General features: G+C 53.1%; 56 protein-coding genes, 1 tRNA gene and 1 pseudogene (1 of these 58 running past the window's edge). 17 read left to right on the plus strand and 41 right to left on the minus strand.

All coding sequences use genetic code 11. The annotated features are described in order from the left end of the window. The 6 genes from PCH01S_RS16205 to PCH01S_RS16230 all read right to left on the minus strand — a co-directional run. Nucleotides 1-517, minus strand: partial view of a sugar phosphate isomerase/epimerase family protein gene (locus PCH01S_RS16205; protein ID WP_241688833.1) — the 5' portion only. 338 nt of this gene lie to the left of the window's left edge; 517 of the gene's 855 nt are visible here — the first part of the coding sequence; its start codon is at nucleotides 515-517; its stop codon lies beyond the left edge, outside the window. Nucleotides 518-604: 87 nt separating this feature from the next. After that, a complete protein-coding gene (locus tag PCH01S_RS16210; protein WP_042230934.1) occupies nucleotides 605-1,519 on the minus strand; it encodes a carbohydrate ABC transporter permease in 915 nt (304 codons plus the stop codon). Continuing rightward, the gene (locus PCH01S_RS16215) at nucleotides 1,520-2,464 is read right to left on the minus strand and encodes a carbohydrate ABC transporter permease (protein ID WP_042230935.1); all 945 of its coding nucleotides are present in this window, start codon (nucleotides 2,462-2,464) and stop codon (nucleotides 1,520-1,522) included. A gap of 179 nt (nucleotides 2,465-2,643) precedes the next feature. Then, a complete protein-coding gene (locus PCH01S_RS16220) occupies nucleotides 2,644-3,906 on the minus strand; it encodes an ABC transporter substrate-binding protein (protein ID WP_042230937.1) in 1,263 nt (420 codons plus the stop codon). Between the two features lie 368 nt (nucleotides 3,907-4,274). Then, nucleotides 4,275-5,576: an alpha-glucosidase/alpha-galactosidase gene (melA, locus tag PCH01S_RS16225; RefSeq protein ID WP_042230939.1), complete on the minus strand. Its 1,302-nt coding sequence runs from the start codon at nucleotides 5,574-5,576 to the stop codon at nucleotides 4,275-4,277. Nucleotides 5,577-5,723: 147 nt separating this feature from the next. After that, entirely contained in the window at nucleotides 5,724-6,158 is a 435-nt protein-coding gene (locus PCH01S_RS16230) for a disulfide oxidoreductase (protein ID WP_042230941.1), read from the minus strand. Nucleotides 6,159-6,262: 104 nt separating this feature from the next. Here PCH01S_RS16230 and PCH01S_RS16235 point away from each other — a divergent pair, with 104 nt between their 5' ends. Then, nucleotides 6,263-7,123, plus strand: coding sequence for an AraC family transcriptional regulator (locus tag PCH01S_RS16235; protein ID WP_042230946.1), 861 nt, complete (start codon nucleotides 6,263-6,265; stop codon nucleotides 7,121-7,123). 109 nt (nucleotides 7,124-7,232) lie between these two features. After that, nucleotides 7,233-7,808, plus strand: coding sequence for a GNAT family N-acetyltransferase (locus PCH01S_RS16240; RefSeq protein WP_042230948.1), 576 nt, complete (start codon nucleotides 7,233-7,235; stop codon nucleotides 7,806-7,808). 246 nt (nucleotides 7,809-8,054) lie between these two features. Here the strand turns inward: PCH01S_RS16240 and PCH01S_RS16245 are convergent, their stop codons facing one another. From PCH01S_RS16245 to PCH01S_RS16255, 3 genes are all read right to left on the minus strand, one after another. Continuing rightward, a complete protein-coding gene (locus PCH01S_RS16245; RefSeq protein WP_042230950.1) occupies nucleotides 8,055-9,368 on the minus strand; it encodes an ABC transporter substrate-binding protein in 1,314 nt (437 codons plus the stop codon). 177 nt (nucleotides 9,369-9,545) lie between these two features. After that, complete coding sequence (locus PCH01S_RS16250; RefSeq protein ID WP_042230951.1) at nucleotides 9,546-10,382, minus strand: carbohydrate ABC transporter permease; 837 nt, start codon at nucleotides 10,380-10,382, stop codon at nucleotides 9,546-9,548. Next, nucleotides 10,379-11,263, minus strand: coding sequence for a carbohydrate ABC transporter permease (locus tag PCH01S_RS16255; RefSeq protein WP_042230952.1), 885 nt, complete (start codon nucleotides 11,261-11,263; stop codon nucleotides 10,379-10,381). The genes PCH01S_RS16250 and PCH01S_RS16255 overlap by 4 nt, the downstream gene beginning before the upstream one ends. Nucleotides 11,264-11,501: 238 nt before the next feature. Between PCH01S_RS16255 and PCH01S_RS16260 the strand changes: the two genes are divergently transcribed. Next, entirely contained in the window at nucleotides 11,502-13,319 is a 1,818-nt protein-coding gene (locus PCH01S_RS16260; protein ID WP_042230953.1) for a cache domain-containing sensor histidine kinase, read from the plus strand. Beyond that, complete coding sequence (locus PCH01S_RS16265) at nucleotides 13,316-14,941, plus strand: response regulator (protein WP_042230954.1); 1,626 nt, start codon at nucleotides 13,316-13,318, stop codon at nucleotides 14,939-14,941. The genes PCH01S_RS16260 and PCH01S_RS16265 overlap by 4 nt, the downstream gene beginning before the upstream one ends. 131 nt (nucleotides 14,942-15,072) lie before the next feature. Here the strand turns inward: PCH01S_RS16265 and PCH01S_RS16270 are convergent, their stop codons facing one another. The 4 genes from PCH01S_RS16270 to selD form a co-directional block, all read right to left on the minus strand. Continuing rightward, entirely contained in the window at nucleotides 15,073-15,414 is a 342-nt protein-coding gene (locus PCH01S_RS16270; protein WP_042230955.1) for a YtxH domain-containing protein, read from the minus strand. 354 nt (nucleotides 15,415-15,768) lie between these two features. Next, nucleotides 15,769-16,290 (minus strand): DUF948 domain-containing protein, encoded by a 522-nt coding sequence (locus PCH01S_RS16275; protein ID WP_042230956.1) that lies wholly within the window; start codon nucleotides 16,288-16,290, stop codon nucleotides 15,769-15,771. A 190-nt stretch (nucleotides 16,291-16,480) separates the two neighbouring features. Beyond that, nucleotides 16,481-17,551, minus strand: a complete 1,071-nt coding sequence (gene mnmH, locus PCH01S_RS16280; protein ID WP_042230957.1) for a tRNA 2-selenouridine(34) synthase MnmH — start codon at nucleotides 17,549-17,551, stop codon at nucleotides 16,481-16,483. Between the two features lie 39 nt (nucleotides 17,552-17,590). Further along, complete coding sequence (selD, locus tag PCH01S_RS16285; protein ID WP_042230958.1) at nucleotides 17,591-18,652, minus strand: selenide, water dikinase SelD; 1,062 nt, start codon at nucleotides 18,650-18,652, stop codon at nucleotides 17,591-17,593. A gap of 189 nt (nucleotides 18,653-18,841) precedes the next feature. On the opposite strand from selD, the gene PCH01S_RS16290 reads away from it, so the two are divergent. Both PCH01S_RS16290 and PCH01S_RS16295 read left to right on the plus strand, forming a co-directional pair. Continuing rightward, on the plus strand, nucleotides 18,842-19,501 hold the full coding sequence (locus PCH01S_RS16290) for a bifunctional 4-hydroxy-2-oxoglutarate aldolase/2-dehydro-3-deoxy-phosphogluconate aldolase (protein WP_042231185.1): 660 nt from the start codon (nucleotides 18,842-18,844) through the stop codon (nucleotides 19,499-19,501). Next, nucleotides 19,489-20,274: an MBL fold metallo-hydrolase gene (locus PCH01S_RS16295; RefSeq protein WP_042230959.1), complete on the plus strand. Its 786-nt coding sequence runs from the start codon at nucleotides 19,489-19,491 to the stop codon at nucleotides 20,272-20,274. The genes PCH01S_RS16290 and PCH01S_RS16295 overlap by 13 nt, the downstream gene beginning before the upstream one ends. 314 nt (nucleotides 20,275-20,588) lie before the next feature. Here the strand turns inward: PCH01S_RS16295 and PCH01S_RS16300 are convergent, their stop codons facing one another. The 4 genes from PCH01S_RS16300 to PCH01S_RS16310 form a co-directional block, all read right to left on the minus strand. Continuing rightward, complete coding sequence (locus PCH01S_RS16300; RefSeq protein ID WP_009671457.1) at nucleotides 20,589-21,227, minus strand: helix-turn-helix transcriptional regulator; 639 nt, start codon at nucleotides 21,225-21,227, stop codon at nucleotides 20,589-20,591. A 110-nt stretch (nucleotides 21,228-21,337) separates the two neighbouring features. Beyond that, nucleotides 21,338-21,769 (minus strand): DUF86 domain-containing protein, encoded by a 432-nt coding sequence (locus PCH01S_RS16305; protein ID WP_042230960.1) that lies wholly within the window; start codon nucleotides 21,767-21,769, stop codon nucleotides 21,338-21,340. A gap of 5 nt (nucleotides 21,770-21,774) precedes the next feature. Continuing rightward, nucleotides 21,775-21,936 carry a hypothetical protein gene (locus PCH01S_RS30915; protein ID WP_164977116.1) on the minus strand — a complete coding sequence of 54 codons (162 nt, stop codon included), beginning with the start codon at nucleotides 21,934-21,936 and terminating at the stop codon, nucleotides 21,775-21,777. 134 nt (nucleotides 21,937-22,070) lie between these two features. Beyond that, entirely contained in the window at nucleotides 22,071-22,736 is a 666-nt protein-coding gene (locus tag PCH01S_RS16310; RefSeq protein ID WP_042230961.1) for a tetratricopeptide repeat protein, read from the minus strand. A 205-nt stretch (nucleotides 22,737-22,941) separates the two neighbouring features. On the opposite strand from PCH01S_RS16310, the gene PCH01S_RS16315 reads away from it, so the two are divergent. Then, the gene (locus PCH01S_RS16315) at nucleotides 22,942-23,235 is read left to right on the plus strand and encodes a hypothetical protein (RefSeq protein ID WP_042230962.1); all 294 of its coding nucleotides are present in this window, start codon (nucleotides 22,942-22,944) and stop codon (nucleotides 23,233-23,235) included. Between the two features lie 199 nt (nucleotides 23,236-23,434). On the opposite strand, the gene PCH01S_RS16320 is transcribed toward PCH01S_RS16315, so the two are convergent. From PCH01S_RS16320 to PCH01S_RS16330, 3 genes are all read right to left on the minus strand, one after another. Further along, a complete protein-coding gene (locus tag PCH01S_RS16320; RefSeq protein ID WP_042230963.1) occupies nucleotides 23,435-23,803 on the minus strand; it encodes a hypothetical protein in 369 nt (122 codons plus the stop codon). 61 nt (nucleotides 23,804-23,864) lie between these two features. Further along, nucleotides 23,865-24,368: a VanZ family protein gene (locus PCH01S_RS16325; RefSeq protein WP_042230964.1), complete on the minus strand. Its 504-nt coding sequence runs from the start codon at nucleotides 24,366-24,368 to the stop codon at nucleotides 23,865-23,867. Between the two features lie 64 nt (nucleotides 24,369-24,432). Then, nucleotides 24,433-24,771, minus strand: coding sequence for a hypothetical protein (locus PCH01S_RS16330; protein WP_042230965.1), 339 nt, complete (start codon nucleotides 24,769-24,771; stop codon nucleotides 24,433-24,435). Between the two features lie 200 nt (nucleotides 24,772-24,971). Here PCH01S_RS16330 and PCH01S_RS16335 point away from each other — a divergent pair. Next, nucleotides 24,972-25,044 (plus strand) — tRNA-Ala (locus tag PCH01S_RS16335). Between the two features lie 488 nt (nucleotides 25,045-25,532). Here PCH01S_RS16335 and ahlS read toward each other — a convergent pair. Further along, a complete protein-coding gene (ahlS, locus tag PCH01S_RS16340) occupies nucleotides 25,533-26,381 on the minus strand; it encodes an AhlS family quorum-quenching N-acyl homoserine lactonase (protein WP_042231186.1) in 849 nt (282 codons plus the stop codon). Nucleotides 26,382-26,610: 229 nt separating this feature from the next. Between ahlS and PCH01S_RS16345 the strand changes: the two genes are divergently transcribed. Next, nucleotides 26,611-27,042, plus strand: a complete 432-nt coding sequence (locus tag PCH01S_RS16345) for a winged helix-turn-helix transcriptional regulator (RefSeq protein WP_042230966.1) — start codon at nucleotides 26,611-26,613, stop codon at nucleotides 27,040-27,042. A 992-nt stretch (nucleotides 27,043-28,034) separates the two neighbouring features. Here the strand turns inward: PCH01S_RS16345 and PCH01S_RS16355 are convergent. From PCH01S_RS16355 to PCH01S_RS16375, 5 genes are read right to left on the minus strand one after another with little or no spacing between them, the layout of a single operon-like run. Then, complete coding sequence (locus PCH01S_RS16355; protein ID WP_042230968.1) at nucleotides 28,035-29,246, minus strand: VWA domain-containing protein; 1,212 nt, start codon at nucleotides 29,244-29,246, stop codon at nucleotides 28,035-28,037. A 3-nt stretch (nucleotides 29,247-29,249) separates the two neighbouring features. After that, nucleotides 29,250-31,637 carry a DUF5682 family protein gene (locus PCH01S_RS16360; RefSeq protein ID WP_042230969.1) on the minus strand — a complete coding sequence of 796 codons (2,388 nt, stop codon included), beginning with the start codon at nucleotides 31,635-31,637 and terminating at the stop codon, nucleotides 29,250-29,252. Beyond that, nucleotides 31,595-32,692, minus strand: coding sequence for an ATP-binding protein (locus PCH01S_RS16365; protein WP_042230970.1), 1,098 nt, complete (start codon nucleotides 32,690-32,692; stop codon nucleotides 31,595-31,597). The genes PCH01S_RS16360 and PCH01S_RS16365 overlap by 43 nt, the downstream gene beginning before the upstream one ends. Next, entirely contained in the window at nucleotides 32,689-34,554 is a 1,866-nt protein-coding gene (locus tag PCH01S_RS16370; RefSeq protein ID WP_042230971.1) for a HEAT repeat domain-containing protein, read from the minus strand. Before PCH01S_RS16370 ends, PCH01S_RS16365 begins: the two co-directional genes overlap by 4 nt. Nucleotides 34,555-34,573: 19 nt before the next feature. Next, on the minus strand, nucleotides 34,574-36,007 hold the full coding sequence (locus tag PCH01S_RS16375; protein ID WP_042230972.1) for an SWIM zinc finger family protein: 1,434 nt from the start codon (nucleotides 36,005-36,007) through the stop codon (nucleotides 34,574-34,576). 512 nt (nucleotides 36,008-36,519) lie between these two features. On the opposite strand from PCH01S_RS16375, the gene PCH01S_RS30485 reads away from it, so the two are divergent. Beyond that, on the plus strand, nucleotides 36,520-36,666 hold the full coding sequence (locus tag PCH01S_RS30485) for a hypothetical protein (RefSeq protein ID WP_156972824.1): 147 nt from the start codon (nucleotides 36,520-36,522) through the stop codon (nucleotides 36,664-36,666). Nucleotides 36,667-37,007: 341 nt separating this feature from the next. After that, nucleotides 37,008-37,727, plus strand: a complete 720-nt coding sequence (locus PCH01S_RS16380; RefSeq protein ID WP_042231187.1) for an SDR family NAD(P)-dependent oxidoreductase — start codon at nucleotides 37,008-37,010, stop codon at nucleotides 37,725-37,727. Nucleotides 37,728-37,858: 131 nt separating this feature from the next. Here PCH01S_RS16380 and PCH01S_RS16385 read toward each other — a convergent pair. Both PCH01S_RS16385 and PCH01S_RS16390 read right to left on the minus strand, forming a co-directional pair. Next, a pseudogene (locus PCH01S_RS16385) lies at nucleotides 37,859-38,686 on the minus strand (Rpn family recombination-promoting nuclease/putative transposase); the annotation flags it as partial. 47 nt (nucleotides 38,687-38,733) lie between these two features. After that, nucleotides 38,734-39,726 (minus strand): oxidoreductase, encoded by a 993-nt coding sequence (locus PCH01S_RS16390; RefSeq protein ID WP_042230973.1) that lies wholly within the window; start codon nucleotides 39,724-39,726, stop codon nucleotides 38,734-38,736. A gap of 147 nt (nucleotides 39,727-39,873) precedes the next feature. On the opposite strand from PCH01S_RS16390, the gene PCH01S_RS16395 reads away from it, so the two are divergent. The 3 genes from PCH01S_RS16395 to PCH01S_RS16405 all read left to right on the plus strand — a co-directional run bounded on the left by PCH01S_RS16395 (nucleotide 39,874) and on the right by PCH01S_RS16405 (nucleotide 42,296). Beyond that, on the plus strand, nucleotides 39,874-40,308 hold the full coding sequence (locus PCH01S_RS16395; RefSeq protein ID WP_042230974.1) for an Lrp/AsnC family transcriptional regulator: 435 nt from the start codon (nucleotides 39,874-39,876) through the stop codon (nucleotides 40,306-40,308). Between the two features lie 326 nt (nucleotides 40,309-40,634). Then, on the plus strand, nucleotides 40,635-41,294 hold the full coding sequence (locus tag PCH01S_RS16400) for a FusB/FusC family EF-G-binding protein (protein WP_042230975.1): 660 nt from the start codon (nucleotides 40,635-40,637) through the stop codon (nucleotides 41,292-41,294). A 237-nt stretch (nucleotides 41,295-41,531) separates the two neighbouring features. Further along, a complete protein-coding gene (locus PCH01S_RS16405; protein WP_042230976.1) occupies nucleotides 41,532-42,296 on the plus strand; it encodes an SDR family oxidoreductase in 765 nt (254 codons plus the stop codon). 1 nt (nucleotide 42,297) lies between these two features. Here PCH01S_RS16405 and PCH01S_RS16410 read toward each other — a convergent pair whose 3' ends face one another. Then, nucleotides 42,298-42,633, minus strand: coding sequence for a ribosomal protein L7/L12 (locus PCH01S_RS16410; protein WP_042230977.1), 336 nt, complete (start codon nucleotides 42,631-42,633; stop codon nucleotides 42,298-42,300). Nucleotides 42,634-42,818: 185 nt separating this feature from the next. On the opposite strand from PCH01S_RS16410, the gene PCH01S_RS16415 reads away from it, so the two are divergent. After that, on the plus strand, nucleotides 42,819-43,271 hold the full coding sequence (locus PCH01S_RS16415) for a DUF441 domain-containing protein (protein WP_042230978.1): 453 nt from the start codon (nucleotides 42,819-42,821) through the stop codon (nucleotides 43,269-43,271). A gap of 166 nt (nucleotides 43,272-43,437) precedes the next feature. Here PCH01S_RS16415 and PCH01S_RS16420 read toward each other — a convergent pair whose 3' ends face one another. From PCH01S_RS16420 to nrdR, 3 genes are all read right to left on the minus strand, one after another. Beyond that, nucleotides 43,438-44,085: an FMN-dependent NADH-azoreductase gene (locus PCH01S_RS16420; RefSeq protein ID WP_042230979.1), complete on the minus strand. Its 648-nt coding sequence runs from the start codon at nucleotides 44,083-44,085 to the stop codon at nucleotides 43,438-43,440. Nucleotides 44,086-44,274: 189 nt separating this feature from the next. Then, nucleotides 44,275-44,886 carry a YuzF family protein gene (locus tag PCH01S_RS16425; RefSeq protein ID WP_042230980.1) on the minus strand — a complete coding sequence of 204 codons (612 nt, stop codon included), beginning with the start codon at nucleotides 44,884-44,886 and terminating at the stop codon, nucleotides 44,275-44,277. 188 nt (nucleotides 44,887-45,074) lie between these two features. After that, nucleotides 45,075-45,557 (minus strand): transcriptional regulator NrdR, encoded by a 483-nt coding sequence (nrdR, locus tag PCH01S_RS16430; RefSeq protein ID WP_042230981.1) that lies wholly within the window; start codon nucleotides 45,555-45,557, stop codon nucleotides 45,075-45,077. Between the two features lie 111 nt (nucleotides 45,558-45,668). On the opposite strand from nrdR, the gene PCH01S_RS16435 reads away from it, so the two are divergent. Then, nucleotides 45,669-45,899 (plus strand): alpha/beta-type small acid-soluble spore protein, encoded by a 231-nt coding sequence (locus PCH01S_RS16435; protein ID WP_009671472.1) that lies wholly within the window; start codon nucleotides 45,669-45,671, stop codon nucleotides 45,897-45,899. Nucleotides 45,900-45,969: 70 nt separating this feature from the next. Here the strand turns inward: PCH01S_RS16435 and PCH01S_RS16440 are convergent, their stop codons facing one another. From PCH01S_RS16440 to polA, 5 genes are all read right to left on the minus strand, one after another. Next, nucleotides 45,970-46,548, minus strand: coding sequence for a lytic transglycosylase domain-containing protein (locus PCH01S_RS16440; protein ID WP_042230982.1), 579 nt, complete (start codon nucleotides 46,546-46,548; stop codon nucleotides 45,970-45,972). Next, entirely contained in the window at nucleotides 46,548-47,141 is a 594-nt protein-coding gene (gene coaE, locus PCH01S_RS16445; protein WP_042230983.1) for a dephospho-CoA kinase, read from the minus strand. Before coaE ends, PCH01S_RS16440 begins: the two co-directional genes overlap by 1 nt. 44 nt (nucleotides 47,142-47,185) lie before the next feature. After that, complete coding sequence (locus PCH01S_RS16450) at nucleotides 47,186-47,956, minus strand: MntP/YtaF family protein (RefSeq protein WP_042230984.1); 771 nt, start codon at nucleotides 47,954-47,956, stop codon at nucleotides 47,186-47,188. 63 nt (nucleotides 47,957-48,019) lie between these two features. Continuing rightward, nucleotides 48,020-48,880 (minus strand): DNA-formamidopyrimidine glycosylase, encoded by an 861-nt coding sequence (gene mutM / locus PCH01S_RS16455; protein WP_042230985.1) that lies wholly within the window; start codon nucleotides 48,878-48,880, stop codon nucleotides 48,020-48,022. Nucleotides 48,881-48,920: 40 nt separating this feature from the next. Next, on the minus strand, nucleotides 48,921-51,587 hold the full coding sequence (gene polA / locus PCH01S_RS16460; protein ID WP_042230986.1) for a DNA polymerase I: 2,667 nt from the start codon (nucleotides 51,585-51,587) through the stop codon (nucleotides 48,921-48,923). A 207-nt stretch (nucleotides 51,588-51,794) separates the two neighbouring features. Between polA and PCH01S_RS16465 the strand changes: the two genes are divergently transcribed. After that, nucleotides 51,795-52,544: an HAD family hydrolase gene (locus tag PCH01S_RS16465; RefSeq protein ID WP_042230987.1), complete on the plus strand. Its 750-nt coding sequence runs from the start codon at nucleotides 51,795-51,797 to the stop codon at nucleotides 52,542-52,544. Between the two features lie 372 nt (nucleotides 52,545-52,916). Here the strand turns inward: PCH01S_RS16465 and phoU are convergent, their stop codons facing one another. From phoU to pstC, 4 genes are read right to left on the minus strand one after another with little or no spacing between them, the layout of a single operon-like run. Then, nucleotides 52,917-53,576: a phosphate signaling complex protein PhoU gene (gene phoU, locus PCH01S_RS16470; protein WP_042230988.1), complete on the minus strand. Its 660-nt coding sequence runs from the start codon at nucleotides 53,574-53,576 to the stop codon at nucleotides 52,917-52,919. Between the two features lie 16 nt (nucleotides 53,577-53,592). After that, nucleotides 53,593-54,360, minus strand: coding sequence for a phosphate ABC transporter ATP-binding protein PstB (pstB, locus tag PCH01S_RS16475; RefSeq protein ID WP_042231189.1), 768 nt, complete (start codon nucleotides 54,358-54,360; stop codon nucleotides 53,593-53,595). A gap of 17 nt (nucleotides 54,361-54,377) precedes the next feature. Continuing rightward, a complete protein-coding gene (gene pstA / locus PCH01S_RS16480) occupies nucleotides 54,378-55,235 on the minus strand; it encodes a phosphate ABC transporter permease PstA (protein ID WP_042230989.1) in 858 nt (285 codons plus the stop codon). After that, nucleotides 55,232-56,098 (minus strand): phosphate ABC transporter permease subunit PstC, encoded by an 867-nt coding sequence (gene pstC, locus PCH01S_RS16485; protein WP_372011816.1) that lies wholly within the window; start codon nucleotides 56,096-56,098, stop codon nucleotides 55,232-55,234. Before pstC ends, pstA begins: the two co-directional genes overlap by 4 nt. Between the last annotated feature and the right edge of the window lie 54 nt (nucleotides 56,099-56,152).

Here is a 56,152-nt window from a genome sequence, read left to right on the forward strand (position 1 = left end):
CGAGCAGGGCCGGAGAACCCACCTCGCGGATGATCGCCAGCACCTGGTCGCTGCGGCCCGCGAAAAGTCCGTGGTTTTCGAGGCACAGCACCTTGCCCTTCTCTTCCGCATAAGCGGCAGCCGCCTTCAGCCCTTCCAGTACGTAGCCCATGCCCTCGTCCACGGGCATCGTCTCATCCGGACGGTCTCCGGAGAAAACCCGCACGACGGGCGCTCCGAAATGGACCGCCATATCGACAGCTTCCTTCACTTCCCGGAGCTGGGCGGCCCGTTCTGCGGCATCGGCCGATACGAAGTTGTTGCAGGCGCAGAAGCACGCGACCTCCAGTCCCAGCTCATCCAGCACCCGGTCGATCTCGGGCAGCTCGCGCTCGCGGTCCTTCCAGAAGACGGACAGGAGCTCTACCCCTTCTGCTTTCGTCCCGGCGGCAAAACGGAGAAAATCGGTGACGTCCCATTTTCCCCCGTACCAATACGTATGAACGCTCCACATGCTCAGGCTGATTTTCATCGCCATTCCTCCCTCTCCTGAATTCTTCTCTGCACGGATACGCAGGTCCGCAAGTACGCAAGTCCCCGCCCGTTACCTATCGGCTAGAGCCCTTTATTTAAAACCCGAAAGCGTGGAACCGGCTTTCATAAAATATTTTTGCCCGAAAAAATACAAGACGACCATCGGAATCGTAAAAATGGCGGATGCGGCCATCAGCAGCTCCCATTGGGCGCCGTGATCCTGCAGAAACCCTTGCAGCCCGACCGTAATGGTCCATTTCGTATTGTCGTTCAAATAAATGAGCGGCCCCATAAAATCAGTGTATGTCCCCACAAACGTGAACAGGGCGATCGTCATCAGGGGCGGCTTCAGCAGCGGAACGATGATCTGTCCGTACGTCCGAAGCTCGGACGCGCCGTCCATTTTGGCCGCCTCGCACAGCTCGCCCGGAATTCCCATCATAAACTGGCGCAGCAGGAAAATGTAAAACGGGGCGCCGAAAAAGCTGCCGATCGTCAGAGGCAGGAACGTATTGATCCAGCCCAGCTTCGCGAAAATGATATAGACCGGAATCATCTGAACTTGGGCCGGCAAAATCATCGTCGCCACGACGAGCGAAAAAATAATTCCCCTTCCGCGCCACGGGATTTTCGTGATGGAATAGGCGACAAGCGGCGCAGAGAAGAGCTGACCGGCGATATTGACCGCGCACAGCAGCAGCGTATTGCCCATGTACAGGAAGAACGGAATCGACCCGATGGCGTTTCCGTAGTTGCTCCACTGCCACTTTTCCGGGAAAAAGGCGGGCGGAACCTGAAAGATTTCCGACGGGTTCTTAAGCGAGGTCAGAAGCAGCCAGATGAACGGAAACAGGAAAATAAGGCCAAGCAGCGACAGCGCCGCATGCGGCAGGATCGTCCTGCGGAGTACGAGCAGCGGACGCCTGCGCCTGTTCTTGGGCATTCCGGCAGGCGAATCCGGCAAGACGTTCAACCCGCTCCCTTGAAGGTTCGTGGAAGTTTCCATTCAATCACCTCCGTAATACACCCAGCGGGCGGACGTTTTCAGCACGAGTACGGTCATAAGGACGACGATGACGAACAGAATCCAGGCCAAGGCAGACGCGTAGCCCATTTTCAGGTACATGAAGGCAGTCTGATACAAATAAACGGCGTAAAACATCAGGGAATGATCCGGTCCCCCCAAGGCCCCGCCCTGGTTGCCTCCCGTCAGAATGAACGATTCCGTAAAGATCTGAAACGACCCGATGAGGCCCATAATGAGCTGAAAGAGAAGGACCGGAGAAAGCCCCGGCAGCGTAATGTGCCAGAACCGGCGCCACACGCTCGCCCCATCGATCGAGGCCGCTTCGTAAAACTGCTGGGGAATCCCCTGCAGCGCCGCCAGAAATATGAGCGATCCCGCACCGGAACCCCACAGTCCCATCAGGATGAGAGAAGGCTTCGTATAACGCGGATCGAGCAGCCATGCCGGGTCCGGAAGATGCAGCGACCGGAGCAGCATGTTGATCAGCCCGTAGTCCGGATTAAGCAGCCACGTCCAGAGGATCGCGCTTGCCACTACAGGGATCACCGCCGGCAAATAATAGACCGTCCGGTAAAAAGCGATCCCCTTCACCTTGACGTTCAGCAGCAGGGCGATCAGCAGCGAGCTGAGAAGCCCGATCGGCATGGAGATAAACGCCATGAAGAACGTATTGCGCAGCGATTTGTAGAACGTCTCGTCTTTTAAAATCTCCGTGTAATTTTGCAGGCCTACCCACTGGGGGGAGTTGAATAAGTCATAGCTAGTAAAGCTGAAATACAAGGAGCCGAAAAACGGATACACGGTAAACGCGAGAAACCCGACGATCCAGGGCAGAGCAAAGGCCGTACCGACCCAAAAATCCCGTCTGGCTTTGCGGGAGCGCGTAGGACGGCCGGTGCCGGCATTCAGCGTATCGGTGCTCATGACGGATCTCCTTTCGGAAAATCGGCCTCCCGCCTGTCTGGCGGAGCGGCCGGAATAGCGCCGTCCCCGGTCCCGGACTGACAGGCGGAGGCAGCTGCGTCGTGCACAATCGCAACAACAATGTCCACATCAGGTAAGCGCTTGCAAAAACTGGGCACAAGTCCTACTTTACCTGCAAATTATTTCCCGACCAACGGCTGAATTTTATCCTTGATCTGTCTCAGCCCTTCGTCCACTCCTACCTTTCCCCGGAGAATGTCGTTGTACTTTTTCGTAATTTCGTCCATATATTCGTTCATAAAAGGGAGCGTCGGAAACGATTTGAGATTCGGACTCTTGGCATATTCGGTGTATTCCTTGAAGCCCGGAACACTGTCGTACGTCTTATCGTCGAGCGACGAAAGCCGGGTCGGCAGGTTGCCGAGCGCAGCCGTGAACTTCACCATCTGCTGCTTCTCCGTCAGCCACTTCAGGAACGTCCAGGACTGGTCCGGATGCTTCGCGCCCTTGGGGATATAAAAAACGCTGGTGGCGATGCTGCCGGCGTTTTTCAGCTCCGGTTTATCCTCGTTGTAAGGGATGGGCGCGATGCCGTAGTTCAGACCCGGCGCATACTGCTTAATAAACGTCGGCAGCCATTCCCCGTCCAGGGCCATCGCGTATTTCCCCGAGAAAAACGGGTTCTGCGAAGACTGGTACTTGCCGAGGGAAGCCGAGAAACGGTCGAGGTTTTCCGTGCCGTATTTATCCCATAGCTCTTTGGAAAGCAGGATCGCCTCCTTAAAGCCCGGATCATCCGGCGTGACTTCCTTCTTGTCCGGGTCCCAGAACTTGCCGCCGAACACTTGCGTAAAAGTATATGCATCCGCTCCGGGCCATAAACCCAGCCGGTCGAGCCTTCCGCCTTCCTGGACCACGCTTAATTTTTGCGCGTACGTTTTCAGTTCGGCGATCGTTTTGGGCGGGCCGTCGAAACCCGCTTCTTTCAGGAGATCTTTGTTGTAGTACAGCATGCTGAAATGCATCGCAATCGGGAGCGCATAGGTTTTGCCTTCGTATTGGGAAGTGGACAGGGCGGAGGGAATAAAGTCGGCAAGATCGACCTGGTCTTTCTTGATGTAAGCGTCTAGGGGAATCATCGCGCCTTTCACGCCCCAGGAAGCGACGTTCTGGCCGAATTGGGAAGCGAGATCGGGGGGATTGCCGCCGGTAATGGCGGTCAGCTGCTTCTGGTAGTCGCTCTGGCTGAGTCCTTTCACTTTGATGCCGTCATGAGTGTCGTTAAATTCCTTGATCAGTTTCTCCAGCGCTTCGGCTTCCGGTCCGGTCCAGCCGTACCAGAAGTTGAGCTCCGTCTTTCCGCCGCCGACTGCGGAACACCCCGACAGGGCGGCCGCCGACGCCAAAACAGCAGCCAGCATACCCGCTGTGAATTTACGCATACCTGGACCTCCTCGTGAATAAGTGAACGTGATCCTTCCAGCATGGCGAATCCTTTATGCAGTTTTCGGCCTCCTTTTCATAACGCTCGAACTTAAGATGGGGCTATCATAGCACACTTAAAATTAAAAGGAAACAACTTTTTTTATTATAATTTTAGACGGAAATAATTTTCAAAATAACGTCGAACGAAGCATTCAGAAATGAATACCCGGACATATGGCAGTTAGCTAAAAGGGGGACTTCAGGAGGAGAGCCGCTGCGGATTTTTGCCTAACGGTCGGAGAGTGTGTCGGAAACTATTTTTTGCCCGAAAAAAAAGGACCGGAATTCATGGAAAAGAATTTCGGTCCCTTGTTCTCTGTCAGGATCAGGATGTATAGGCAGGCAGCCAGTCTCCGTGCGCTTCTATCAGCTCGTCGCAGAGGGCCACGATATCGTCGATCGAGAGTTCCGCGGACGTGTGGGGGTCCAGCAGAGCCGCATGATAAATATGCTCCTTCTTACGGGTAACGGCCGCTTCTATCGTCAGCAGTTGGGTGTTGATATTCGTACGGTTCAGCGCCGCCAGTTGAGGAGGAAGATCGCCGATGTACGTAGGCGTAATGCCGCCGGCGTCGACCAGACACGGCACTTCCACGCAGGCTTCCTTCGGCAGATTGGTGATCAGGCCGGTATTCATCACATTGCCTCCGATCTTGTACGGGACGTTCGTCTCCATCGCTTCGATCATATAGGAAGCGTATTCGCCGGACCGCTTGTGCTCAAGCTGCGGGTTGTTGACCAGCTCCGCACGAAGATTTTTCCAACGCTCGATCTGGTTTACGCATCTGCGGGGATATTCGTCCAACGGGATGTTGAACTTCTCGATCAGTTCGGAGTAATTCCGTTTGATGAAATACGGATGATACTCCGCGTTGTGCTCGGACGACTCCGTTACATAGTAACCGAACTGGAACATCAGCTCGAACCGTACCATGTCGTGGTGTTTTTCTTTCTGTTTTTCCTTCGCCAGCCGCTTGATTTCGGGATATAAATCTTTGCCGTCCTTCGTCACTTCAAGCAGCCAGGCCATGTGGTTGATGCCGGCGATTTTGGACTGGACGCCTTCGGGATCGATACCCAACTGCCGGAACATAGACGGAACGCAAGCCTGGACACTGTGGCACAGGCCGACCGTCTTGACGCCGCCGTGCGTATTGAGCACGTTCGTCAGCACGGCCATCGGATTCGTGTAGTTAAAGAACCAGGCGTCCGGACACACTTCCCGGATGTCCCGGGCGAAATCGAGCACGACCGGGATCGTGCGCAGATTGCGGAAGATTCCGCCGATCCCGACCGTGTCGGCAATCGTCTGGCGCAGGCCGTACTTCTTCGGAATTTCAAAATCCGTAATCGTACACGGATCGTATCCGCCGACCTGAATCGCGTTGATGACCACCTTAGCTCCGCGGAGCGCTTCCTTGCGGTCGCTGTATGCCTTGATCCGGCACGTGCTGCCTACGGTGTTTTTGATATGGTTCAGCATCGTCTCGGAATCGCGCAGCCGCTCCCCGTCAATATCGAACAAGGCGAGTTCATAGCCCTGCAGCGCCTCCGTTACCATGCAGTCCCCCAATATATTTTTGGCGAACACCGTGCTGCCTGCGCCCATGAACGTGATTTTGGACATCGCTTCTCATCTCCCGACTAAAAAAGTGGAATGCCTATACCTAGCACTATACCGTCTTAAGGCGGCACCGCACATGGAGACATCCCACTTTCGTATGGAGATTTGTAGTGTGAACTTTTGCAGACCGCTAAACCCCAACGGCCCGCCTTATCTTTCCTTGCGCATTTGAACCCACAGAAGGCCGAGAATAACGGTGATCAGCGTAAAAGCCGTGAAGGCCAGCAGCGGGATCGTAATAAATCCGAGCCAGTCGATGTAATCCTGATCGCATGCGACGATGCCGCATTTGGAAGCTGCCTCTTTAAACAGAGACGTTTTTTGCATAAGATAGTGATAAAGGGAAATTCCCATCCCCCAAACGGAGAACGGCAGCGCGTAAATGACCTGCTTGTTATCCTTGCGCGTTGCGGCGATTCCGAGAATCAGCACAAGCGGGTACATCAGAATACGCTGGTACCAGCACAGCTTGCACGGCGTAAAATCCATAATTTCCGAGAAATAGAGGCTGCCGAGCGTAGCAACCACGGAAATGGCCCAGGCCATGTGAAGGGCGTTATTTTTTAGAAACGAGTTCGATTTCAATACGGTATTGCTCCTCTCCCGGCTCAATCTTGACGTGCATGTTTTATTATAAAAAATGAAGCGTCCGAAGTCTATCGTTCTTCTATCGTGATTGGAGGCCTATCATGCTTAAACCGTTTCACTCTGTGTCGGTCAATCCCCATAACGGCAAAGGAGAGCTGTTCGTCCTGTTCGCGGGTTACGGCCAAACCGCTCCGTGCCACGAAGTCGGTCCGCAGATGCTCGATTACTACCTGATTCATACCGTGGAATCCGGGAAGGGCCGATTCAGCTGTCTCGGCAAGGAATACGAGCTCGGACCGGGCGACACCTTCGTGATCTTCCCCGGCGAAGTCGTCACGTACGCCTCCGACAAACGCGACCCGTGGCGTTACAGGTGGATCGGCTTCAAAGGCACCTCCGCCGACGACCTGCTGATCCGCCTCGGCATCACGGCGCAAAGGCCGGTCGTACATGCGGAGGGGCTTCCCCGCCTGCCTGTCTTCCTGCGCCGGGCCGAGCGGGCGCTGCGGGAGGCGGGCCCGGCCTGCGACCTCCAGGCGGAGGGCGAGCTGCGGCTGCTGCTTGCGAAGCTTGCATCGCACGCCGATGTCCCCAGCCGCAGAGGCGAGGAAACCGACGCCGGACGGCAGCAGATCGACCGCGCCGTGAGGTGGCTGCAGCTGCAGTACGCCCAGCCGGTGACCATCGAGCAGCTTGCGCAGCATATGGGCTATCACCGGACGTACCTGTCGAAGCTGTTCCGGCAGCATACGGGCCTCACGCCGACGCAGTTTCTGCTCAAAATCCGGATGGAGCGCGCCAAGCTTCTCATGACGGAGGGCTCAACGATCGAGCAGATCGCCTACTCCGTAGGTTTCTCGGATCCGCTTTATTTCTCGAAACAGTTCAAGAAATGGTTCGGCTGCACGCCTTCCGAATACCGTGGCAAGCACGGGCGGCTTGCCTACGACTGCTCGCGGTAGAGAAGGCGGAGCGAGACGGTGAAAGGGGCGGACGTCCGACTCCTTGCTCACTCACACGATTTAACGCTCATATAAGCGAATACACAGACAGGAAAGGAATCCAAAACCTATGAATCGCACTCCCCCGCTCTCCCCCGGCGGCCGCTTCGAAACCGGCCGCCTGTACCTCCGGCTGTTAGCGCCGGAGGATGCCCTCGCGCTGCTGGACTACCGGCAGCGCAACCGCGCCGAGCACGCTCCGTGGGAGCCCGTGCGCGGCGAAGCGTTCTTCACGGCCGAAGCTCAGCAGGCGGCCATCCGCGGATTCGAGGACGAATCCGCGACCGACCGCGCCTACAGCTTCGGCGTGTTCCATCAGCCGGACGGCCTCCTCATCGGAACGGTCCGGCTGAGCCACATCGGCCGCGGTCCGTTCCAGAACGCGTACGTCGGCTACAGCATCGACGCGGCGTACGGCGGCCGCGGCCTGATGACCGAGGCGCTGCGCGAATGCCTGCGCATCGCCTTCGGCCCCCTCGGCCTGCACCGGGTGCAGGCCGCGATCATCCCCCGCAACGTGCGTTCGCTGCGCGTGGCGGAGAAATGCGGCTTCGTGCGGATCGGCCTCAGCCCGCGGTATTTGAACATCGCCGGCGTGTGGGAGGATCACATCTTGTTTGCGCTTACAAGTGAGGATTTCGGATAACTCCGTATGGAGCTTTCCTACGAAAATTCATACATTTTTTTCTAGTTATACTGCAATTATCATACAAAAACGGACAAGTTTCAAGCGTCTGTCCAAGCTCTTTCCCTTATATGCAATTGGCGAAAATTTTCCTCCTTTCTCCCTTTCATGAACGCAAAAATCGTGTGTTTATCCGTTCCCGAAAAGCACATAAAAAAAGCCCGGTCATCCGTCTCAAACGGATGCCGGGCTTTTTCTCGTATTCCATTATTTCTTCAAGCTGTCCCAAGCTTTCTGGAAGTCTTGAAGCATTTGGTCTTTGTTCAACTGCTTGCCTACATACCCCTGCATGGTGTCGCCGAACTTCTTGGAAGTCGCTTCGCCGCCAGGGAATTTGAACCAGTTCCAGGAAAGCGTTTTGCCGTCTTTCGCGTATTTCATAATGTCGGCGGCAAGAGGGCCCACGACTTTTTCATCCACGGAAATGGTTTTGAAAGCCGGAATGAACTTGAATTCGTTGGTGATATACTTTTTACCCATATCGGACGTTACGAGCCAGTTCAGGAACTTTTTCGCCTCATCCTTGTTCGGGGAGTTCTTGTTGATAACCCAGTTGTTCGGCACGCCCACGAGCAGCTTGTCGTTAGCCGCGGCATCGTCAGAGATCGGCATCGGAAGGAAACCGATGTTGATGTTCGGGTTCGTTTTGGAAATTTGAACCTGCGTCCAGTTGCCCTGCTGCGTCATAGCGGCTTTGCCGGTTGCAAACTCCGTCACTTGCGTGTTGTAGTCGGTTTGCAGCGGGTTTTTGTTGCCGTATTTAAGCGTCAGGTCGAACAGCTTCACCCAGTTGTCGAACACGGCATTGCCCGGAATTTTTTGCGAGCCGTCGTTCAGGCCTTTAATGAATTTGTCGGGATCCGGCTGGTTCGCAAACGGGACGTTCACGAAGTGGTTGCCGAGTACCCACCACTCGCCGTAACCGTTCACGAATGGCGTAATGCCTGCCGCCTGGAGCTTCTTGGCCGCGTCTTCCAGCTGCGTCAGCGTCTTCGGAAGCTCGGTGATTCCGGCTTTCTGGAACAAATCTTTGTTATAGATATAGCCGTAGCCTTCGAGGCCTACCGGCATGCCGTAAATTTTGCCGTCTTTGGAAATCGGATCGCCTGCGCCCTGCGCCAGATCTTTTACCCACGGCTGATCGGACAGATCTTCCAGATGCTCCTGCCAGACGTCGAGGTCGGAGTTACCCCCGTTGTTGAAAATGTCGGGCTTGTCGCCGGAGTTGAATTTCGCTTTCAGCGCCGCTCCGTAGTCCGCGCCGCCCCCGACCGTCTGAACTTCGATTTTGACGCCGGTTTCTTTTTCGTACTCGGCAATCAGCTTCGAAAGCGCCTCGGCGATCTCCACTTTAAACTGGAACATTTTCAGCGTGACGTTCTTCTTCTCGCCGCCTGCCGCGGGGGAACCCGACGGAGACACTCCGCCTTGCCCCTGGTCTTTACTGCCGCAGCCTGCGAGCAAACCCCCTACGAGAGCGGTGGTGAGACCTACCGCGATCCATTTTTTATTTGTGGTCATGAAAGAAAACCTCCCTTTTCTAATGCAAACCTTGGTTTGGTTGTATAAGCTTGATCGATCGGTGCTGCTCTATGCGGTAAACCCCGGTAATCGGGATAATCGCCGTTCTCAGGTGATGCGAAAAATGTTTGCCAAGGCGAAGAGTACCGGTGTCGGCCGAAGTTAAGCCGGATTCGCTTAGCCTTTGACCGAGCCTGCCGTGATGCCTTCGATGATGTGCTTTTGCAGCAGCAGGAAGAAAATGATGATCGGCAGAACGCCCAGGGTCAGCGCCGCCATGGCGAGATCCCACTGCTTCGTGTACTGGCCGAAGAACGCGTAAGTGGCAAGCGGAATCGTATGCAGCTTCGTGTTCGTCAGAACGAGGGACGGAAGCAGGTAATCGTTCCAGATCCACAAGCTGTTGAGCAGGATCACGGTTACCGCGATCGGCTTCAGCAGCGGGAATACGATCCGCCAGAAAATGCTGAACCATCCGCAGCCGTCCACCGTAGCCGATTCCTCGATTTCCTTCGGAATGCTTTTGATAAATCCGTGGAACAGGAAGACGTTCAGGGAGACACCGAAGCCGAAGTAGCAGACGACGAGTCCGAGCCGGCTGTCCATCAGCCCCAGGTTGTTCGCAACCTTCACCAGGGGAATCATAATGGACTGGAACGGGATAACCATGGCCGCCACGAACAGCAGGAACAGCACATTGTTCAGCTTGGAGGGCTTGCGCACGAACCGGTAAGCCGACATGGAGGCGAAAATAACGAGTCCGATGTTCGACAGCACCGTAATCATCAGCGAGTTGCCCATCACTTGCGGGAAGTGGATGATATCCACGACTCTGGAGTAATTGTCCAGGCTGAACGACTTCGGCAGCGAAGCGGTATTTTGCAGCAGCTCCGCAAACGGTTTAAACGAATTTACGAGAACGAAGTAGAACGGGACCAGGAATAGGATGCCCAGTAAAGCCGTAAGAACTTCCAGAATAAAGGTCCCCGACGTATATTTGCTTCCGCTGCTCATGATTCCACCTCTTTCCGCTTGGTGTAGGAAACCTGGATGAGGGAGATCAAAGCGACCACGAAGAAGAAAATCAATGCTTTCGCGGTACCGAGGCCGAGCCGGTTATTCCGGAACGCTTCCTGGTAAATGTTCAGCGCTACCGATTCCGTGGAGTTGAACGGACCGCCTTTGGTCAAGGACAAGTTCAGGTCGAACATTTTGAACGCCCAGGAGATCGTCAGGAACAGGCAGACAGTAAAGGCCGGCATAATCAGCGGCATCGTGACGCTGCGCAGCAGCTGCCATCTTCCCGCTCCGTCGATCGTGGCCGCTTCCATCAGGTCTTTGGGCACATTGGCCAGCGCCGCGATGTAGATGACCATCAGGTACCCGGCTCCCTGCCATACCGATACGATGACGATTCCCCAGAAGGCCGTAGGCGCGTCGCCCAGCCAGGGAAGATTAAAGAACGAGATTCCCGTCATCTCCCCGATCGAGGCGAAGCCTTTTACGAAAATAAACTGCCAGATAAAGCCGAGCAGCAGCCCCCCGATAACGTTCGGCATAAAGAACACGGTCCGCAGAACGTTGCGCGTTTTGAACGCTTTCGTCAGGAGCAGAGCCAGGACAAACCCGACCAGGTTCGTTAAAATAATCATGGCCACCGAAAACCGGATCGTGAACCAGAAGGCGTTATGGAAATCGGTATCCTCGAAAATGATCCGTTTGAAGTTGTCCAAACCGATAAATTTGACCCCTTCGCTGACTCCGTTCCATTCCGTAAAAGCATAATAAAGGCTCATCAGAAACGGAATGACGACAATCAGGGTGAAGAATAAAAGTGCCGGTCCGACAAATACCCATTGCTGAAGCAAGTCGTTCGTTTTGGAGCGAGTAGTCAAGATTTCCCTCCCCCTTTCTAGTGCAATCGCTTTCAAATGTGTCTTTTTTTGATTTATACTGTGATTGTAATGCAGTTTAATGACGTTAAACACACCTTAAATTGCTCCTTTGGTGGACTATTTTGCGCTTGGGGCAAAACTTTCGCCCGTGTATTTGCACGCCGGGCATCCTGATGTACACTTACTATGCCGACAAGAAGCCGGCATGACCACAAAGCAGCGACAGGGGGGAATTGCGATGCGGTCCCGACTCCGCAACAAGCTCATCGCCTTTATTCTGGCGGCTACGATCCTGCCGATCGCGACTTCTATTCTCGTCTCTCACTTCTATACGCAGTCCAGGCTGGAAGACAAAGCGATCCGGGACAATCTGAATCTGATTCACCAGGGAAAGCTCAATCTGGATACGTACCTCCAGAGCGTCGAGCAGAATATGAAGCTTCTCTACCACAATACCGTGATGATGGAAATACTGGAGAACCGGACAGACAACTTCTTTTCCGAATCCCGTCTGTTTCTGACGGAGCAGGAAGTTTTACGCTCCATGCAGACGCTGAAATATGCGTCGCAGGATGTCCGCCAGGTTTACTTATATGTGGAACAAGCGCGCAAATCGTATCTTTTATCGGAAAACAGGCTCGTCCGGACCGACCAGGGAGCCGCGCCCTTCAAACCGGATATCCGCCGGGAAGAAAGCCGGATTACGCCTCCCCACCCTATGTCCGCCTACGGCAAGCAGTTTTTCATCTATTCGTCCGGAGACGTATTCACCTACCAGACGGCCTTGACCAACATCGTGGACAATATTCCGCTCGGCTCTCTGTCCTTGGATTTCTCGCCGGACACGATCAAAGCGATCTGTGACGAGCTTTACACCAAAGGCAGCGAGGAACTTTATATTATCGGGCCATCCGGCGAAATTATGTACCAGGCCCATCCCGATCCCCAAGGGGGCAAGAAACCCGTGCCGTGGCTCCAGGAGCTGAACCAGTCGGCCGCCCGCGCGGAACGCGGTTACTTCCGTTCGGAGGATGCTTCCTACAACGGCATCCATATTTACGAAACCATTCATGCGCCCGGAGGCAGCTGGCTTCTCGTCAAAGGAGTTCCGGATTCCGTTCTTTACAAAAGCCAGCGGGAACTTACCGGCATATGGACGCTCGTCGGCGTTATTTTTCTGGGACTGGCAACCGTCGTGACGATCTATGTCTCCCTGCGGATGACCGCCCCCATCTCCGCGCTGATCGGCTATATGAACAAAATCGAGTCCGGGAACATGAACGTGGACATCCGGGTCAAAGCCGACGACGAGCTCGGCATACTCGCCAGACGCTTCCGTTCGATGATGCACACCATCAATGAATTGATTCTCCGGGAATATAAGCTGGAAGTCGCGAATAAAACGAATGAGCTTAAGGCGCTGCAGGCCCAGATTAACCCGCATTTCATCAACAATGCGCTGCAGTCGATCGCGGCCCGTTCTCTCCAGAAGGGAGACCGCGAGGTATATTCCCTTATCTCTTCGCTCGGCAAAATGATGCGGTACAGCATGAAAACGGAAGAAACGATCGTTCCGTTAAAAAGCGAATGGGACTATGCGAAGTCCTATATAAAGCTTCAAAAACAGCGTTTCCGAGACCAGTTTGAAGCGGAAATGGAGCTCGAACCCGGTCTGGAATCGATTCTAGTGCCCAAAATGGTCATCCAGCCGCTTGTCGAAAACTATTTTAAACACGGATTCGACGGCAGCCGGAGCGATAACATCGTCCGCATCGTATGCCGCTCAACCGGTGACCGCAGCCTGCTTCACATCGAAGTCTCCGATAACGGATTCGGCATCGGAGAGGACAAACTGACGGCGCTGCGTGCGGACCTGGAAGCCTGTATGGCGGAAATGGGCGAGCCCGGAAACCATATCGGCCTGGCAAACGTGCTTTCCCGTCTGAAGCTTTATTACCGGGAGCAGACCACCATGGAAATTGGCCGCGGAGAAGACGGCGGTTTCCGCGTCTTGCTGACGATACCGATTATGCAGGAAGAAGGTGAACCTGAATGAAGGCGCTCATCATTGATGACGAAGCTCACGTCCGCGAGACAATCCGGCTGCTCGTGGACTGGGGGCAGTACGATATTACCGAAGTGCTGGAGGCTTCATCCGGCGAAGAAGGCATCCGGCTGATAACTGCCGAGAAACCCCAGCTTGTCTTTACCGACATCATGATGCCGGGCCTGACGGGGCTTGACGTGCTCAGCCGGATCGCCGAAAGCGGCATTCCGACCAAAGCGATCGTCATCAGCGGCTATGACGATTTCACTTACGTGCGCAGCGCCCTCCAGTTCGGCAGCTTCGATTACCTGCTGAAGCCGATCGACGAAGAGGAGCTGGAGGAAGCGGTCGGGCGGGCTGTCGCAGCGTGGCGCAGTGAAGAGAACGAACGCGCCCAGCGGCTGCAGTCGGAGACCAAGGCGAACCTGTACAAACCGATGCTGGCCGACAAGAGCTTCGTCCAGCTGCTGCTCGATCCCGAGCAGTATCCCCTTCACGCGGAAACGCTGGAGCGTGAATTCGGCATCGGCCGGGATCAGAAGCAGGTGCTCGCCGCCGTCGTCTCCATCCAGCCGCTGGATGCGAGGCTGCAGGCGAAGTTCGAAAGCGCGGTGGATCTGCTCTTGTTTGCGGTCACGAACATATGCAGCGAATTTATGAGCAAAAGCAATCTCGGCCTCGCGTTCCGCCACTGGCACCGTCATGCGGCCGTTCTGCTCTTCTTCGACCGCTTCCATCAGGCGGGCGCGATTCTGGAAGAGATCAACGGGGGCCTGTATGCCGCCCTGCGCGGGCACTTCCACCTCGGCTACGGAACGGTCCAGCCGTTTCCCTCCGGGATTCAGCGCACGTTCCACGAAGCGGAGACGGCCCTTCAGCTGCGCAACCTCCGGGAGCAGGACATCTTCCTGCATCCCTATCACGTGCGCAGGCAGGCCCTCGGCACTTTGCAGGCGCCGCTGGCCGCACGCGAGGACGAGCTGACGCTGGCGGTCCGGATGAACGACTTGGCGGGCATCCGCCGCGTGCTGGAGCAGTGGGAGCTGCAGATCCGCAAGCTCCCGTATATCCACACCCGCCAGCTGGAAATGTGGTGGCAGGAGTTCACCCTCCTGCACAGCCGGCTGCTGCTGGAGAATGAGGTCGATGAGGACGGCGAGGAAAAGCTCAGCGCGGCGGACGACTTGTCTTTCTGCCTGCCGCTTGACGAGCACGGAAAGCCGGACCTGGCCATCTGGACGAAGCGGATGGAATCGATTCTGACCGGCATCGCCCAGTTTCTGCTGCGTGGCGACCGGAATTCGGTAATCCGCAGCATCGAGAAATACGTGCGGCTTCATTACCGCGAACAAATTCTGCTCGACGATTTGTCCGAGAGGTTCCATCTCAGCCCAAGCCATATTTCCCGTTCGTTCAAGACCGAATTCGGAGAAAATTTATCGGATTACGTGACGCGCCTGCGCATTAACAAAGCCAAGCTGCTGCTGGCCGATCCCGAGCTGAAGATCAATACGGTCGCGGAAGCGGTCGGCTACCAGGACGAGAAATATTTCAGCCGCGCTTTCAAAAAAAGCGAAGGCATCTCCCCGAATCTGTTCCGCAAGCGGAATACTTGTCCGACAGCGGATTGAAGGGGAGCAGATCGTTTGCGCAAATGCCTCCTTCCCCCGGTTCCACACGACATTCCATTCGATCAATCCATACTTTTGTTCCATAAAGAAGCGGCGGCCCGTGAGCGGGCCGCCGCTGTTCTTTTGCTTTTTTATTTCCCGAGAATGACCAGATCCTGTGCCGCTTCGGAAGCCGCAATTTCCTCCTCCGCCAGCTTGCCGGGAATTTGGCTCTCTCCGCTTTTAATAGAGCGGATTCCACCCGCCGCGTTGAGCGTAACTTCTTTCGCTTTGCCGACCAGCTCAGACGTCTTCTCCCCTACAGTTCGTGCGATTTCTTGCGTTTTCTCCGATACGTTGGCCGCCTGCGCGGCAATATCCGAACGCAGCTCCTTGCCCGACTTAGGAGCGAATAGCAGCGCCGTCACCGCGCCCACAACACTTCCGAACAACGCTCCGAATACCAGATCTTTCGTTCTTGTCGAGTTAGCCATTTAGCATCTCTCCTTTAAAATTGGTGGGGGGGTTTCCGGACCGCGCGAAACCTTATCCGGCTGTCCGGCCTTCAAGTGCATCCGCTCTCTGCCGATCGGCAGTCTAGCCCTTGCGGAGCGGGGGCGATACGTCGGCGGCCTCGCGGCTTTGGTTTACGGCTCACGGCTGCAGCCTTCGGCTTCCGCTCTCTTGCTTACGCCTTACGGAGTTCTGCTCTTAGCCTTCAGCCTTGGGCTTGGGTCTTCAGCCGAGCCTTCCGCATTCGGGCCTTTGGGCCTTCGGTCCAGCGGCATTCAGCGCTTCCGAACACGGCAACCGGCTCACAACTTCCGGTATCCACGGTTCTGCCGCCTTTACAGACCACCCGGGGAAACGCCGTTTTCCCGCCGGGCCGTGGGCGGAGCGCCTGAATCCGGCGAAGGTCCGGAGGACCCGGCTGCGGCTTCGCTTCCGCTTTTCCGCCACCGGCGCCACAGCTCGATTCCCGCGGCCGTCCAGTCGGCTGCCTCCACAATCCGGTTCTGCCGGGTATGTACAGCCTGCTGTACCTTCAGAACCGACTCCGCCAGTGCGGATGCCGCGCCGCCGACAGCTTCCGCGCCTTCATGCAGGGCGGTGCCGAACTTTGCGGCTCCGTCCAGAACACTCCGGGCGGTGCGGAGGTGCGACCGTGTCTCTGCGGCGAGCTCTCTCGTCTCCTCCAGAAGCTCCGCTGTCCGGTCCGCCGTCTCCTCCAGCCGCTGCCGGGACTTTCCGAGCGCTTCCTCCAGCCGGATCAGCGACTGCCGGAACGCCTGCAGCGCCAGTACCGCCTGCCAGACCAGGATCGCAAACGCGATTGCCGCACAGACCGCGGACAATTCGATCCACGTCATCCTCCCGCCACCTCCGCTGTTAGTGTGCCCCCGCTGCGGCTGTCTGTCTTCTAGACGAATGCCCAGGGGATAATACAGTATAAGCGTATCTCCCGTTTTTGACACAGCTTCCGGAAGAAAAATGGAAAAAAACGTGAAAACACCCGTCCATCCCGCTTAAAACGGGAGGAACGGGTGCATAAAACAATCGTCAGACAGCGTTCGACGACTGAATTTTGGGGCGATAGCCCGGGAAGCGCTCTTTGAGCTGGGCCGTAACCAGGCGGAAAGCTTCATCCGTATCCGCAGCCTGCAGCGTAACGGTTTCCTGCTCATAGTTCTGCGCGGCATGCGCATAGCGGGGATCGTAATAATGCTCCAGCATCAGAGCGACCGCCTCGCCGAACCGGTCTTCCTTCAAATACTGCTCAATGGCGGCCGCAATGGGCGAATGGATGCGCTTCTTAATGAGCTGATACGCATCGATACATTCTTCCTTATGCAAAGACGGCTGGTAGTCCGCCAAGATATTAGCCACACGGCGCTCCATCGGAATGTCCAGGAATAGGGGGATTCCCGTTTCCTTGGCATTGAACAGGAAATCGGGCATGACGACCTTCCCGACGCGTTTGCTCTCGGCTTCCACGAGGACGAAAGGCTGTTCATTGACTTCCATCAGCTCATGGACCAGTCTCGACTCGAACGTCTTCTGGTTGCTGGGACGCAGTCCGATTTGGCCGAAAATAGAGCCGCGGTGCTGTGCCATCGTCTCCAGGTCCAGCACCGGATATCCCGCTTCTTTCAGCTTCTGAAGCAGCTCGGTTTTGCCCGAACCGGTCGGGCCGCCGATCACGATGCAGACCGGCTTGAACTCGAACGTTTCCAGTTTTTCATGCGTCCATTTGCGGTAAGAACGGATGCCGCCCGACAGCCTGTACATCTGGATTCCCATCAGCGATGTCACGGTCGCGGCCGTTTTGCTCCGCATGCCCCCGCGCCAGCAGAAGACGGCTTTCTGGCCGGGAATTTCTTCGAATTGTTTAATAAATGACGGCAGCTTGGCCGAAAAAATCTCCAGCCCCTTCTCCTTCGCCGCCTGAACGCTGACCTGTTTATAAATGGTGCCGACTTCCTTGCGTTCCCCGTTGTCGAACACCGGAATATTTCTGCTTCCAGGGATAGTGAACTCTTCGAATTCTCCCTCCGAGCGCACATCGATCAGTTGGATGCCCCTCTGCTCCTGCAGCTCAAGCAGCTGTTCAACCGTAATATCACGAAACATTGGTGCAAACACTCCTTTGATTTGCCGGAAAACGGGCTGTTAACGGATGGTTTTCGCGACGGCAATCCGTCCCGGATGATCGGCTGTCGTTTCGCCGATCATCGCCGCTTCGACGCCTGCGTCGAGCAGGCGGGCCAGCAGCTCGTCCGCATCCGCAGCCGCCGCCGAAATGAGCAGCCCGCCGGATGTCACCGCGTCGCACAGCATCCACTGGCCGATTTGATCGATGGACGGATCGAAATCGACCGTATCCTGTACGTGCGCGAAATTGTTCTTCGTGCCGCCCGGTACGAAGCCGGCTTCGGCCAGCTCGCGCACGCGCGGAAGAAACGGCACGTCAGCGGCGCCGATACGCACGCCCACGCCGCTGCCTTTGGCAACCTCGGACGCGTGTCCGAGCAGCCCGAAGCCGGTGACGTCCGTGCACGCGTGCACTTCGAAGCCGTCCATAACTTCGGCGGCCGTTTTGTTCAGCGTCGCCATCACCGACGTGACGCGCAGCACTTCTTCCTCGCTGAGCTGATCCTTTTTGATGGACGTCGTCAAAATGCCCACGCCTATCGGCTTCGTCAGAATGAGCTTGTCCCCGGGCTTCGCTCCCGCATTGGTCCGCACCCGGTCCGGATGAATCAGCCCCGTTACGGCAAGGCCGAATTTCGGCTCGTTATCGTCGATGGAATGGCCCCCCACAAGCGTGGCGCCGGCTTCCTGGACTTTATCGGCCGCTCCTCTCAAAATATCGGTAAGCACCTGCTTATCGAGCGTTTTGATCGGAAAAGCCACGATGTTCAGCACAGTCAGCGGTTTGCCGCCCATCGCGTAAATATCGCTGATCGCGTTCGCTGCCGCAACCTGCCCGAAAGAATAAGGATCGTCTACAATCGGAGTAAAAAAATCGACGGTCTGCACGAGAGCCAGATCATCGCTAAGTTTATATACGCCCGCATCGTCGCTCGTATCCAGACCGACAAGCAGATTCGGATTCGGCAGCGGAGCCGGCATTCCCCGCAGAACTTGGGACAGATCGGCCGGACCGATTTTACAGCCGCAGCCTCCTTTGCTGGAGAGGGAAGTTAATTTGACGGGTTGAGCATCTTTCATGGGGTTCACCCTTTTCACACAGAATGGTTGACACACTTCTTCTATTGTATACCAAGCTTGCGGATTCTTAAAATAATCTTGTCCTGCGCCCCTCTCCCGGTTGGTCATGACGCCACGCCTTTTCATGTGATAACATGGGGATATACGGGAGCTTTTCCCGCTTAAACAACCGAAAGCGAAGTGAACGAAGTGGAACGTGAACAGGGACTCCAGGAACTGGAACGCACCCGACTTATCGCCATTCTCCGGGGCGTCAAACCGGGACAAATTATCCGCACGGCGGAAGCGATGCTCGAAGGCGGTGTTACCGTCCTCGAAGTAACGCTTAATACGGACGGGGCACTGGACATGATCCGGGAACTGAGAAGCAGGCTCGGCGGCCGTATGTTTATCGGAGCGGGCACCGTTCTGGATCTGGAGGATGCGCGGCAGGCCATCGAAGCCGGTGCCTCTTTCCTCGTTACACCGAACACCGACGAGGCCGTGATCGCGTATTCGGTTTCGCAAGGCATCCCGATCTTCCCCGGCGCGATGACGCCAACCGAGATTGTCCGGGCCTGGAAAGCCGGCGCGCAGGCGGTCAAAGTGTTCCCGAGCACCGGTCTCGGCCTTACCTACATACGCGAATTGATGGGCCCGCTGGACCGGGTGCCTATGGTCGCCGTCGGCGGCGTCACGGCCGGCAATATCGGCGAATATCTGCAAGCGGGCTGCTATGCGGCCGGCGTAGGCAGCTCCTTGTGCAAGCTCGCCGATATCGATGCGGGCCGCTTTGACGTCATCACCGCGAATGCACGCCGGTTTGCGGAAGCCGTCTCCCAGTGGAAGGAAGCCGCATGGACGTCCTGACGTTCTTCGGCACCGGCGACTCCATGGGCGTCCCCCGCGCCTACTGCGACTGCGGCGTCTGCACGGAAGCCCGCACAACCGGGGTCAACCGCAGGCTGCGCTCGTCCGCCCTGCTGGACACCGGCACGGCCGAAGGCAGTCTGCTCCTCGACTGCGGGCCGAACTGGGGCCTGCAAATGGAGCGGGCCGGCCTTAGAGATTTGCGCCATGTACTCATTACTCATGCGCATTACGACCATATCGGCGGCCTCCCGGAGTACGCCGATCTATGCCGCTGGCTGGGCATCCGCGGCAAAGTGTATGCCGCCGCGGAGGTCGTGGACCGGATCCGCGCCATCTTCCCCTGGATCGACCGCAATCTCGATTATATCGCGGTCGATGAAGGCTTCTCCTTCGGCGGCTGGGAGATCCGCCTGTGGAAGGTAACACACGGGGCAAACGGATTTTCCTTTGCCCTGCGGTTCGACCGCGGGGAGGAATACAGCTTCGTCTACTGCCCCGATTCCATCGGCTTGAACGAGCAGGAGAAAGCTCCTATGCGAGGTCTTGATCTCCTTGTGCTCGGCACGAGCTTCTACAAGGAGGAAGGGGCCGGCCGCTCCGTCTACGATGTGACGGAAGCGCTTGAGCTGCTGCGGGAAGTGAAGCCTTCCCGCACAGTTTTCACGCATCTGTCGCACGGAATCGACCTGCTGGAGGACTATGCGCTCTCCTCCGGCGTCAGGTTCGCTCAGGCCGGGCTGAGCATCGCTCTGTCCCGCGATTCCGGCTAACGACAGGCTCTTGCCCTCCGTGCGGATAAGAAGCGCGATGTCGCACGAGCCGCCGGTTCCGGTTATACAACCGCTCCCGCTCCTGCCATGCAGCTTTTTGTTTTCCGCAGCTTCCGACGATGCTTGGTCGCTGTCTTCAACCCGTTCTATTATTCCGGACCGGCACTCGGTAATAGAAGGAATGCCCTTAGGCATCGCCCCCGCCCCAGAGTCCTTCGGCAACTCTGTACAGGCAAAAAGAAGAAGCCCTCCCCGACGTCCGTAAGGACAAGGCTGGCTTCTTCTTTTCTTTTTAACGCGGCCGGTTCTATAAATCAGAAGCTCTCCGCCCGGCGAATCTGATACACGCACTTGGTCCCGCCTTTGGCCAAACATTCGGTGCGTTCGACCGGCGTTCCGAGCAGCTCCTGGAACAAGGCAAGCTCACATTGACAGGCCTGCTGGTATTGGTCCGCAACCTGGGCGATCGGGCAGTTATGTTCATTCAGAATATAATCCCCGTTCTCCCCTTGCTCCAGACTTACCATATAGCCGTTGTCGTTCTGAATCCGGGCCAATTCGGCGACCTTCTCCGGGAAAGACTTGCCTTCCATCCGGGAGCCGTAACGCTCCGAAAGTTTGTCTTTGCGCCTTTGAAATAGCCGCGTCAGTTTTCCTTCGCCTTCTTCCGCAACCAGCTCCTCCAGAAGATCCAGAGTCAGTGCGTTATATTTCTTGGGAAATAAATCATCCGCTTCTTTCGTGAGCGAATACATATGCAAAGGCCTGCCCATTGCCTGGCGTGCCAGCTTTGATTCGATAAAACCATCTCGATCCAGCGTGTTTAAATGGCGTCTGACGGCCATCTCCGTAATCCCAAGCTCCTTGGCAAGTTCCCCTACACTGAGAGGGCCCCGGGTCCTGAGCAGAGATAACACGATTTTGCGGGTCGACAACTCTGCGTCGCGATACATGAGAATCACCTGCCTGATGCCTAGATAGTCTCATTGTATCGTAACCTTGGGCATAAGTAAATTATGAAACATAAAAGTATAAAAACACCGGGATTCGTCTCTCCCGAGTGTCAGATCATTTCTTTTTCGATAAAAGCTTCCACCGAACGGGTGAAATCCGGGAGAATGACGGGCAGTTCTTTCAACAGAGGGTGAACCCCTTCTCTGGAAAACGTATCGTACTCCTGTACGAGAGGCTTGCGAAGTTTCACCAGCGACAGCAAAGCCGCTGTCGTTTCTTCCGAAAACACTTTTTCCGTTCCCAGAATGTCGATAATGTCCTCGTAGCTGCTCGCGTCTCTCATCAGAAAGCCGTCAATGATCAGGCTTCCCACGTCCGTGACGGTTTCGATCGCCAGATGAAGAACACGCTCTTGGGCCAGATACGTGATCAGACGCTTGTCCCCGTTCGAGAATGCCTGCTCCAGCTCGGTGCAGCCTGTCAGCAGTTCGGGTACGAAAGCGAGTCTTTGTTTGATTTGATCTACATTAACATAATACATGGCGGTTATTTCCGCCTCCTTTTCTTGCTCCATTTCGACCAGGCCAGCATAACAACGAACATAATCACGACGATTATGACCAGAAGTACGCTCTGCATCAAGTATTCCATGCTGAGCTTGGACTTCCCGCTATCTCCGGCGGCCGCTGCAATGTACATTAGATCCATCTGTGTTCCAGTACCTTTCTTGTCGGCTTGCGCCGCTTTCTTCTCTCAACTAAGTGTAGCCAACCCCCGGCGCCGCCGTCAAGCGAAGCCGTGGGCTTCAGGGCAGTAACTTCCGCAAGCGTTTGACGCAATCGTCACTTAAACCTGGCAAGGATCGCCCAACGGCGCTGTTTACGCCTACTGTATTTGGGCAGGGATTTGTATACGTCGACGGATTCACGGAAAGCTTCCTTCGCTTTTTCGGTACGCCCGAGCTTGCCGTAAAGCAGCCCCAGACGGTAATAAGCTTCCACCGAAGAAGATTGTTCATCGCGGAACCGCTCCAGCATGTCCACGGCCTGCCGGGGGTCGCTTTCCGCGAGGGCTTCGCCCATTTGCAGATAGGGATCGCCGTATTTGACGCGGGGGTTAAGCTCCAGCGCTTTTGTCATGTAAGCAAGGCCTTCTTGCAGCTGATCCATTTTCAGCAGACACAGGCCGATTTCGTAGGAAACATCCGCCGATTCGGACATGACCGGCTCCACCTCGCGCAAATAGACAAGCGCCTCGCGGTATTTCCGTTTGTCGATCAGCAGACGCGCCAATTCCAGCTTCGAGGAAGCGTGATGCGGATTTGCGCGCAGTTCCTGCCTCAGCTGCGAGATGCGCCGGTTTCTTTTCAAGGGCCGCAGCAGACTGGGTGAAAGACCGATAAAACGGCGGTCGATGACATACAAAACGACGAGCAGAATGATCAATGCGAGCAGAGGACTCCGGGTGATATAGAGCAAGAGCGAGAACAGAAAAAATTTCCCAAGCAAACCTATCTCTCCTTCCGACCTTTTCTTTCCGCAACTTATCGTACCATAATTTCCAAAAAACCTCATGAAATTGTTTGTGTGACATTGTTGTGACAGCCGTGTGCGGGGGCCGGGACATTTTTCCTGAAGGAGGTATGTGCTTCCTGCCTCTTTATTAGTATAATTAGACTCAGCATTCTCACGCAGAAAGGATTTCGGTCTGAAAATGAATGAACAACAAGCGCGTAAATGGAGTGTTATGCGGCGCAAAGGCCCCGGTATGTACGTTATGCTCAACTTCGCACTCCCGGTAGGACTTGTGCTGACTGCTCTCGTCTCGCTTCTGGAATACTCGCTGGCCGGCGAACTGATCGGGATTTGGCTGCCGATCCGGCTGATCGTGTTTTGCTTTATCGGGTTCTTCCTCGGCATGTTCCGCTGGCAGTCGGTGGACAAGAAGTATCAGCAGGTTGCGCCCAAGTACGGATTGCCCGTTCAATTGGAAAAAGGAACCAAGTAATCTCCGCCAAGGGCTTCCTTTTCCCTCGGGGTGCCGGAATTAAAAAAGATCGCTTCTTCGTCCTCCGGACGGAAAAGCGATCTTTTTTAACGGAAGGGGTTCTGCAGCCTGAGCCCTGCCCGGGAATGAGGCGCGTGAGCTTGCCGCAGCCTCGGGTTCCGCCCGTCTTTATTGCCTTGAGAGGAGTCTCCCGGGATGTTTAAAGGCGGCCTTCCTCAAGTTCACGCTTGACGTCGCCATGCTCCAGCAGCCTCGCTTCCAGCTGATCTTTTTGCAGCTCGTAGATGTTGGTCGAGCTGGACAGCAGCTCGGCGGTAACGTCCTCGTACGCGTCATGCAGGTTGTCGTTGTACCAATCCAGCGTCAGATCGGCGTCGTTGCGGTAAACGGGACCCAGCTTGAAAGACGTTTCCCCGGCGCTGCCTGAGGACGATGCCCCGTGAGGCTTTTCGAACTTGGCCAGCAAAGGCTTGTCAAAACCCTCTACCGCAAATTCGACATCGGCTACTTTGACGTCTTTGTGATTTGTAATCCGGGTTACTTTGGCGTGCTTGATGTAGGTATCCATAGCTCTCTCCTGTCTTTGGCATCGTATCCTTTAGCAGGTAGTATGCCCGGAGGAGCGTATTTTATCGGCTGCGAACGTTCCAGGCTCGGATAAGCCGGATTATCGCGAAAACAGCCATGACCAGCAGCACGCCTACGCTGTCCATCCCTACGTCGATGGCGTGCCCCGTCCGTCCCGGAACGAAGCTCTGGTGCCATTCGTCGGATGCGGCATACAATACGGCCAGAAACCCGCCGGCCAGCCATGCGGTCCAGAAGGGCCTTTTCATCGCCAGCAGCGTGCGGATCCAGAGAAAAGCGAGCAGCGCGAATTCCGATACGTGGCCGGCTTTACGGATGATGAACTCGGTGAAATCATACGGCTTTTTGTACGTGACCAGCCCGCCGTCGTAAGTAAATTCCACTTGGGGAATCCACTGCCGGAGCACATCCTCCTGAATCAGATCCCGGATAAAAGGCCGCATATCCTGCTCCTGGTACGTCTCGGCGGATTTTGCGAAAATAAATATCATCCACACCAGTGTCGCGGCCAGCCACCAGCCATACGTGCGCAAACGGGGCTTCATTTCTTTGTGCCAGCCTCCTTACACGAACTGCCTGATGTTCTCCAACTGCCGAGCAGCCGGACTATCAGGTGTCCCCGTATTCTTCTTCGTATGTTTTTTTGCGTTTTTTGACTCCTTCGCCCAATGTCTTTCTTTGGATACTCACCAGGGCAAAAAAGTCGATAATGACGACATTGAAATAGCCCAGCAGGAAAAACGCGTTATGAAACAGCACACTGTAGGCGTCATCCGTAATACGGGCCCACCAGAGGCAGACCAAAACCGTCATCACGGTATTGAATAGAGTCGAAATTCCAAAGGAAAGCCATAGTTTACGGGTGCGCCTCATCATGACGATTCCCATGATCAGCGTGATTCCGAATATGAGAACCGTAAACACCCAGTAGAGCGTATTATTCGACAATAGGACCACTCCTGCCAAAAATTACGTTCCGGCGGAACGCATACTGACCTTAGGGTAGCATGAAAACGCAGCCGCTTACAACAAAGACAGACCGGTGAATGCGTCAAAAAAAGTACTTTTTCGGATGCCTGGAGTTTAAATGAGGCTTGGCTTGCTTTGAACGTTGGATCTATGTATAATACAAATCACGGGTATGATACGGGGCCTTAGCTCAGCTGGGAGAGCGCATCGCTGGCAGCGATGAGGTCAGGGGTTCGATCCCCCTAGGCTCCATATAAGACAAAAAGCACTCTTCGGAGTGCTTTTTGTTGTTTGAGCCAAGCGGGGCCGAACCCCGGGGGTTCAGTCCGCGCGCACGGAACGAGTGAATAGGCTTCGAAGCTTTGCTTCCGTGGAGGAGCACGGCGTCCGAATCTTACGCTAGAATGCTGCGCCGAGTTTGCTTCGTCAGCCTAAAATAAGGATTCAGACATGCCCTAGGCTCCATAGAGAAAAGTTGGAAAACGGCAGAGATGCCGTTTTTTATTGCACTTTTGAGCTCATATTCTTGTCGATGATGTTCTATAAAATAAAGTATTAGACCGTAAAAAATAAAGTTGTATACTGCCCATGATTAATCGATAAAGAAACCAAGGAAGTAGTTTTGAGAAAGATAATGAACTGTCCAGTCTAAAAAAGAAAAAGAAAATCGCCAGTAATTTTTGGTGATTTTCTTTTTCTTTCAAACGAAAGCATCCACTAAACATGATAGGGGATTATTATTATTCATAATATCCTTCGGTAGATTTTCTCAAGTGTCTGAATTGATCCGCATCGTGCCCGAACCACACTTGTGAATTCGTGCGGGTAGCCAAAGTACGGATTTTCTCCACCGCATTTCTGTAGCCGATCAAATCATAAATAATACCAGGCGGCTTGACCGGAGGACCGAAACTTTCCGCGGTATAAATGGCATCGGAAGCTAGAATGATTCCCCCTGTTTCTGGCATTTCGATCTGGAGACCTAACATACCCCATGCATGACCGCTTCCAAAATTCAAGATTTTGATGCCATCCACCAGATCCAAGTTGTCTTCGCCTGGTTTGACCGTTTTCCACTGTAGTTGGTTTTTGATCCATGCATCGATATCAGCCCAAACATAGGCTCCTTCTTTCTCATTACGGGCGTAGGTTTGCAGTGCTCCATTAAACTCATCCTCATGAACGATAATGGTCGCGTTTGTGAACATTTCGAGGCATCCTGCATGGTCCAGATGCAAGTGGGAGGCAACGACGTACTTGATCTCCTCAGGTCTAACATTAAGTTGCTCCAGTCGGTTATGCAGGTAACATTCCTCGCTTGCCACCCATGGAGACGACAGTTGGGTCGATTGTGCCCAACGCCCTCCAATGCCCATGGAGTTTGGGTTGCAGGCTGTATCAAACAAGATTTTTCCCTCAGGATGATCAATCAATACCGTATAGATTGGAAATTCCACAAATTGTGTCGGGGCGTTCGGATTATTTATTGTAGCCGGATTATGCATGGCGATTATCCAATTTTTATCCATGCTCATTCGACCGTTATCCAATACAAATAGCTTAGGACGCGTTTTAATAATATTTGTCATGTTTATACCTACCCATCGAAGTAATCCAGTACAAGATACCCCTTTCGGGAGCATATCTTCCTGCTCTTGGAACGTCCGGATCGCCCTTAAGCGGTGCCTTGTTACGGCAGATCTTGCACAAAGCTGCTCCAGTACTGGTATAGACATACAGTAATACAAAAATTAGAATGATATAAGTAGGCACTTTAAAGTGTCCTGGGAACTTCGTATTACATAGGAGGGAAATCATTTGACATATGCATCTAAAACAAAACAATCTGATATTTCGTTATCCAATTGCGGTTATAGCAAAGTTCTTGACATTATCTCTAACAAGTGGACTGTACTTGTTATTTATGCCATGGAAAACGGTAAAATCCGATATGGAGAAATGCTCCGGAGGGTCGAAGGGATATCCAAAAAAATGCTTACCCAGACGGTACGCAAGCTTGAGCGCGATGGATTGGTCCAACGACACATATCTCCTACAGTGCCTCCAAGCGTCGAGTATTCATTAACGCCATTAGGGGAAACATTGCTTCAGCCGATGAAAGAGCTAAGGCAGTGGGGAAGAGTGAATTATACTCAAGTTGTAGAGGCACGGGCTAACTATGACTTTGCTTATACCACTGGTTCACTGAAGAAAAGTTCAGCTGATGAAGTCATGGAACTCCAAGTTTGAAGAATAAGCTCGATGAACATTCCGAACTGGTACAATGTATTCGAACAGACATCGATAGCAAAAAAGAAGATGATGCTTAGTACGATCATTAACAAGGTAGAAGTTAAAAGGGACGGCATTAAGATCGACTTTAAACTTCGAATTAGTCAATTCATTGGAACGATGGGCGCGGCAGATGATACTCAGGTAGATACGGGGAGAATCTTGACGGACTGTGCCAATGTAATAAACATTTGACGGTTAGGGCTTCCTTATAGAAGGAAGAGCTTTTTTATTTCTGCCTCTCGTATTTATGGGGTAGTGTAATACCCAAGAGCGGGAGAGCGCATCGCTGGCAGCGATGAGGTCAGGGGTTCGATCCCCCTAGGCTCCATAAGTAAAACGCCACTACATATGTAGTGGCGTTTTACTTATGTCCAGGGGGCCGAACCCCAAGGGTTCAGTCCGCGCGCACGGAACGAGTGAATAGGCTTCGAAGCTCTGCTTCCGTGGAGGAGCACGGCGTCCGAATCTTCCGCTAGAATGCTGTGCCGAGTTAGCTTCGTCAGCCGTTTAGATCAAGATTTGGACATCCCCCTAGGCTCCATACGTAAAAAAACCTCTAAACACAAGGATTTACGAGTGTTTAGAGGTTTTTTTACGTGCAAAAATTATACTATAGCAAAAATTTTTTTGAGTTAGTCAGGCTATTTCCACACGATTTTCAAGTGAGAACAAAAGGAATTAATTACTACGGATTAACCCGTATTCAAGACTTTTAATATGTTAGTAACCTTTTTTCAAAAAGGTTTTCGATATTCCTCAGTTTAACACGTTTACGGTCAGCTTGAAACTTAACTCAACAACTCTGACGCGCGGCCAGCTTCATCACGAATTCGTTACCGATGCGCTCGCCTGCTTCTGCAAACGACCGCCATAGGTGCAAATTCCGTCTGCTCCGGCTTAATTTGTAAACGAATCGCTTCCTGCCAGTTGTCTCTCGTAACGGATTGCTACTTCTTCTCTCCAACACGTGCACTCAGCTGCACCAAGTCCATTCCTTTCAGCGCGCCTTCGATCAGTTCAGGCAGCCGGTCTGGTGAACATCCAAAAGATGGGATTCCGTAAGAAGCAAGCCTTTTGGCGATCGCCTCGTCGTAGGAAGGAACACCTTCATCAGACAGCGCTAACAAACAGAGTACTTTGACGCCTGCTTGATGAAGCTCATCCATTCTTCGCAGAAACTCAGAACGATTCCCGAACTCATAAAGATCAGAGACGAGTATGAACAGCGTCTTCTGCGGTTCTTTAATAAATTGCTCGCAGTAAGCAACCGATTTGTTAATGTCGGTCCCGCCGCCAAGCTGGATGCCAAAAAGCATATCAACCGGGTCATTCGCGCACTGCTCACTTAAATCGACTACCTCGGTGTCAAAAGCTACGACCTTCGTTTCGAGCGAAGGCATACTTGCGAAGATCGAGCCGACGATAGAAGCGTAAATGACGGAGTTTGCCATTGAGCCGCTCTGGTCAATATCAAGAATGACCGTCCATTCCTTGCTTTTGCGGGCCCGGTCGAAGAAATATACTTTTTCCGGGATGAGCAGCTTGCGGTTCGTATCGTAATGTTTCAAATTTTTGCGAATCGTCGTATTCCAATCGAGTCCCGTCACGGATGGAATGGGGGAATGTTTTCTACGGTTGAGTGCCCCCGTTACAGCTCGCCGGAGATCTTCAGACATCCGCTTCATAATTTCATCCACAACTGCTTTGACAAGCTGTCTAGCCGTTTCTTTCGTTTGTTCAGGGATTCTTCCTTTAAGTGACATCAGGGTCGCAACCATTTGTACATCCGGCTTTACTTGCGACAACAGCTCCGGTTCAAAAAGCAATTGCGTCAGCCCTTTGCGCTCAATGGCGTCAGCTTGAATGACCGAAACGACATCTGGCGGAAAAAACGTCCGAATATCGCCGAGCCATTTGGAAATCTTTGGAGAAGAAGAACCGAGACCCGCAGCTCTTGTCTGCCCTTTTTGACCCGAACGAGATGAGTCGTCAATCAACTGTGTATCATCGTAAATGGCCGCAAGCGCTTCATCCATAATCCGTGCTTCCTCATCCAAAAGCTGCGCTAGCGTACTGTCAAAAGACTTCAACTTCTCTTCAGTCGCTGCGCCTAGAATCAAGCGCCACCTTTTCATCTTTTCCAAATTGTCCGCCGTCATCGCTTATAAGTCTCCGAAATCAAAGTCATTAAGTTCATCGAGTTTCTCCTTCTCTTCTTCCCCAAGCGGACGCTGCAAGGCTTCGCCAGTCGCAATGGCGCCAAGCCCCCATAGTTCCCCCATGAGCTCAGCGATGTTCGCCTTCTCTCTTGCTTCAAACGTCCCGAAAGCTCTCCGCAAAAAGACGAGCGAACGATAAAATTGCTCATTCTCAAGCGATTGAATATAAGCATCGAGCTGCTCCCACAAAAAGCTGCGCGACAACAAAGCGTACCGGTTGCGCATGGCAAGCCCCTCGAACCATCCTGCTCCAAGATCTGCCGGAATGCCCGGTGATAATCTTCGCGACATTTCCTGCGCGCTTCTCGCTTCATCCACTTCATTTCGTTCCAGCAAAATGGAAAAAGCGAGTCCCGACAGTTTCGCATTGCGATCGTCACGCATTGATAATTCGCGCAGCTTCTGCAGCCAAATCTGATCGTCGACGATTTCGTAATGTTCCTGCGCGATGCTGTGGAACGTTTGAATAGCGCTTGCCATCGTTTTGGCCGCCTCGTCATTGCAGTTCGCAGCATCGACAAGAAGGAGCGAACCCCGAAGAAACAGCTGCTCAAGCAGCGGAATGAGTGAATCCGTCGCGATTCGGCGGATGGAGCCGTATCCAATTAAAACGGACAATTCCAAAGCTGCCGAAGCGATTTGTTCGAAGTTTCCTGAATCGACGGCAAGCTCCTGCAGCACCCCTCTTGCCTGCTCCATTAAGCTTGGCAAATCAGATGTGCAGGCGAGGCGAATGATTCGAGATGCTTCGGCAATGTCGGCGCATGCCTGCAGCTTTTCATGAATAACGAACGCGGCTGCAAGCTCAATCGTCTCCCCTTTCAAGGTCGATTCAACCGCTTCAATTTCTGCCTCCGGCGACCATTGCAGCACCCAATTTTCCGCCCAAGAAGCCGAAGCCTGACTGACATGCTGTTTTTTTACAAAGCTGATGCCGAGCAATTCCAGTCGATGCAGGAGCACGGACCGATTCAAGTCGATAAAAGCGGCTTCGACCGTTTTGACACGGCGATTTTCACGCAAATCAAGCTCAAGCGTTGTGGCTACCGTCGTTTTGTATTTCTCCAGCTTAAACCGCTTCAGCTCGCGATTAAGATCATCTTGAATGGGCGTTTGGCTGACTCCGTCCGGCAAGCTGCCAATAGCTGTACCAACATCCGTTTTGGCTAAAGCTTCTGAAATAACGGACAATTCCCCGTACCCCATCAAAACGATCGCCGCATCGCGCAATTCCCTCCAAGTCGGCGAAGTTCCATCATGCATGACGGCCAGAGCTTGTGCCAATCGAACTCCTTCAATGACCGAAGCAGTCGAACGATAAGTCCCTTGATCACGCAAGTAAGCAGCTACTTTCGATAAATACAACGTCGGAAGTTTCCACAGTTCATTTTGCTGCAAGCATGTCCAGAAAAGTTCGTAATAGGCGGGCGCCTGATTGCCGGCTCCATAACCTGAATATGTTGAAAGCTTATAGTAAGAGTAAGGCATCAGCGTAATTTTCGTACGAACTTTAGGCAGTCCTTCCAGCTCGCGATCGGTCATAGGCAGCAATTCAGGGCGCAGTGCTGAAGCGTGATGTGCACCGGTGACGACGACGATTTTTTCGGGTGCGTGACCTGAGCGGATCGTCTCCTCGATTTTTCTCCTCATGTAAGCTTCGCGTATTTCGTTGTAGGCCGCTTCTTCCGGCGCAAGACTCTGCTCGGCTTCTTCCATTAGCGCTCTCATCTGAATCGAGTAATGATCGATCGCCTCGCGGTACGCCTCTTTACTTGTACAATGCTCAAAATAGCGCTCCCAATACGCTTCATAGTCCGGTTCGCCCGAAAGTTCGGTGATTTGTTCATACATTTTATTTTGCAACTGAACATAACTCGCGCGATCGCTCGTCTCATTCTTTCCTTCGCCCGCTTGCACCGCTTCTGCTTTCGCCTTGCGTCCAGCGCCTTTTCGATTCTCATACAAAGTCAGCGAAATCGTCGAGGGCAGGTCCATAAATTCCGCATGAATGCCATGCTGTTTCGCCCACCGAAAAGCCTCGTACTCAGGCGAATAGCTTGCAAAAGGGTAAATGAGCGTGCGCACCGGCAGTTCCTCCGTATAAGCGAGCAGCGCGACTGGCGGTTTGACTCCGCTCATCGTCAGCTGATGAATATAATCGTTCGCATCACTTGGACCTTCAACCAGAATAGCCGTCGGCTGCTTTTCTTCCAGAAGGGCTCGCAGATGGTACGCGCCCGCCGGTGATAAATGCCGAATGCCGAACACATTCACTCGTTTTTTTTCGCTCACCCGTTCAGTTCCGAGCAGACGTTGTACAGGCTCCGCCATGTCGATCCCCGCTTTTTCATTACATTTTCCAAATATTCCTTCCAGACGAGCTTGTCCTTCTCCTCATCCTTCACGATCGCACCTTGCAAGCCCGCGGCAATATCTTCATCGCTGATGGTGCCGCTGCCAAAGCTGCCGGCAAGCGCCATACTGCCCGTTAACAAGGAAATAGCTTCCGCTGTCGAAATAACCCCACTTGTCGGCTTCACTTTCTCTTTGCCGTCCAGTGTCATGCCGCTTCGAAGCTCCCTGAAAATCGTGACGACTTTGCGTACCGCCTCATCATCCGGTAAGGACGCCTTTAGCTCATAACTCGCCGAAATTTCAGCTACGCGCTTGCATACGATGTCCACTTCCGTGTCCAAATCCGATGGTGCAGGCAGCACAATTATGTTGAAACGGCGCTTCAATGCTGCTGACATGTCGTTAACGCCACGATCGCGCGTATTGGCGGTAGCTATGACAGAGAAACCACGTGCTGCCGAAACCTCGCTTCCCAACTCAGGAACGGAAATCGTTTTTTCAGACAAAATTGAAATGAGCGCATCTTGCACTTCGGAAGCGCAGCGCGAAATTTCTTCAAATCGGGCAATCCCTCCTGTTTCCATCGCGCGATAAATCGGACTTTTAATAATCGCCTGCTCGGAAGGCCCTTGCGCAAGCAGCATCGCATAATTCCAGGAATAACGAATTTGCTCTTCGCTAGTTCCGGCCGTACCTTGAATCACTTTCGAAGAATCACCATGAATGGCTGCCGTCAAATTTTCCGACAGCCACGATTTCGCCGTTCCCGGCTCGCCAATTAGCAACAGCGCACGATCTGTCAGCAATGTAGCAATTGCCATTTCAACAAGTCTGCGATTCCCGATATATTTCGGTGTAATGGTGACATCGCCCGCTTTGCCCCCAGTAATGAAAGTTAACACCGCTTTCGGCGAAAGCTGCCAGCCAGCCGGTTTGCTGTCTTTATCGACACTTTTCAGTGCTTCTATTTCTGCGGCATACAGACGCTCTGCCGGCAATCTAACGACATTTTGCTCTTGATTTGAACTCATACGCTCATTCCTTTCTGTGCTTCAACCGTTCCTTCTGCTTGCTTAGCTCGAAGATTCTCGACAATTTCCAGTAATTGTTCTTTAAATCGCTCCCCTTTTGGCGACTGAGCGAAATGCTCCAATTGATCTGCATAAGTATACGGCAACATATGGAATAAATGGAACAGAAGCGAATTCGAGTATAGATAGTAATATCGTTTAATTCCTCCATTCTCCAGCGCTTCCATCACCAGATCAGGTGCTTCCTCATGCCCTAGCTTGAGTAATGTGATGAGCATTTGGGCCGTATTGTCATTTGAAAGATCAAGTTGATTTTTACATTTATGAATCAAATAAGTAATAACTGTCGAACTCGGACGTGTTGCCGTACCGTACACAAGTCTGCACACCAAGTCATCTTGATTCATTTTCATAAACAAATCAATCCATCTTGCGTCCCAGTTTTGCGTCCATTGCTGCTCTTCTTCTAGATCGGCATTTAGTTGACGCACCATGTTCGGAATGATGCGTGGTATATAATCCAGCAGTTCCTTAACTGTTTTCCTGGAGCGCTCCTCAAATTCCGGCGCGAATCTTTCATAAACATCCGCTGGCGATAGCAGCTTGAAAGCTGCCCATAGGCTGTTGCAGATGAAAGCCTTTTTATGTTTATCTTGCAAATCGAGCACAAATGGAAGTGCCTCTGAATATTGCATATTTTGCAGCATGTTGACCGCCATGTTTTGAAGCCAATAAGTATGCTGACTGACAAATCCCGGTGTGGATAACAGCTTGGTAAGAAGCGTATACACTTCCTCACTTTCAAATCCATCCAAGCTTTGCAGATCTACATAGAGCTCTTCGACAGCCTTCTCCAGCTCTTTGTTCTTTTCTTTCTTTTTCTCCTTGTCTGCCTCATTCTCCGTCACTTTTGTTTTCTTTTGCGCCAGTGAAACAAGAATACGTTCGAAGGCAGCATCCGCATGAGCAATAACTTGATTCGCAAGACGAAAAGAGCTGGACCTGCGAATCGGCTCAACGGCCATTTCCCGATCTTTCGACTTCAACACAGCAAACAGACGATCGAGCGCTTGTTCCGTGCCCAAAGTCGACAGCGCATGATAAGCCGCCTCTCGAATTTCTTTCTTCTTATCGTCCGCCTGCTCCAAAATAAACGACTCTTGATCGGCAAAATGGCCTAAAATTTTAATCACAGCCGCACGAACCTCGACAGATCCCTCCCCAGCCGCAGCTAAATACAGATCAAGCCCTTCTTCCTGCTGCAAACGATAAATATGCTCCAGTCTCCGGGCATCTCCCTTGCCGCCTTGTTGTCTGAATTGCTGGTGCAGCACAGGTAATATTTCCGGTCCATAAGCGAGCAGTACTTGATTATGTATAAAGTCAGCAATTTCCGAGTAGCCGTCATCCAAGGCGTCTACTGCCGAAAACATGACACGGAAATCGTTAAAAAGGCCTTCCTCATGTGCCTGATGGATCACTTCCCATCTTCCAGAGCCTTTAGTGTTCAGCGCTTCAATAAGTGGCTGCAGCTTGCGATAAGGAATGTTAGTGCCAATTTGGATTTGCGTTCCCGCTATAGCATGGCGTTCAGTTTGCGGTTCTGTTTTTCCTTGCGTATGTAACACAGAAGTTAGCAGCGTGCCCAAATCCAGCAGCTTAACCGCGCCATCCTCCCGATTCGACTCCAATACTTCCTCCACCGCTTGCGCGATTCGTTTGAACACTGCCGCCGACTCTCCAAACTTATGCAGCTGAGGCAGTATTTTCTTCAAGTTAAAATCGCCCGCAGCCATTCCGCTGCCCGCAATGAACAGTCTGCGAACCTCCCGATTCAAATCAAATAACAGATCGATGCTCATGTATGTCTTCTCCTCTTCCTTAATAAAGCAATCGAATGATGCCTTGATCTGTGACGATGCTTAGCAATTGGGCATGCAGCCGGTTATTATCCATATCATGCTCAAATCTGACTACAGCTGCTTGCTGCCTCAGCACGTCTTGATGAAGCATCGGCAGCATATGAGCTGTTGACTGTTCCACCGATTCTAAATCCGAGAGCTGCAGCTCTTTGCCTTGTCCGTCCAATAAGACGGGTCCATTGCTGCTGTGCATCAATTGATCATAAGCGAGCAATAGGACGGGACGTTTATCCGACAGCGGGTTTTTGATTTGATTTTTAACGATTTTGACCGCTTCCGTAACGGAGGAAAGTGCTTTGGATTTCACAGCCTGGAAATCTTGCTCTGTTACTGGACGCGGAACTGCCCCTTCCCAGCGAATTCTGCAATTCAGCTCGCCCGGGTAAATCATAAGCTCTTTCGCATTCACAATTGCAAAGTAAGAATCTTCTTCCTTGATAAACTTCGCTGCACGGAACGGACGGTACGTCCTTGTTGTATAAACGGTGCCTGATTCCACATCCGCCCAGAATGATTCGTCGACGTATTCCCCTCTTGCCTCATCCGCATAGGAGTTAAAGCTCAGCTGCATAAGGTCCCGATCGCTTTGAACTCTGCCGCATTCGCGCAGCTCCGCCAGTTGCCAAGCATGACCGATCCATTCCTCAATCGTGGAGTCCAATTCAGGCGCTTGTTCCGGATTGTCCAATTTTTGCTGCAAATAGCCGCGGCTTTTCTTGAGTAACGTATGCAGCGTGGATAAGTAAGCGGACGCCTTGGCATAGATCGTTTCTTGTTCCTCATCGGATCGAAGCAGAACAATGAGATTGCGCATTGCCGTCTGGATGCCTGGTATATAATAATTGCCAAGCTGTTTCGCTTGATCTTCAATCATTTTCAACATTTGCTTATCCAAACTGCCTAATCCTGATTGTACGATTTGATGAAGCAGCTTCTCAAAAATAGCAATCCCTTCGAGCTGTGCTCCTATTTTTTTTAGCAGTGCCGATTTGCTCGTCTTCCGTTTCGTCGGCTTTTCTTTACTGGTCGCCTCACTTTTCTTCTGCTCCCGCTTTTCGACCTTCTCCCTTTTTCCCATAATATCTTCCGGAATCGGTGCTGTCTCGAAAGGCGTTTCGGCTGCATAAGCATACATCAAGCCGAGCAAATGCTTACACGGGAACTGGCGGCTTGGACATGAGCAGCGAAACACCGGCTGTCCCTCGGTCATCCAGTCGACGGAGCAGCGATACGGTTCTTTCCCGCTTCCTTTGCACTCTCCGAATAAAAGCTTGCCATCCTCCGTCTTGCAAAGTTTCGTGAAGCTTTTTTTCTTGAACAAGTCTTTGCCGTTTTTCATTGCGGCGCTGTTATGCGCCAAACTGTCTACATACGCTTCCGATAAATTGATCATGGAGTCCCTCACCTAAAAAGTTTTCTTTCTTCAAAAATTCCACACCCTGCCTCGTAATCCTTTTGTTCGATAGTCTCGTCTGTCTTTTCGCTTCGCCATACTCCCACCCTGTTCGTTCCCTTGCATTCATGACATGATAATGATGGGTCGTTGATCGACAAGCATACCCAGGCATTGAGTTCAGGACACTCCCGCAGTGCGGACAACGGTTAGGTGCTTCGTATTCTGTATGTGCAGCGGCCTCGTTTCTACCACTAGAAAGCAGTCCTTTCTAGACTTTGCGCTCTTCAATGAGCATTCGACTAGGAATCGAATTCACAACAAATTGCGGAATAGTCGAGGGATAGTCGGTGGCTTCCTATGCACACTGCAGCTGAGCTTAGCAATCCGCGGAATAAATGGGACGACAGCGCGAAAATCACGAACACTTCGGACTGGAGTTTCGAGACTCGTCTTACTATACGAAATTCGTCACAAATCGTTCCCTCCCAACAAATTAAAGGGGGATACCTATGTTTACGAAAATCACCATTCAAGAAGACGAGCGAGGTTTGCTGTTTCGCGATGGGAGATATGTGAAGCTGCTGCAGCCAGGGACGAATCGATCATTGCCTTTCTCAAATGGTTGTGGAGATTATGTCTGTGTCGAAGCGTTTTGAGGTGAAAAATAAAATAAAGATCTGGAGCTATTCCTCCGCTCTTTCCTTAACATAAAAACGCCATCTCTCCACTGGCAGCGATGAGGTCAGGGGTTCAGTCCGCGCGCACGGAACGGGTGAATACGCTTCGGAGCTTCGCTTTGCGGAGGAGCACGGCGTCCGAATCTTCCGCTAGAATGCTGCGCCGAGTTAGCTTCGTCAGCCGTTTAATCAAAGATTCGGACATCCCCTAGGCCCTAGGCTACACCTTGACATTAGATCAATCCTGTGAACAGTGGAGAGTCCGCAGCTAGTATAGTACACTTGAATATAAAATGATTAACATGGGGAAAGGATACAGTATGAGAAGCTATCTTATTTTTGGGGCAAGTAAGGGTCTGGGAGACGCATTTGTGAAAGGTTTGCCTGAACATGGTGATCAAGTATGGATCGTCTCCAGAAGCAGGCCGGGCAGTCTGGATCTTAATGATGGCATAAAGCGGATATGGATTACTGCAGATCTGGCGCAGCCGGATGCCGCGCAAGTCATCTCAAAGGGCATTCAAACGGAGAAGATCGATGTTCTAGTTTATAACGTAGGAATTTGGGAGAAAGAAGGGTTTGAGGCTCAATATACTTTTGACAAGGATGAGGCGAGTGACATTGCCAACATTATAAATGTGAATATAACTTCAACAATTACCTGCATACAGGCTGCACTGCCTAATCTTCGCAAATCAGAAGCGGGTAAAATTATTCTAATTGGTTCCACAGCAGGACTGGATCATACGAATAACAACCAGGTATCATTTGTAGCTTCCAAGTTCGGTCTGCGCGGCATTACTCATGCACTGCGAGAGCATGTTCGCAAGGATGGCATTGCGGTCACTTGTGTGAATCCAGGCGAACTTGCAGCAGAAATTCCTTATGAGGATGGTGCGGACAAAGCGATTGCTGAATATAGCGGCACAAGAATTCCTGTACAGGATATTGTCTCAATTGTAAAATGCGTCGTCAACCTCTCTAGGGTTTCCTGTGTTAAAGAAATTCATATTCCAGCAATGACGGATTTGAATGCATAAATTAGCTTCGTCAGCCGTTTAATCAAAAATTCGGACATCCCCCTAGGTTCCATATAAGACAAAAAGCACTCTTCGGAGTGCTTTTTGTTGTTTGAGCCAAGCGGGGCCGAACCCCAAGGGTTCAGTCCGCTCTATTGTACCGTTTTTAACGATTCAACTTCAGCTTCGGTGAGACCGCTAGCCTTGGCGATGACTGAAACCTGAAGCCCCAAGGCAAGCATATTCTTAGCAATTTGGATAGCCTTCTTTTGCTCTCCTTCGGCTATTCCTTTAGCCATACCTTGGGCCATGCCCTTAGCCATGCCCTTTTCCGTCGCCCACTCAATCATGGAAGCTTCATCGTGCAAATACTTTTGCCTCTCTTCATATAATCGGCGGGCTTCCCGGTCCTGACTCAGAAACTCCAGCGTATCCATGGCTTTTTTCAAAGTCGGTTCGTTCATTTTCAGCACCTCCCAATTAGTTTTGTCCACACCTTTCAAGAACAACAGCCAGTTGATCAGACCGCCTTCAACCGGAGCAGCCTTCTCGTCCAGTTTGGACAGTTCCATAAAATGAACTTCGATATCGTCACATAGCTCCAGCCCCGTGTGATCTTCCCTCAAATGATAGACATTATGATACCGGTCGTTGGAAATAAACGAGTAATTTAAAATATTTATCGTAACGCATTTTTTCAATTCCTTGTAAGTTTGACCTTCCTGCAGCTGACCGGAGTAACGCTTGCTCCAGTAATAAAGCGTTCTTTTTTCAATATCATATTTATTAAAAAGCTGCATCTCGATGTTGATCAACTTACCTTCCGCCGTCTTGGCCCAGATGTCGAAGATGGATTGTTTGTCAAGCGGAGCATCCTTTTCCGTATACGGATTAAGCAGAACAATTTCGGTTAACGGCGGCTCACCCGATTCCGCAAAAGTGCGGTTCAAAAAAGTCAGCAAGACATCCTTGTTTTCATCTTTTTATCATACCATGCTTGACATGCTTTTGCAGCTTCAGAACCTGGTTATACACTTACTTCCCTCACCGTCAACATCCCCTCCGCGTAATCCGGATCTTCCAAAAGAGGGCGGCCGATCGCGATGACGTCCGCCAATCCGTCCTCAAGGATGCGGTCGGCAAGGCTCCGGGTATAAATCTGCCCGACGGCGATGACAGGAATTTTGAAATGCTGCTTGATTGCGGCCGCATGAGGCAGCTGATAAGCGGTGTATACGTCGCTGGGCTGCACCGGGATAATCCCGCCCGTAGACACATGAATAGCGTCCAGTTCGGATTCCAGCGGCTTTAACATGCGGGCCCATTCTTCAGGGATCAGTCCGCCCTCGCTGTAGTCGGTGGCCGAAATCCGAACGATGACCGGATAGTTTCTGCCCACTTCTCCTCTTACCGCGGCAAGAACCTCTTTCAAAAACCTTGCCCTGTTCTCGGAACTTCCTCCGTAGGCATCAGTCCGCTTATTGGACAGAGGCGACAAGAACTGGTGAATTAAAAAACCGTGCGCCGCATGAAGCTCAATTCCGTCAAATCCCGCTTCTTTACTGCGTTTTGCCGCCATACGATACTCCTGGATGATGTTATGGATGCCCTCTGCCGATAGTTCTTGCGGCATGCCGTATTGTTCGTCGAACGCAATCGCACTCGGCGCGACCAAAGTAGTCGTAACTTCCGGCGAAGATTTTCTTCCCCCGTGCGACAGTTGGATAAAGACCGGGGTGTTGTGCGCATGGACGGCATCCGTCACTTTCCGCAGCGCTTCCACGTGCCGGTCCGTATAGATGCCGATATCGTTTGCCCACAATCTTCCATTCGAAGAAACTGCCGTGGATTCCAAAACGATAAGTCCCACATGCTTCGCTCTGCGCCCATAATGCTCAATGTGATGTGCGGCGGCAAATGCTTCGGGGGTTCCTTTATACTGCTGCAGCGGCGCCATGATCAGCCGGTTTTTTAAAGGGATTCCGCCGATAGTTATCGGGTCGTTTAAGGTCCTTGTCATCTTTCATTCTCCTTCGCGAATGTTTAATGACATTTTATAATGAAAAATACCCGTTTCACATAGTATTATTAAGGAATAGAAGTTTAAATAACTAAGTTATCAAGTTGTATACTCCCTATTACCTTTAATAATGAGGTGTCTGCCAGTATGGATCAAATCGACTCGAAAATTTTATCTTTGATGCACGAAAATGCCCGGATCCCCATCTCCGAGATGAGCCGGATGATCGCGATGTCACAGCCCGCCGTAACCGAAAGACTGCGTAAATTAGAAGAGCAGGGAGTTATTACGGGCTACCGCGCAAAGCTTTCTCCCCGAAAGCTCGGCAAGCAAACCACGGCGTTCGTTTTGTTCAAAACGACCGATTGCAAAGGCTTCGCGGCTTTCAGCGAAAAATCTCCTGAGATCGTCGATCTCTACCGGATCAGCGGGGAATACAACTTTTTAATGAAGGTGCTGAGCAAAACGACGGAATCGTTGACCGGCTTTCTTGATGAATGCAGCGCGTTCGGCTTTTCAACGACTTTGATTGTGCTTTCGACCGCATTCGAGGATAAAAGTCTTGTAACAAGCGAACTGTAATATCGTTTTCCGTTTAAAGCCCTTCCTGCCTCCCTCTATTCTCAAGGCCTTTCCACCTTGCCAGAATTTTTTTATAGCTGATTTCGGCATTGCGGCGACGCCTGTGTACCATTATAATGGTCGGATAAGAGGAGGTCGGTACAAATGGCAAATCAATTGGCTGGTACACGATACGGCTCATGCGAAGCCTGATTATGGGGCGATACTTTGCATGGGCGGATGACGGTTCACGATAACATAGTCGCCCGAAAAAGCTAATATCGTTTCTAATAATGGGCTTTGCACTTATTTTTTTAGCTTAAATAAAAAATAAGGGGCTGAAAGCCATGATACAACCATTTATTAGAAACCATCAATATAATGTCATTAAAAAGCAGAGTCTTCTGCTTCAGAAGACCCACGAAACCGTTTCCGACCCGAAAGTCGTGGAATCGGTCAAATCCAGCGCTCCGTTCAAACTGCTTGAAGCATTCCCGGAGGCGGACGGCCTTCAAAAACAACTGCTGGAGAAAATTTCGGGATTGCGTACCGCAGAAGAATTCAAGCATTATCCGGAATCGCTGGAATCCTACTTGGCGCCGTTTCCGGCACTGACGGCAAAGCAGCTCGCCAAGCTTTTCCCGAAGAACAAGAAACTGAAGATTCCCGACCTGTCCGAAATCGACTACCGTTATGTCACTTACCTGGGCTGGACCGACATCGCGACGAATAAATTGTTTCTCGTGTACCAATTGAACGGGAAACTGATCGGCATCGAAGGGCGGTATACACCGGCGAACAAAGGCGTTTGCTTTCTGTGCAACAAACACGAAGAAGTCGCGCTATTTACCGCGGTCACGAAATCAAGACCGGCCAAAGCGTCATCCGATTACTATAAGGCGATCGGGAACTACCTGTGTGTAGACAGCACCGTCTGCAATCAGAACATCACGAATGTCACGGCCCTCGACAAATTTGTCCGGGAAGTGGTTGGCCAGGAATCGTAAATAGGCAAGTTAATAAGTGAATACGTAAACGCAAATATCCAAGAGTCTGCCGCTATCGGCAGGCTCTTTTTGATTTTCGGATAAGCGCCGCCACAAATAAGCGGCTGCGCTTTAAGCAGGTCGACAGCAAGTCCCTCGCCTGCCTTTGAATTATTCTAAACAAGAATGAGAGCACAACATTTCAAATCTTCTCCTGTGTTACAACTGTACATGAATCAAGAAAAGGAGAGATGAAGCATGAGTAAACTGCAAGGGAAAGTCGCATTAGTAACCGGGGCAAGCCGGGGAATCGGGCGCGCCATTGCGCTCCGCCTGGCGCAGGAAGGGGCGCTCGTTGCCGTCCACTACGGGAAGAATCGCAATGCGGCATTGGAAGTAGTACGCGAGATACAAAGCCGTGAAGGCTCTGCTTTTGCCATAGGCGCCGATCTGACGTCGGCGGGCGGCATTGATCAATTGTTTGCCGCGCTGGATACGGGTCTGCTCGAATTTACCGGGGGCAATCACCTCGACATTCTCGTGAACAACGCGGGGATCGCCCAGACTTTAACCCTTGAGGAAACGACGGCGGAGTCCTGGGACGAAGTCATGGATATCCATGTCAAGGCACCTGCTTTTATCATTCAGAAAGCACTGCCGCGTCTAAAAGAAAACGGCCGGATCATTAACATCTCTTCGGCCGTAACCCGTATCGCTTTCCCGAATCTGCTGGGATACAGCGTATCGAAAGGAGCCCTCAATACGCTGACTTACGTGCTCGCTCAGCATCTCGGAAGCCGGAACATTACGGTCAATGCGATCCAGCCGGGCATCATTGATACGGACATGAACGCCGAAACGCTGCAAAGCACCGGCGGACAAGAGTTCGCCGCCGGACTTTCCGCTTTCGGAAGATGGGGGCAGCCGGAAGACGTCGCGGATATCGCAGCATTCCTAGCGTCACCGGACAGCCGATGGGTAACCGGCCAACTGATCGACGCAAGCGGAGGATCACGCCTGTAAGCTAGCTCCGTTCCAGATTCTCCACATAATCCTTGGCTTCCTTCAAGCCGATCCCTTGCTCCACTCTCACGAGTTTGATCGCTTTGATCTTATCGCCTTGTGCAAGCAAGTGATGCACTCTTTCGTCAAGAAGGGACATCTGTGCCGAAGCGGGCTTGTCGGACCGGTCGGCCGTCGACGGCTTTAACCGGTTTATCGCCTGTCCTTCCGCCCGTCCTTTTAGCCACTCCAGATCGTCCTGGATGGCGTTAATCCGGCTTTGAAGGCTGAATACTTTAACCAGCAGCAGCAGAGCGAGAATCAAAGCCCCCACCGCTATCATTTCAATCGCTTCCATGGAATCGTGCTCCTTTCACCCGGGGAGGTTTTGGATCACCTGCCCATATATATGAAAAGTATACCATATCACCTCGGGAGATCTCACAGCGGCCTCCGGCTTTCCTCCTTACCGGTCCCTTCCTTGTTGACGCGGCTTCAATGCTTTACAATGGAAACAAAAAAGACCTAAAGGGGAATTTGAAGATGGCCCAAGTGGACATGCCTTCCATCCTGCTGCTCGGTTTGGCCCTTCTCGGGCTGCTCAGCAGCAATTCGACCGTTACGATTGCCATGCTCGTTCTCCTGCTCTTGCGGGTGATGAATGTACATCAAGCCTTTCCCTTTTTGGAAAAATACGGACTTACGATCGGCGTCGTCATTTTGACCATTGGGGTCATGACGCCGATCGCCAGCGGCAAAATGCCCGTCCAGACCATTCTCCAGTCCTTTATGCACTGGAAATCGCTTTTGGCCGTGCTTATCGGAATCTCCGTTGCTTACCTGGGCGGCCGGGGCGCCCTGCTCATGACGAACCAGCCGAATGTGGTAGCCGGACTGCTTATAGGCACCGTGCTCGGCGTAGCGCTGTTCCGCGGTGTTCCCGTCGGCCCTCTGATTGCGGCCGGTCTGCTCTCTCTGCTTATCGGCAAAGGCTGAGACAAACCAATAACCGTTGCTGTCGTACCGCCCGGCTCCAAACGCAAAAAAACTGCCCTCTCAGAATGAACGGAACCTCCAATGTCAGATCGTGTCTAACCATTGGGGCTCAGTTCAGAAAGGGGCAGTTTTTTGCGTTTATATGGGAACACCGCAAGGGGGAAGCTTATACTCGCGATGGGGTTTTCGCAAACTGAGCGGCTACTGCCGCGGCTCTTGTTTTGGCGCCCTGCACAAGCTCTTGCGCTTTGTCCGGGAAAGCCGCGATGCCTTCCACGTAGACATGCTCGTAGTCCGTGATTCCGATGAACGCCATAATTCCGCGCAAATATTTGTCGGTAAATTCAAAGTCCGCGGCTGGTCCTTCGGAATAAATGCCTCCGCGTGCTTGGATGTGAACGACTTTTTTACCGGACATGAGCCCTTCGGGTCCGTTCGCGGTATAACGGAACGTTTTTCCCGCGATCGCGATGTTGTCGATGTAAGCTTTCAGCATCGGCGGGTAGCTCAGGTTCCACATCGGAGTGACGAATACGTAGCCGTCCGCCGACAAAAACTGCTCCAGCACTTCATTCATCCGGTTGATGGCAGCCGCTTCCGTTTCGTTCAGCGCTTCACCGGCACGCAGCTTATCCCAGCCGTTCAGCACATCGGCGTCGATAAGGGGAATATGCTCTTCGTACACATCTACGCGTTCCACTTGAAGATCCGGATTTTCTTTCGACACCGCCTCCAGAAATTGCTCCCCGACCTGAAGACCGAAAGAACGGTCTACCTCTCTTGGATTTGCAGTGATATATAATAATTTGTTCATTTTGATTTCCTCCTAGTCGGATTTCGAATATTTGTATCAACTAACTTATATTCAATAACTTACTTTATGTAAGTATATTATCACGGTTACTTTCTTTTGTAAAGCAACTATATAAAAATTTTCTCCAGGCAGTCCGATGCATACAAAAAAACCGCCGGAATCCGGCGGCTCTTAGCCTTCGATAAGGTTCTACTCCGGCATCACCCAAATGATTTGGGCCGTCCGGATAAAAAATTTCTTACCGTCCTCCTGTACCACGACATGATCCGGTTTCACATCTGTCAGAACACCCCGGTTGCTGCCGCGAACCGTCTCTACCACCACACATCGACCGACAATCATTTTGAGCGTCAGATACACATAGGGATCGATGCTGAAAAAAGGCTGCGGCACCGCGACCGGAGCGCCTCCGGAAGGGCCGCCCGCCTCAAGGGCGCCGTAGCCGTAGCCCCCCTGCCCTGCCCCTCCGCCGATTGATCCGAAGCCTCCCTGAGGGAAAGGCGCGAAACCTCCGCCTCCGGGTTGAGAACCCGGAGGAAACCCCGCCTGTCCGGGCCAGCCGTCGGCTGAGCCGAAACTCTCCGGGTAAGCTCCCTGCGGCGGAAAAGCACCGGTCATCCCTCCCGGTGGCTGCCCCTGAGTGAACGGGGGCAGATTGCCCCCGCCTCCGAACGGAGAGCCCTGCTGGAGCGGATACCCCGGCAGCTGCGCCTGCCCCTGTGTCATTTTCGTGTGATCGGGAACTTCGGGTTTCCCGAATCCCCACGGCACTCCCTGCCCGTTTCCTTGCGTCATCGACATATCGTCGCCTCCTTTGAGCCGTTCCACCCTGAAACATATGGCGGCGGATGCGGAGATATGCCTGTTGTGTTCCTGCCGTTATCGCCGGCTGCGCGGCAGAAGCCTGTATTCCGGCCATTTCCCCCGGCTAAACGGCAAAAAGACTTTCCTCTTTTAAAGAAGAAAGCCTTGCAAGCTCGTTCCGGCCTCTAACCGTCCGATTTCAATGCGCTCAAATTCGTTTTGCCTAAAATTTGCTCCAGTTCCTTCAGGAACATGTTGATATCTTTAAACTGCCTGTACACCGACGCAAAGCGGATATAGGCCACTTCGTCGACCGGGTAAAGCTGCTCCATCACGAGTTCTCCGATTCTCATGCTGTCCACTTCCGCGTGAGCCATATTGCGCACCTGCATTTCGACCTCGGAGACAATTTGCTCCAGCCGGTCCACGGATACCGGACGTTTCTCGCAGGCTCTGATTAACCCGCGCAAAATTTTGTCGCGGTTAAATTCCTCGCGGCTGCCATCCTTTTTGATCACGATAAGAGGCGTTTCCTCCACCATCTCGAACGTCGTAAACCGCCGCTGGCACTTCTCGCATTCTCTGCGCCGGCGGATCGATTTGTTGTCGTTAGCCGAGCGGGAGTCCAGTACTTTCGTTCCGTTGTGCTCGCAAAACGGGCATTTCATCGGGGATTCCTCCTCTCGTCCGTTCTTTATTTTTACTCCCAAATGTTGCTTGTTATCAAGCCTACAAAAACGCACATAATAGTTCTACCAACGACAAGGAGGTGAACAGAAATGGGTGCAGGACAATCTCGCAGCAGCAACGTACTGGTTGTTCCACAAGCTAATCAAGCTTTGGATCAGCTGAAATATGAAGTTGCCCAAGAGCTTGGTATTGCGATTCCTCAAGACGGTTACTACGGTAACATGGCTACTCGCGACACGGGTGCTATCGGGGGTCACATTACTCGCAGACTGGTGCAAATCGCCGAACAACAACTGGCCGGTCAAGGCCAATCCCGCTAACTTCTAGCGGAAACCAAGCAACACGGAAGTATCGGATCCGGCGGCTACACCCGCCGGGTTCGGTGCTTCTTTATTTGCTTCCCGCGCTTTGATTCCATTCCTCGCCGTAAAGCTTCTTGAATTTCTGCTGATAATACAGCACCCTCTGTACATAATGCCGGGTTTCGCCGAACGGGATCTTTTTGATGGTTTCTTCCGTTCCATCCCAGACGCCGTTGTTCTTCCACTTGCTGACGTTTCCCTGGCCCGCGTTATACGCGGCTATGGAATAAAGCCAGTTTCCTTTGTACTGCTTGTTCAGCCAAGCCAGGTACCAGGAGCCAAGCTGGATATTATGTTTCGGGTCGCGGAAATCGGCCGATTTCGTATTGGACGTTTCGCGAATCCATTCCGCCGTATCGGGCATGAGCTGCATAATGCCGACAGCTCCTTTTTTGGATTCCCGGTCGTGTTTGAAATTCGTCTCCACTTTGATGATAGCCGCAATCAGAAACGGATCGACCTGGTACTGTGCGGCATTCTGCCGGATTTCTTCACGATAGTGAATGGGATAGATTATCTGCCCGATAAAAAGACCGTTGCTGAACAGAAGAAAAACAAATCCGAGCAGCAGCAGGGCGAATACCCGCTTTTTCCGCAGAAGCTTCATTACAGCCCCCTTTGAAGCCAGAACCGCTCGACAAACTGCTCCGTCTGCTCCAGGGTTCCCGAATTGTCGATACAACTATCCGCGAGCTCTTTTTTACGTTCAATGGGCCATTGGGCCGCAAGCCGGGATTCCGCCTGTTCGGCGTTCAGTCCGTCCCGCTCCATCAGTCTCCTCAACTGGACTTCTCTCGGCACATAAACGACCATAACGGACGAAAACATGCTTTGAAGTCCCGATTCGTAGAGCAAAGGCACGTCCACCACGACAAGCTTGTCCGGAAATTCACGCTCCGCGGCGGCCATTCTTTCTTTCATGAGAGCACGGATGGACGGATGCAAAAGATCTTCGAGCGCTTTCCGGGCTTCTTCGTTCCCGAAAACCGTCTTGCCCAGTTTTTTACGGTGGAGCGAGCCATCCGGCAGCAGCATATCTTGTCCGAAATGCGCGGCGACCTGAGCCAGAACGGGGCTCCCCGGCTCTACCACTTCGCGCGCGATCCGGTCGGCGTCTATAAGAATCGCACCGCGGCGGACAAGCATGGCCGAGACCGTGCTTTTGCCGCAGGCGATACCTCCCGTGAGTCCTATATTCATTTCACTCGACTCCCACGTCAATCACATTTTTTAAGGAATAACAGCTAAAACAGTTTGGAAATGCCCATCAGGATCAGGACGACTCCCGGCAGCATCGATACTTTACGAATCCAGCCGAGCCCGGAATACTGATAGCCGATTTTCAGGCCGAGGAAAATAAAGAGTCCGCTCGTTACCGCGATTACAGCCGATGTCAGCAGCGGGGTATACCCGATCAAAGCGGCACCGATTCCCGCGCCGAAAGCGTCAAGGGACAGCGCGATTCCGAGCAGCGTCGCTTCCGAAGAAGAAATGTTGCCGGACCGGTCCACGTCGGCCGCGGAAGGCGTACGCAAAATCTGAATCACGAGTCCGAGCCGCTTAATCTCGATCGAAAACATCCGCGGCTCGCGCTCCGGCTCTGCCCTTGGCGCCTCGGGGCGGCGGGCCGCAACCGGATTAGATTGGAAAGCAGCTTCCAGACGGGACGTTCCGGCCGATACCGCCGCCTTTCCGTTCTCCGCCTGTGTACGTTCCTTTCCTTCACCGTCGCCGTCATTGCCCTGCTTCTGTGCCAGAAACTGAACCAGCGCCCAGATTCCGATGCCCATCAGAATAACCGCACCGAGCATCCCGGCATAGTGCGGGGATAAATACCGCGACAGCCATACTCCAAAACTCATCGAAATGTAAATGATGATTCCCGAGCAAAGAGAAATGATCGCCAGGGACGGAAGCGGGATACGGATTTTACGCAAGCCGTACATCATCCCTACCCCGAAACCGTCCAGACTGACGGCCAGAGCCAGAATCAACAGAGAAAAAAATGGAAGCACGCCTCATTCCTCCTACCTGCGTTTTCTACACACTTATCATATGGAGGGGTAGGAGGAGTTGTGCTAAAGCTTATTTTTCGGCGTGCTGCGCTTTCTTTTGAGAGGCTGGCATTTCAGGCAGAAATGCGTGCCCCGGCCCCCGACAACGGTTTTCTCGATCAAGCTGCCGCAGGTAACGCAGGGTTTGCCGTTCCGGCCGTAAATGTTCAGGGAATGCTGGAAATTCCCGGATTCGCCTTGGCCGTTTACGTACGATTTAATGGAAGAGCCACCGGCCTCGACTGAGCTTTTGAGGGTATGGACAATCGCTTCGTGAAGTTTCTGAAGCTCAAGGCGGGTCAGCGAAGCCGCTTCCCTCTCGGGATGAATTCCCGCCAGAAAAAGCGCCTCGTCTACATAAATATTACCGAGTCCGACGATGTATGCTTGATTGAGCAGCAGCGGTTTAATCTTCGTGCTCCGTTTGCCGATGGCCTGACGGAACGCATCGAACGTAAAGGACTCGTCCAGCGGCTCAATGCCCAGCTTATGAAGCGGCTTGCTGCTCAGATCTTCCTCTCCCGCGAAAAGATGCATCGTGCCGAACTGCCGCACATCGCGGTATCTCAGTTCGGTCCCGTCCGTAAAGCGGAAGATCACATGCGTGTGAGGTTCCACCTCGTCCGAACCTTCGTAGAGGCCGTAGCGGCCTTCCATACGAAGATGGGATACTAACACGCCGTCATCGAGCAGGAAGCGCAGAAACTTGCCTCTGCGGCTCACGCCCTGAATCGTCTGGCCTTCCAGAAGATCGGCGAATAGCTCCGGCTCTTCGGGTTTTTGAATAATCCGTTTCAGGCGGACTTCCACTTCTCGGATCGTCTTGCCGACGACCAGTCGGCTGAGTGTCCGTCTGACGGTCTCCACCTCCGGTAATTCCGGCATGGCGCTTCACCTCGGTTCATGCTGTGTTTTCATAATCTCCCTATTTCGCTTCGTACCAGTTGGATCCGTAATCCACTTCGGCGAGCAGAGGCACGTCCAGCGCAAGCGCGCCTTCCATAACCTCGGGCACGATGCGGCGCATCGTTTCCAACTCGTCGGGCGGAACTTCGAAAATCAGTTCGTCATGCACTTGCAGGAGCATCCGGCTCTTCAGGCCTTCCGCTTTCAGCCGCTCGTCCATCTGCACCATGGCCAGCTTGATGATATCGGCCGCCGTTCCTTGAATCGGCGTATTCATCGCCGTTCTTTCCGCGAAAGAACGGAGGTTAAAGTTAGATGCGGTAATCTCCGGCAAATACCGGCGACGATGCAGCAGCGTCGTGACGTAGCCCTGTTCGCGGGCCAGTTTCACAATGTCATCCATATACTGGCGGACACCCTGGAAAACGGCGAAATACTGCTCGATAAACTGGCTCGCTTCCTTACGGGAAATGGCCAGGTTCTGGGAAAGCCCGTAATCGCTTATCCCGTAAACGATGCCGAAGTTAACGGCCTTCGCCGAGCGGCGCATATTCGCGTCCACTTCGGATTCGGCTACGCCGAATACATCCATGGCCGTTTTCGTGTGAATATCCATATTATTCGTAAAAGCTTCCTTAAGATTCTCGTCACCGGAAATGTGAGCGAGCACCCGAAGCTCGATCTGCGAGTAATCCGCGGCCAGAATAGACCAGCCCGGCTCCGAAGGCACGAACACCTTGCGGATTTTGCGCCCTTCCTCCAGCCGGATCGGAATGTTCTGCAGGTTCGGATACTGGCTGCTGAGCCGGCCCGTGGCCGCGATCGTCTGCCTGTAGTACGTATGAACCTTGCCGGTTTCCTTCCGCACCTCTTTCAGCAGTCCTTCCACATACGTGGACTGGAGCTTGGCGAGCTGCCGGTAATGGAGAATGCCCTGTACGATTTCATGGTAAGGGGCCAGTTTTTCCAGCACCTCGGCATCCGTGGAGTAGCCTGTCTTCGTCTTCTTCTGGACGGGAAGCTGGAGCTTCTCGAACAGCACTTCTCCGAGCTGTTTCGGAGAGTTGATATTGAATTCCATGCCGGCGTGGCGGTAAATCTCCGTCATCGTCCGTTCGATCTGCACGGCGAGCTCATCGCCAAGCTGCTTCAGTCCGGCCGTATCGACTTTGATGCCGCGCAGCTCCATATCCGCAAGAACACCCGAGAGCGGAAGCTCCAGCTCGTAGTAGAGCTGCTTCATATCCGCCTGCTCCAGCTTCTCGCGCAGCGAGACGTCCAGGCGGGAGATGCGGTCGGCCTTGCGGGCGAGATGCTCCGCGACGGCTTCCGGCTCCGGCAGGCGGAACTTGGCGCCTTTGCCGAAGACCGCTTCGTCCGGCGCCACATGAAGCGCGCCGTACTTATCCGCGATGCCGCTGAGCGTAAGCGACGACTCCGTCGGATCGAGCAGATACGCCGCGAGCATGACGTCGAACGTCACGCCGGCCAGCGTGATGCCGTTCCAGGCGAGCACCAGCTCCGCGCGGTGGCGGTCCCACGTGCTCTTCGGAGCACCCTTGTCCGCCAGCCAGGCGCGCAGCGCTTCCGCTCCGGGAGCGGTCAGCACGGCCGCGGGCACGTAGTAGCCCGCTTCAAGCGTGTGGAAAGCCGCCCCGACCAGCTCGGCCGTGTGGGCATTGTCCCCCACGGCCTCCACGTGCAGCGCGCTTACATCTTGCAGCGCGCCGATCAGGTCCGTGATGTTGTCCGCGTCTACCAGGCGGACAACCAACTCTTCCGCGGGGCCGGACTCCGCCCCTTCAGAAGAGGCCGCTCCCCCCGCGCCGGAGAAGTCCAGCCTCTCGAGCAGCGACTTGAACTCCAGTTTGCGGAACATGGCCGCAAGCTCGGGCGTTTCGAAACCGGAGAAGGCGAGGCCGCTCCAGTCCGTATCCATCGGCACTTCGCGGTAAATGGTCGCGATTTCCTTGCTCATCCGCGCGGAATCCGCATGGTCGCGGACCTTTTCCTTCATCTTGCCCTTCATTTCGTCCGCATGCTCCAGCACGGATTCAACGGAACCGTACTCGTGGAGCAGCTTCAGGGCCGTTTTCTCGCCTACTCCGGGAATGCCCGGAATATTGTCGGAAGAGTCGCCCATCAGACCCTTGAGGTCGATAATCTGGGCCGGAACGAGGCCGTACTTCGCTTGGATCTCGGCCGGATCGTAACGGTCCACTTCACTGATGCCTTTGCGGGTCACGGCAACCGTCACACGGTCCGATACGAGCTGCAGCATGTCCTTGTCGCCGGTAACGACCAGCACGTCCTTGCCTTCCTGCTCCGCAGACTTGGTCAGTGTGCCGATGATGTCGTCCGCTTCATAGCCTTCCAGCTCGAACTGGCGGATGCCGAAAGCGCTCATCAGCTCTTTGATCAGAGGGAACTGCTCGGACAGCTCCGGCGGCGTTTTGGCTCGTCCGCCTTTGTATTCCGTGTAATCTTTATGTCGGAACGTCACTTTGCCCGCGTCGAAAGCCACGAGAAAATGAGTCGGTTTTTCTTCTTCAATCAATTTGAGGAGCATGGTCGTGAATCCGTAAACGGCATTCGTATGAAGACCGGCGGAATTGCTCAGCAAAGGCAGCGCGTAAAAGGCGCGGCTCGCGATACTGTTTCCATCAATAACGATCAATTTTTCCATCTTACACCCCGAATTTTGGACATATACGTTCATGATAGCACAGGCTGGACGAATATGAAAAAGTTTCAGCCCGGTAATTTTTGAGCCTATCCTCCCGGGCTTGCGGTGATGTTCTCCGCTTTCCGCACATAGACTGATAGTACGATGCAAAGCCGGCGCGTCCGGTGTTTTCAGCTGGATTCGTCCGGCAAGGGAAGGAGGACCGAGATGAGTCCCTTTTTTTTTCCGGCTCCCAAGAAAATGATTTTTTTCGATATGAACAATACATTGGTCGACCGCAGGCAATGCTTCGATTCGGCATTCACGGAGGTACTGGGAGACTACACCGGAAGATGGGAACAAGAAGACGGGGCGGCTTCCCCCGAAAATGCGCTTCAGATTTATAAGCAGGAGTGGCAAAAACTGCGGAAACTGCGCCCCCGGGGCCACCGTCCCAGCGAAGAAATGCGGATAGCCTGCCTGGAAAAGGCGCTGGACGCTTTTCCCATATCGGTGAACGAAACGTTCGCCAAAGGCTTTTTCGAGCAAATTGAAGAAACGGAAGGAAACTATGTCCGGCTTTTTCCCGGTGTCGAAGAAACGCTGGCGGCTCTGGGCGAGCGCTACAAGCTTGCGGTCATCAGCAACGGCAGCCGCAAAAGGCTGGAGAGGGACATCGGGCGGCTCCGATTGTCCTCCTTTTTCCCCGAGAAACTTCTCTTCAGCTCCACGAAAAACGGACCGCGCAAGCCGCATCCGGGTTTGTACCGGACCGCCCTGAAAGAAACGGGCATAGCACCGGGCCAAGGCGTCATGGTCGGCAACTCGTGGAAGAACGACATCATCGGCTCCACCCGCTGCGGTCTGGATGCCGTCTGGATTTACCCGCCCCATGTGAAAAAGATTTCCCAGCGGAAAGTCGGCCGCCAGAAGGTCATTATCGTGCGGTCCGTCAAGCAGCTGGTGCATGTGCTTTAGCCGCGGCTTTTGAGGCGCCGTCTCCTTAAACACCCGGAAGGAACAATCTCATAATGCGCACAACCGCCCCGAGGGCGGTTTTTTATCGGCCTTGCCTTGCATGTACAGACGAATTTCACCTTACACATCCGGTCATGGGCATATAGCTTCGGATTAGGATTTCTCGTCTGCATTCCTATCACAAAGAAACAGCCTGCCGGGAAGTTCCCGGCAAGCTGTTTGCGGCCTCGCTGCTTTGTAACGCCAAGCTGACTACGGCTATGTTCTTTGCGCCGTCCGCCATCCTTACATGTTTACATCCTATTGCATTCTTACATGCGAAGCCGGGTTCTCCGATACGTACGACCCGGTATCGACGGCATTGCAGCCGTCCTATACGTTCAAGTCTTTTCGTTTGCCCGTGACCATGTAAATTACGCTTTCGCCGATGTTCGTCACATGGTCGGCCACCCGCTCCAAGTAATGGGCCACCATAATCAGGTGCGTCAGCTGTCGGTTGCGGGTGAAATCCGCATTCATCATCCCGATGACGTCGGTCATGATGCGGCTGAAAATTTTGTCCACCTTATCGTCCTTCTCCGCCAGCGAAGCGGCCATATGAACGTTGCGGTTCATATAAGCGACCAGGCTCTCGCGGAGCATCTCTTTGGAGATTTCGGCCATCTGGGGAATGTCGATCAGTTCCTTGGCCAGCGTCTCTCCGGACAGGCGGATCGTAATCTTCGCGATGTCCACGGCATGGTCGGCGATCCGCTCCAGATCCGTCGCGATGCTGAGCGCCGTGCCGATAATCCGCAGATCGCCCGCCATCGGCTGCTGAAGCGCGATCAGCTTCAGGCACATTTCTTCGATGCGCAGCGTCAGTTCGTCCACCGCGTCGTCATCCTCGACCGTGCGCCGCGCGAGATCCGCATCCAGCCGGGTCAGCGCTTCGACAGCCTGGTGAATGGAATTTTCAACCATGGAGCCTAAATCGAGCAGTTCATTCTGCAGATCGTCAATCGAATGCTGAAAATTAAGGCGATTATTCATTGAAGCCCCCTTAGAGTTAACCGAAACGTCCGGTGATGTAATCTTCGGTGCGCTGGTCGTTCGGATTTGTAAAAATCTTGTCGGTCTGATCGGTCTCAACGAGAATCCCGTTGAGGAAGAAAGACGTGCGGTCGGAGATACGCGCAGCCTGCTGCATGTTGTGCGTCACGATAATAATCGTGTAGCGCTCCTTCAGCGTCTGCGTAAGCTCCTCCACCTTCAAGGTGGAAATCGGATCGAGCGCCGAGGTCGGTTCGTCCATCAGCAGCACTTCCGGCTCGACCGCCAGCAGACGGGCGATGCACAGACGCTGCTGCTGACCGCCGGACAGGCCGAGGGCCGACTTGTTCAGGCGGTCCTTCACTTCGTCCCAAAGGGCGGCCTGACGCAGGCTGCGTTCCACGATTTCGTCGAGAACGGCGCGTTTTTTCTGGCCATGGATGCGCGGTCCGTAAGCAATGTTGTCGTAGATGCTCATCGGGAACGGATTCGGGCGCTGGAAAACCATACCCACGCGTTTGCGCAGAGACACGATATCGCTCTCCGGCGAATAAATATCTTGGCCGTCCACCTTAATGGTCCCGTTAATCCTCACGCTGTCGATCAGATCGTTCATCCGATTAAGCGTGCGCAGAAAGGTCGACTTTCCGCAGCCGGAAGGCCCGATCAGGGCCGATACGGAATTCGGCGCGATGTCTAGATCAATTCCGTGAAGGGCTTGGTTGTCTCCGTAAAAAAGATCCAGCCCGTTTACTTTTATTTTCGTATCGGTCGCAATATTCATGGCAGGAGCTGTCAAGGTTATTTCCCTCCCGTAAGTCTTTTTTGGATGATTCGGCTAGGAATGCCGATAAGCAGGTTGAAGATCAGAACGACTACAAGAAGGAGCGCCGCACTGCCTTCCGCGATTTTCTTCGCATCCGGCACGATGGCTTCCGCTTGGATGTACCATAAGTGCGTGGAGAGCGTTTCGCCCATCGTCAGCGGATTGAAATCCGGGAAATGCCGGGAAACGGAAAGCCCCGACGTATAAATCAGGATGGCCGATTCACCCAGTGCGCGCCCGGCTACGAGCGTAATGCCCGTGATCAGGCTCGGCAATGCGGTTGGGATCAGCACTTTGCGGATCGCCTGCCATTTGGTCGAACCGAGCGCAAGACTCGCTTCCCAGTACGATTCGGGCACGGTACGGATCGATTCCTCCGTGACCCGGACAAGAACCGGCAGATTCAGAAGCGCCAAAGCCAGGGAACCGCTCAAAATCGAAATTTTAAAATTCATCAAGTCTACGAACAACAGAAATCCGAACAAACCGAATACGATGGATGGCACGGAAGACAGCGTCTCGACGGACATGCGGACAATTTCGGTGAAACGCGATTTCTTGGCGTATACCGCCAGGTAGATCCCTGCTCCCAACCCGATCGGCAGCGAGAACAGCAGAGAGAGAAATAAAATATAGAACGAGTTGAAGAGCTGGGGTCCGACGCCCCCGCCTGCCACAATATCCTCCGGCTTGCCCGTGATGAAATCCCAGGTAAGATGCGGCAGTCCCGCACCGAGAATCCGGATCAGGAACCAGGCCAGGATCAGCAGGATAAAGATGCCGGTTGCCCAGAAGAACAGCGTGGCGATCCGGTCAGTCGTTTTACTGTTCATTTCACTTCACTCCTTCTTGATACGACACGGATGATGAGAATAAGCAGCAGCGAAGTGATCAACAGAACAAAGGCCATCAAGTATAGCGCGTTGTTCCAGGTCGATCCGTAGTTCGTGTTCCCCATGTCCTTGACGATTGCCGTCGTAAGAACCGTGGTCGAGTCAATCAGCGATTTGGGCATCTGCGGCGAGTTCCCGATGACCATAAATACCGCCATCGTCTCTCCGATAGCCCGTCCGATTCCCAGCACCACGCCCGTCAAAATCCCTGGCCGTGCCGCGGGAAGAAGTACGCGCCAAATCGTCTGCCAGCGGGTGGCTCCGAGCGCCAGCGACGCTTCTTCCAGCCGCGGAGGCAGAGCTCGGATCGCGTCTTCCGAGATAGACAGGATGGTCGGCAGAATCATAATCGCGAGAATGATTCCCGCCGGCAAAATACCGTATCCTGTCCCGTTCACCACTTTTCCGATAAAAGGCACGATGACCGTAAGGCCGATCAGGCCGTATACGACCGACGGAATGCCCACGAAAAGGTCCGTTGCCGGACGCATGATCTCTCTCACCCATTTCGGTGCGATCTTCGCCATGAAGACGGCTCCCGCTACGGCGAGAGGGACCGCAAGTACGATGGCGAGCATCGTTAACAGAAAAGTACTGAACAGGAACGGAAACGCTCCGAATTTGTCCGCGCTTGGCGTCCAGTCTGTCGAAAAGAAAAATTCAATCGGGCTGACGCCCGAGAAGGTGCGCATGCCTTGTACACCGACAAACAAAATAATCGAAAATATGACAATCGAGACGAGTGACGCACTGCCGACGAACAGCAGCTTCATCACGCTGTCCTGCCGTTTTTGCAGTTTCATCCAGCGCGTGGGTCCTTTCTGGCTTTGACGGTTCTGTCGGCTCTGCTCCTTCGT

Origin of the sequence: Paenibacillus chitinolyticus NBRC 15660 (genome assembly GCF_000739915.1) — a bacterium.
GTDB classification, from domain to species: Bacteria; Bacillota; Bacilli; order Paenibacillales; family NBRC-103111; genus Paenibacillus_F; species Paenibacillus_F chitinolyticus.

Coding starts and splice junctions, on each gene's coding strand:
- PCH01S_RS16210 (WP_042230934.1), bottom strand. CDS start 1,519: ATGGAAACTTCCACGAACCTTCAAGGGAGCGGGTTGAACGTCTTGCCG.
- PCH01S_RS16215 (WP_042230935.1), bottom strand. CDS start 2,464: ATGAGCACCGATACGCTGAATGCCGGCACCGGCCGTCCTACGCGCTCC.
- PCH01S_RS16220 (WP_042230937.1), bottom strand. CDS start 3,906: ATGCGTAAATTCACAGCGGGTATGCTGGCTGCTGTTTTGGCGTCGGCG.
- melA (WP_042230939.1), bottom strand. CDS start 5,576: ATGTCCAAAATCACGTTCATGGGCGCAGGCAGCACGGTGTTCGCCAAA.
- PCH01S_RS16235 (WP_042230946.1), top strand. CDS start 6,263: ATGCTTAAACCGTTTCACTCTGTGTCGGTCAATCCCCATAACGGCAAA.
- PCH01S_RS16240 (WP_042230948.1), top strand. CDS start 7,233: ATGAATCGCACTCCCCCGCTCTCCCCCGGCGGCCGCTTCGAAACCGGC.
- PCH01S_RS16245 (WP_042230950.1), bottom strand. CDS start 9,368: ATGACCACAAATAAAAAATGGATCGCGGTAGGTCTCACCACCGCTCTC.
- PCH01S_RS16250 (WP_042230951.1), bottom strand. CDS start 10,382: ATGAGCAGCGGAAGCAAATATACGTCGGGGACCTTTATTCTGGAAGTT.
- PCH01S_RS16260 (WP_042230953.1), top strand. CDS start 11,502: ATGCGGTCCCGACTCCGCAACAAGCTCATCGCCTTTATTCTGGCGGCT.
- PCH01S_RS16265 (WP_042230954.1), top strand. CDS start 13,316: ATGAAGGCGCTCATCATTGATGACGAAGCTCACGTCCGCGAGACAATC.
- PCH01S_RS16270 (WP_042230955.1), bottom strand. CDS start 15,414: ATGGCTAACTCGACAAGAACGAAAGATCTGGTATTCGGAGCGTTGTTC.
- PCH01S_RS16275 (WP_042230956.1), bottom strand. CDS start 16,290: ATGACGTGGATCGAATTGTCCGCGGTCTGTGCGGCAATCGCGTTTGCG.
- mnmH (WP_042230957.1), bottom strand. CDS start 17,551: ATGTTTCGTGATATTACGGTTGAACAGCTGCTTGAGCTGCAGGAGCAG.
- selD (WP_042230958.1), bottom strand. CDS start 18,652: ATGAAAGATGCTCAACCCGTCAAATTAACTTCCCTCTCCAGCAAAGGA.
- PCH01S_RS16295 (WP_042230959.1), top strand. CDS start 19,489: ATGGACGTCCTGACGTTCTTCGGCACCGGCGACTCCATGGGCGTCCCC.
- PCH01S_RS16300 (WP_009671457.1), bottom strand. CDS start 21,227: ATGTATCGCGACGCAGAGTTGTCGACCCGCAAAATCGTGTTATCTCTG.
- PCH01S_RS16305 (WP_042230960.1), bottom strand. CDS start 21,769: ATGTATTATGTTAATGTAGATCAAATCAAACAAAGACTCGCTTTCGTA.
- PCH01S_RS30915 (WP_164977116.1), bottom strand. CDS start 21,936: ATGGATCTAATGTACATTGCAGCGGCCGCCGGAGATAGCGGGAAGTCC.
- PCH01S_RS16315 (WP_042230962.1), top strand. CDS start 22,942: ATGAATGAACAACAAGCGCGTAAATGGAGTGTTATGCGGCGCAAAGGC.
- PCH01S_RS16320 (WP_042230963.1), bottom strand. CDS start 23,803: ATGGATACCTACATCAAGCACGCCAAAGTAACCCGGATTACAAATCAC.
- PCH01S_RS16325 (WP_042230964.1), bottom strand. CDS start 24,368: ATGAAGCCCCGTTTGCGCACGTATGGCTGGTGGCTGGCCGCGACACTG.
- ahlS (WP_042231186.1), bottom strand. CDS start 26,381: ATGACAAATATTATTAAAACGCGTCCTAAGCTATTTGTATTGGATAAC.
- PCH01S_RS16355 (WP_042230968.1), bottom strand. CDS start 29,246: ATGACGGCGGACAATTTGGAAAAGATGAAAAGGTGGCGCTTGATTCTA.
- PCH01S_RS16360 (WP_042230969.1), bottom strand. CDS start 31,637: ATGGCGGAGCCTGTACAACGTCTGCTCGGAACTGAACGGGTGAGCGAA.
- PCH01S_RS16365 (WP_042230970.1), bottom strand. CDS start 32,692: ATGAGTTCAAATCAAGAGCAAAATGTCGTTAGATTGCCGGCAGAGCGT.
- PCH01S_RS16370 (WP_042230971.1), bottom strand. CDS start 34,554: ATGAGCATCGATCTGTTATTTGATTTGAATCGGGAGGTTCGCAGACTG.
- PCH01S_RS16375 (WP_042230972.1), bottom strand. CDS start 36,007: ATGATCAATTTATCGGAAGCGTATGTAGACAGTTTGGCGCATAACAGC.
- PCH01S_RS30485 (WP_156972824.1), top strand. CDS start 36,520: ATGTTTACGAAAATCACCATTCAAGAAGACGAGCGAGGTTTGCTGTTT.
- PCH01S_RS16380 (WP_042231187.1), top strand. CDS start 37,008: ATGAGAAGCTATCTTATTTTTGGGGCAAGTAAGGGTCTGGGAGACGCA.
- PCH01S_RS16390 (WP_042230973.1), bottom strand. CDS start 39,726: ATGACAAGGACCTTAAACGACCCGATAACTATCGGCGGAATCCCTTTA.
- PCH01S_RS16395 (WP_042230974.1), top strand. CDS start 39,874: ATGGATCAAATCGACTCGAAAATTTTATCTTTGATGCACGAAAATGCC.
- PCH01S_RS16400 (WP_042230975.1), top strand. CDS start 40,635: ATGATACAACCATTTATTAGAAACCATCAATATAATGTCATTAAAAAG.
- PCH01S_RS16405 (WP_042230976.1), top strand. CDS start 41,532: ATGAGTAAACTGCAAGGGAAAGTCGCATTAGTAACCGGGGCAAGCCGG.
- PCH01S_RS16410 (WP_042230977.1), bottom strand. CDS start 42,633: ATGGAAGCGATTGAAATGATAGCGGTGGGGGCTTTGATTCTCGCTCTG.
- PCH01S_RS16415 (WP_042230978.1), top strand. CDS start 42,819: ATGGCCCAAGTGGACATGCCTTCCATCCTGCTGCTCGGTTTGGCCCTT.
- PCH01S_RS16420 (WP_042230979.1), bottom strand. CDS start 44,085: ATGAACAAATTATTATATATCACTGCAAATCCAAGAGAGGTAGACCGT.
- PCH01S_RS16425 (WP_042230980.1), bottom strand. CDS start 44,886: ATGTCGATGACGCAAGGAAACGGGCAGGGAGTGCCGTGGGGATTCGGG.
- nrdR (WP_042230981.1), bottom strand. CDS start 45,557: ATGAAATGCCCGTTTTGCGAGCACAACGGAACGAAAGTACTGGACTCC.
- PCH01S_RS16435 (WP_009671472.1), top strand. CDS start 45,669: ATGGGTGCAGGACAATCTCGCAGCAGCAACGTACTGGTTGTTCCACAA.
- PCH01S_RS16440 (WP_042230982.1), bottom strand. CDS start 46,548: ATGAAGCTTCTGCGGAAAAAGCGGGTATTCGCCCTGCTGCTGCTCGGA.
- coaE (WP_042230983.1), bottom strand. CDS start 47,141: ATGAATATAGGACTCACGGGAGGTATCGCCTGCGGCAAAAGCACGGTC.
- mutM (WP_042230985.1), bottom strand. CDS start 48,880: ATGCCGGAATTACCGGAGGTGGAGACCGTCAGACGGACACTCAGCCGA.
- polA (WP_042230986.1), bottom strand. CDS start 51,587: ATGGAAAAATTGATCGTTATTGATGGAAACAGTATCGCGAGCCGCGCC.
- PCH01S_RS16465 (WP_042230987.1), top strand. CDS start 51,795: ATGAGTCCCTTTTTTTTTCCGGCTCCCAAGAAAATGATTTTTTTCGAT.
- phoU (WP_042230988.1), bottom strand. CDS start 53,576: ATGAATAATCGCCTTAATTTTCAGCATTCGATTGACGATCTGCAGAAT.
- pstB (WP_042231189.1), bottom strand. CDS start 54,360: ATGAATATTGCGACCGATACGAAAATAAAAGTAAACGGGCTGGATCTT.
- pstA (WP_042230989.1), bottom strand. CDS start 55,235: ATGAACAGTAAAACGACTGACCGGATCGCCACGCTGTTCTTCTGGGCA.
- pstC (WP_372011816.1), bottom strand. CDS start 56,098: ATGAAACTGCAAAAACGGCAGGACAGCGTGATGAAGCTGCTGTTCGTC.